Source organism: Methylobacterium jeotgali, from assembly GCF_022179345.1.
Lineage (GTDB): Bacteria > Pseudomonadota > Alphaproteobacteria > Rhizobiales > Beijerinckiaceae > Methylobacterium > Methylobacterium jeotgali.
Window position 1 is genome coordinate 1 of record NZ_BPQR01000049.1, and the last position, 53,827, is coordinate 53,827.

Consider the following 53,827-nt stretch of genomic DNA (forward strand, 5'->3'; position numbering starts at 1 on the left):
GATCGGCCTGCGCCGCGCCGAGGGCCCGCTGCGCCTCGACGCGACGGGCTATGTCACCCGCTACACCGGCTTCATCTATAAGCGCCTGACCGGCTTCACCTGCGGCGACACCTTCGACACCTGCGGCGTGAACGGCGGCCCCTTCCGGCAGGTGGCCTACTCGCAGGCGGACGCGACCTTCCACGGAGCGGAGGTCGCAGCCCAGCTCGACCTCTGGGCGATCGGCAAGGGCTTCGCCGGCCTCAACGCGCAGTATGATTTCGTGCGGGCCCGCTTCGACGACGGCACCAACGTGCCGCGCATCCCGCCCCACCGGGTCGGCGGCGGCGTCTTCCTGCGGGCGGACGGCTGGTTCGCGCAGGTGAACCTGCTCCACGCCTTCGCCCATACCGAGACCGCGCCGCTGGAGACCCGTACGCCGGGCTACGACGACCTGCGCGCCGAGATCGCCTATACAAGCCCCCTCGACCCGGCCGTTCACGGCCTCAGCGAGGTGACGCTGGGCCTGCGCGGCTCGAACCTCCTCGACGTGGTGATCCGCAACGCGGCTTCCTTCAAGAAGGACGAGGTGCCCCTGCCCGGCCGCAACGTGCGGCTCTTCGTGACCGCCCGGTTCTGAGACCGGGTTTCCTGAGGCGGGAGGAAACATATATAGAACAAACTCCCGCCGCAGGTCGGTTCCGATGTCCGCCACCGCCGAGATCCTGATCCCGCTGGCCCTCGACACGCCCTACAGCTACGCGGTGCCCGCCGGGCTCGCGCTGTCCGAGGGCGACGTCGTGCAGGTGCCGCTGGGCCCCCGCGAGACGCTGGGCGTCGTCTGGTCCGTGGCGGAGCGGGCGGGCGGCTCGAACCTGCGGCCCGTCACCGGCCGCGTCGATGTCGGGCCCCTACCCCCGGCGCTTCGCGCCTTGGTCGACTGGCTCGCCCGCTATACCCTGGCGCCGAAGGGCTCGGCGCTGGCCATGGCGCTGCGCGTCCCCGACGAGGCCGCCCGCCGGGAGGTCCCACGGGTCGGCGTGCGCGCCACGGGCAAGCCCCCGGCGCGGGCTACCGCCGCTCGCACCAAGGTTCTCGCGGTCGCCGCAGACGGGACGCTCCGCGGCAAGACCGAGCTCGCCAAGGCGGCGGACGTGTCGCTCTCCGTCGTGGACGGCCTCGTCGACGACGGCGCCCTGGAGGCGGTGGCGCTCCAGCCGGAGCCCGTCGCCCTGCCGCCGGACCCGGACTTCGCCCGCGGGACGCCGCTGTCGGACGCGCAGTCGGAAGCCGCAGCGACGCTGTCGGCCGCCGAGGGAGCGACCGTGACGCTGCTCGAAGGCGTCACCGGCTCCGGCAAGACGGAGGTCTATTTCGAGGCCGTCGCAGCCTGTCTGCGTAGGGGGAAGCAGGCGCTGATCCTGATGCCGGAGATCGCGCTGACGGCCCAGTTCCTCGACCGCTTCGCCGTGCGCTTCGGCGTGCGCCCGGCGACCTGGCACTCCGGCGTCAGCGGCAGGCGGCGGGAGCGCATCCGGGCGGGGGTGGCCGACGGCGAGGTTTCGGTGGTGGTCGGGGCGCGCTCCGCCCTGTTCCTGCCCTTCGCGCGGCTTGGGCTCATCGTCGTCGATGAGGAGCACGAGACCGCCTACAAGCAGGAGGACGGGGTCCACTACCACGCCCGTGACATGGCGGTGGTGCGCGGACGAATCGAGGAATGCCCCGTTGTGCTCGCCTCGGCGACGCCCTCGATCGAGAGCCGCGTCAACGCCGAGCGGGGGCGTTACCGGCGCATCGTGCTGCCCGAGCGCTTCGGCGGCCGGCGCCTGCCCGACATCGCGGCCGTCGACATGCGCCTCGACAAGCCCGAGCGCGGCCGCTTCATCGCCCCGCCCGTGGTCGCCGCCGTGCGGCAGGCGCTGGCGGATGGCGAGCAGGCGCTGCTCTTCCTCAACCGGCGGGGCTACGCGCCGCTGACGCTCTGCCGCTCCTGCGGCCACCGCTACCAGTGCCCGCAATGCTCGACTTGGCTCGTGGAGCACCGCTTCCGCCGGGCGCTGGTCTGCCACCAGTGCGGCCACGCCGAGCGCCGGCCGGAGGCTTGCGTGGAGTGCGGCACCATCGACAGCCATACCGCCTGCGGGCCGGGCGTCGAGCGCATCGCCGAGGAGGCGGCGGAGCTCTTCCCCGACAAGCGCATCATCGTGCTGTCGAGCGATTTCCCCGGCGGGGCCGAGCGCCTGCGGGCGGAGCTCGATGCGGTGGCGGCGGGCGCGTGCGACATCGTCATCGGCACGCAGCTCGTCGCCAAGGGACACAACTTCCCGCACCTGACGCTGGTCGGCGTGCTCGACGCCGATATCGGCCTCACCTCCGGCGATCCGCGCGCCTCGGAACGGACCTTCCAGCTCCTTCAGCAGGTCACGGGCCGGGCCGGGCGCGGAGAGCGGCCGGGACGCGCCCTCGTCCAGACCTACCAGCCCGGCCATCCGGTGATCGCGGCGCTGCTCTCGGGCGACGCCGAGCGCTTCTACGCCGAGGAGATCGCCGCCCGCGAGGAGGCGGAGCTGCCCCCGTTCGGGCGGCTTGCGGCGCTGATCGTCTCGGGCACCGACAAGCAGGCGGCGGAGGCCCACGGACAGGCGCTCGCCCGCGCCGCGGAGCCGCCGCCGGGAATCGCCGTGCTGGGGCCGGCGGAGGCCCCGCTCGCCCTGATCCGGGGCCGCCATCGCTTCCGGCTGCTGGTCAAGACCGAGCGCAGCGTCGACATCCAGGCCTACCTGCGGGACTGGCTGGCCCGGGGGCCGAAGCCGAGGGGAAACCTGCGCGTCACCGTCGACGTCGACCCGCAGAGCTTTCTGTAAGGCTCATCCCCCGCCATCGAGCGTGCACCGCTTGCCGCGCCCCGTTTCGATGCTAGCCTCCGGGCGCACATCCAGAGGAGCGGCCGCGTGCTGAGCTACGAGAAGAAGCCGGAGTCCGACATCGCCGAGATCGTCGTCGACGGGAAGATCTCCGACGAGGAGATGAACGCCGTCATCACCGCGATGAAGAGCGATCTCGGCACGGGCCGGAAGCTCCGGCTGCTCGAGGACGTGCGCGCCTTCGAGGGCATGGAGCCGGCGGCCTTCTTCAAGGACCCGCGCTTCGGCATCGAGATGATGAAGGGTGTCAGCCACGTCGCCCTGGTCACGGACGCCCACTGGCTCAAGGTCGTGGCCGAGACGTTCAGCTTCGTGTCGCCGGCCAAGATCAAGGTATTCGAGCGCGCCAAGATCGACGAGGCGCGCCAGTGGCTCGCCGCGGCCACGGCCTGACGACGAAGCGCCTCAGCGGCCCCCTCGGCGCAGGGTCTCCACCACCCTCCGGTGCGGGGCCGTGTAGCGCTTGAAGTAGGCCTGACCTCGCGCCTGCGCCTCGGCGATCTGCTGGCGGTCGAGGCGCGAGGCCGCCTGCATGGCGTTCGTCATGGCGGCCTCGTCCATGATCGAGGCGTGGGTCGCCGGGTAGATCCAGGCGAAGCCCTCGACCGGATCGTGGGGCACGCCGCGCCCCTCCGTGTAGAGGATGCCGAGCTCGTTGCCGGCCTTGTAATGCCCGCGCTCCGCCGCGAAGCGGTACCAGCGCACCGCTTTCGCGAGGTCGGGCGCGACGCCCTGCCCCTTGCGATAGGCCTGCGCGAGATTGAACGCGGCGAGCACGCTGCCGCGCTCCGCGCCCTGGCGGTAGTAGGAGAGGGCCCGGCCCTCGTCGCGGGGCACGGCGCGGCCTTCGGCGTAAGCGACGCCGAGGTTGTAGAGGGCCTGCGGGTCGCCCTTGACGGCGCCGGCCTCGAAGGCGCGGAGCGCGGCCGGGTAATCGCCCCGGTCGTAGGCCCTGATGCCGGAGGCGATGTCGGCGCGGGCGCCGCCGCCGAACAAGCCGGCGAGAAGACCGAGCACCATCGCCATCGCCCTGCCCGCGATTCGCATCCGCCGCTCCCCTTCTCGAAAAGGACGGTCGGAGCGCGGCCTTATTCCGCCTGGGCGGTGCGGGTGTTCTGGCGGCGGGCCGTCCAGCGGCCGGAGCAGAGGGCCGAGACCTTCCAGGTGCCCGAGCCGGTCTGCGCGAGGAGACGGCCGGAGACGGCGCCGCTCGCGGTGCCGTTGGAGACGCTCAGGCCCACGGTGCCGTCGCTGCCGACGCGCCCGCTCATGCGCGCGCCGTCGCTCGCCGAGACCAGCTGCACGCTGCCCTCGTTGACGGCGACCGAGTAGCGGTAGCGGCTGTCGCACAGGCCGCTGTCGGTCACGAGCTCGACGGACCAGGTGCCATTGAAGCCGCCGGCCTCTGCTGCTCCCGCCTTCTCCACGGCCGGGCCGCTCGCGAGACCGGCGCCGAGGGCGAGAACAAGGGCGACGTGCTTCATCAGGAACCTCTCATCCGGCTGCGGGCACCGGCGGCCGTCCCGCGTGTATTCGCGAGTGGTGCCGGGAGAACCGCCCCGGCGGCGGGTGCGCGGATGGAAATCCGATAGCGGAACGGCGAGAATATGACCAATCCGAAGAATTCAGCGCGCGCCGCCGTAAAGCTGATCGGGACTGAACCTCGACTGAATACCGCATCTCTCCCGTCATCCTCGGCCGCCAGTAACGGCAGAGCTTGAGATCGACCGGAGCGCCGCGAAGATCGGCGGATGGGAACTGTCTCGCTTGCTCGCTCGTTGCCGCCCGAACCTTGGCCGCCCGAACCGTGACGACAACAGGAGACGATTCATGCGCCATCCCAGTCCCGCCGCCCTGCGGCCCGGCCGAATGCTCCTCGGTGCGGCGTTCCTCGCCGGCCTGAGCGGCGCGGCGGCCGCCCAGACCACGATCATCGAGCGGGACGAGCCGCGCGCCGTTCTCATCGAGCGCGAGGACCCGGTGGTGGTCGAGCGCCGCGCGGTGGTGCCGGCCGTGCCAGAGGGCGGCTGCGAGCGCACGACGACGACGCGCACGGAGATCGACGGCTCCTCGACGACGGTACGCCGGGAGCGCTGCGACTGACGGGACCTTAGGCCCTCAGCGCCCCGTCGAGATCCTCGATGAGATCGGCGGGGTCCTCCAGGCCGATCGAGAGGCGCACCACCTCCGGCCCGGCCCCGGCGGCGCTCTTCTGCGCGTCGGTGAGCTGGCGGTGCGTGGTCGAGGCCGGATGAATCACCAGCGAGCGCGTGTCGCCGATGTTCGCGAGGTGCGAGAACAGCTCGAGGTTCGACACGAGCTTGACGCCGGCGTCGTAGCCGCCCTTCAGGCCGAAGGTGAAGACGGCCCCCGAGCCTTTCGGCGTGTAGCGCCGGGCGAGCGCGTGGTAGCGGTCGTTCTCCAGGCCCGGATAGCTCACCCAGGAGACCGCCTCGTGCCCGGCGAGGAAGCGGGCGACCTCCAGTGCGTTGTCGCAGTGGCGCTGCATGCGCAGGGGCAGCGTCTCGATGCCGTTGAGGATCAGGAAGGCGTTGAAGGGCGAGAGCGCCGGGCCGAGGTCGCGCAAGCCGAGCACGCGGCAGGCGATGGCGAAGCCGAAATTGCCGAAGGTCTCCGAGAGCACCATGCCGGCATATTCCGGCCGGGGCTTCGAGAGCATCGGGTAGCGTTCGTCGCCGGCCCAGGGGAAGCGGCCGCCGTCGACGATGAGGCCGCCGATCGAAGTGCCGTGCCCCCCTAGGAACTTCGTGGCCGAGTGCACGACGATGTCGGCCCCGTGCTCGAAGGGGCGGATCAGGTACGGGCTCGCCATGGTGTTGTCGACGACGAGCGGGACGTTGTGGCGGTGCGCGATCTCGGCGATCGCCGCGATGTCCGTGACGACCCCGCCGGGGTTGGCGATCGACTCGCAGAAGATCGCCTTGGTGCGGGGCGTGATCGCCCGCTCGAACGAGGACGGGTCGTCGGTGTCGGCCCAGACGACGTTCCAGCCGAAGCTCTTGTAGGAGTGGTTGAACTGGTTGATCGAGCCGCCGTAGAGCTTGTTGGCGGCCACGAACTCGTCGCCCGGCTGCATCAGGGCGTGCATGGTCAGGAACTCGGCGGCGTGGCCAGAGCCGACGGCCAGCGCAGCGGTGCCGCCCTCCAGCGCCGCGATCCGCTCCTCCAGCACCGCGTTCGTCGGGTTGGTGATGCGCGAGTAGATGTTGCCGAAGGCCTGGAGTCCGAACAGCGAGGCGGCGTGGTCGACGTCGTCGAAGACGAAGCTCGTCGTCTGGTAGATCGGCGTGGCGCGGGCGCCGGTCGCCGCGTCGGGGGCCGCGCCGGCATGGATGGCGAGGGTCTCGAAGCCGGGCACGCGGTCGGACATCGGCAGCTTTCCTGAAGGAGGCGGCCCCGTCGCCGGGGCCGGTCGTCGGGCGGGTTTAAGCCCCGGCGGCGCGGGCAGGCAACCCGCGACCCGGTGAGGGTGCGCATGCCGAGCCTTCTCTCCTCAAAAAGGCCGGAAATTGCGTGCGTTCGGGCAGGGCCGCCGGATCTGCCGCGCGGCACCGGAAGGTCGATCCGCCTCGATGTTGAAAACCGCCTTCGTCGCCGCGCGCGACCGTCAGCGCCTGTCCGAGATCGCCGCCGTGCTGATCGGCTTCGGCGTCAACAACGTCGTGGACCGGCTGGGCCTGCGCTACATCCCGATCGTGCCCCGCCGGAAGCCGCGGGTTGACGTGACGCGGCTCTCACAGCCCGAGCGCCTGCGCCGGGCGATCGAGGCGCTGGGGCCGACCTTCATCAAGTTCGGGCAGGTTCTCGCGAGCCGGCCGGACCTGCTCTCCCCGATCTGGACCGAGGAGCTGGAGAAGCTCCACAGCCAGGTCTCGCCGATGCCCTGGGAGCAGATTCGCCCGCAGCTCGAGGCCGATCTCGGCGCCTCGCCCCACGAGGTCTTCGCGGAGTTCGACACCAACGCCATCGCCTCGGCCTCGATCGCGCAGGTCTACCGGGCGCGCACCCACGACGGCGAGGACGTGGTGGTGAAGGTGCTGCGGCCGGGCCTGCGCAAGGTCATCGACGCCGATCTCCGGCTGATGGCGCACGGGGCGCGCATCGTCGAGACCGAGTGGCCGGACATGGCCCGCTACCAGCCCCGCGAGCAGATGCGCCACCTCGCCGCCGGCCTCAACGGCGAGCTCGACCTCATGAACGAGGCGAGGAACTGCGAGCTTCTCGCGGCGATGTTCGAGGACCGGGACGACATCGTCTTCCCGAAGATCTTCTGGGAGTGGTGCTCCGAGCGGGTGCTCGTGCAGGAGTTCATCCACGGCATCCGCCCGACCGACGAGGAGGGTCTCCGCGCCGCGGGCGTCGACAAGAAGCTGCTCGCCCAGAAGGGCACCGACGCCTTCCTGCGCATGGCGCTGATCGAAGGCGCCTTCCACGCCGACCCGCATCCCGGCAACCTGCTGGCGCTGCCGGGCAACCGCATCGGCTTCATCGATTTCGGCATCGTCGGCCGGCTCTCGCAGAAGCGGCGCAACCAGCTCCTCATCCTGATCGGCGCCATGCTGAAGCAGGACGCCGACGGGCTGATGGCCGTGCTCCTCGATTGGACGGGCGCCACCAACCCGGACCTGACCAAGCTCGAGGGCTCCGCCCAGGCCTTCGTGGAGCGCCACTCCTCGATCCCGCTCAACCTCGGCGAGGTGCTGACCGACTTCATGACCATGGCCCGCGAGAACGATCTCGCGATGCCGACCGACCTCGCGATCCTGTTCAAGGGCCTCGTCACCGCCGACGGCGTGATGCGTCACCTCGATCCGAACTTCGATCTCTTCGCCGCCGCCGGGCCGACCGTGCGAACGACGATGTCCCGCCAGTTCTCGCTGACCGGGCTCAAGCAGAAGGCCGAGGCGCTGGGCGTCGGCCTGTTCGGCGCGGCCTCCGAATTGCCGACTCTGATCCACCTGATGCTGGTGCGGCTCAAGCAGGGCCGCGTCACCGTCGAGATCGAGGTGAAGGGGCTCGACAAGGTGACGCGCGGCATCGAGCGGGCCGCCGCGCGGGTCGCGGTCGCACTCGTCGTGGCGGCCTTCGCGACGCAGCTCGCGCCGCGCCTCATCGAACTCGGTACCCCGGCCATCGTGACGACCGGCGTCGTCGTCTTCACCCTCGGCATCGGGTGGCTGGTGCTGCTCGGGCGCAACCGGTAGCCGCGCCCTCGAAACGCGGCCCCTGTCGAGCACCGCTCGTGCCGATCGGATCATCGCGCGGAAGGGTGCGGAAGGAATCGTCCGCGGATCGCCATGGTGCCGGTGCACGGGGTCGCGGGGTGCCCCGTCCACAGCTTCGGCGACCCGGCGAAGCGCGGCGAAACGGACGACGGCCTTCGTGCCGACGGTCGTCGCCCCCTTGGCGCGTGCACCGTCTGGAACGGTCCCCGTGCGACCTTCCGCGCTCTCGCAATGCACAATGAAGCGGCGGCCGTCCTTGACGGGGCGGGATGCGGGGAATAGGGCCCGAAGTTCGTTGCAGGGATCGCCGACGGCCTGATGACTGAAACGCCCCCCCCGGATCTTGCCGAGAACCCCGTGGTGCTCCTCGTCGAGGACGATGGGCTCCTGCTCATGGAAGCGTCGGACACGCTCGCCGACGCCGGGTTCACGGTGGTCGAGGCGACCCATGCCGACAAGGCGCTCAAGGTCCTCGAGAACCGCGACGACGTCGGCGTGCTGATGACCGACGTCGACATGCCGCAGGGGTCGATGGACGGCTTCGCGTTGGCCCGCCTCGTGGCGCGGCGCTGGCCCGGCATCCCGGTGCTCGTCGTCTCGGGGATGGGCACGCCCGGCCCCCATGACATGCCCGAGGGCGCCCGCTTCATCCCCAAGCCCTACGAGCCGCGAACCCTGGTGCGGACCCTCCGCGCCTTCGTGCAGCGCACCGCCTGAACCGAGATCCGATGTCGAGCGCGCACCGCTTCGCCACGCAGGCCATCCACGCCGGAGCCGCGCCCGACCCGGCGACCGGCGCCCGCGCCACGCCGATCTACTTCACCAACGGCTTCGTCTTCGACTCGACGGAGCAGGCCGCCGACATCTTCGCCATGCGGCGCACCGGCTTCTCCTACTCGCGCGGCTCGAACCCGACCGTCGCGGCGTTGGAGCGGCGCGTGGCGGCGCTCGAGGGCGCCAAGGCCGCCGTCGCCGTGTCCTCCGGGCAGTCGGCAGTGCTGCTGGTGCTGATGACGCTGATGCGCTCGGGCGAGGCCTACGTGGCCTCGCCGCGCCTGTTCGGCGGCTCGCTCGGCCTGATGCGCCGGCTCGACGGGCGCTACGACCTGAAGCCGCAATTCGCCGCCGGGCTCGACCCGGCGGATTTCGAGGCGGCGATCACCCCGGAGACGCGGGCCATCGTCTGCGAGTCGATCGTCAACCCCTGCGCGACGGTGGTCGACATCGCCGGCATCGCCGAGGTGGCCCGCCGCCACGGCCTGCCGCTCGTCGTCGACAGCACGCTCGCTTCGCCGGCTCTGATCCGCCCGATCGAGCACGGGGCGGACATCGTCATCCATTCGACCTCGAAGTTCCTCGGCGGCTCCGGCCAGACCATCGGCGGCATGATCTGCGACGCCGGCCGCTTCGACTGGACGCGGCCCGGTCGCTACAACCTCCTCAACGAGCCCTGGCCGGACTATGACGGCCTCGTCGTCACGGAGCGCTTCCCGGACTTCCCCTTCGCGGTCGCCTGCCGCCTGTTCGGCCTGCGCGATCTCGGGCCCGGCCTCTCGCCGATGAACGCCTTCCTGACGCTCACCGGCATCGAGACCCTGCCGCTGCGCATGGCGCGCCACTGCGCCAACGCGCGGGCGGTCGCAGCCCATCTGAAGGACCATCCGGCGGTGGAATGGGTGAGCTACCCCGGCCTGCCCGGACAGCCCGGCGAAGAGCTTGCCAACCGCTACGTGCCGCAGGGTCCGGGCTCGATCTTCACCTTCGCGCTCAAGGGCGGCGAGCCGGCGGCGCTGCGCTTCATCGCGGCCCTGGAGCTCGTCTCGCATCTCGTCAACATCGGCGAGATCAAGTCGCTGGCGATCCACCCGGCGACGACGACCCACCGCCAGTTGCGGCCCGAGGAGCGGGCGGCGGCCATGGTCGGACCCGAGACGGTGCGCCTCTCGATCGGCCTCGAGAACGTCGAGGACATCCTGGCCGACATCGACCAGGCGCTGGCGCAGGCCGCCTGAAGGTTACTCGGCCGCCTCGGGCAGCGCCGCCAGGAGCGGCGGCAGCGCGGGCTCGGGGCGCTCCAGGTAGGGCGGGACGTCCCGACCCGCCATCGGCCGGCTGTATAGGTAGCCCTGGGCGCAGGTGCAGCCGCCGAGATCGAGGAACATCGCCTGCTCGGAGGTCTCGACGCCCTCCGCCGTCACGTCGAGGCCGAGGCTGCGGCCGAGGCGCAGGAGCGCGGTGACGATCGCCGCGTCGTTGGCGTCCCGCGTCAGGTCCGAGACGAAGCTGCGATCGATCTTGATCTCGTCGACGGGGAAGCGCTTCAGGTGCGTCAGCGAGGCGTAGCCCGTGCCGAAATCGTCCAGCGCGACGCGGATGCCTGCGGCTTGCAGCGCGTTGAGCACCTCGCAGATGCGCTCCGCCTGCCCGTTCAGAAGCACGGTCTCGGTCACCTCGACCCCGAGCCGCTCCGGCGGCACGCCGTACTGTTCGAGAACGGCCAGCAGCTTCTCGGCGAGCGCCTTGTCGGCGAACTGCGCCGTCGAGAGGTTGATGAACACCCGGCCCGGATCGATCCCCACGGCGAGCCAGCCGGCGATGTCGGCCACCACCTGCTCGGCGAGGTTCGAGCCGAGCAGGACGCCGATCTCGGCATCGTCGAACACGCTCTCGAAGGCGCCGGGGGACAGGATGCCCTTCACCGCGTGGTTCCAGCGGGTCAGCGCCTCGAAGCCGACGACGCGGCCCGTCGCGAAGCTGACCTTCGGCTGATAGAACGGCACGATCCGGCCCTCGTCGAGGGCGGCGCGGAACTCCTGGTTCAGCCGCACCCGCGCATCGATCCGGGTGCGCAGCGCCGGCTCGAACAGCGCGGCTCGGTTCCGGCCGGCGCCCTTGGCGGCGTAGAGGGCGAGGTCGGCGTTGGTGAGGAGCTCGGCGGAACTCGCCGCCTGCTGCGGATAGAGCGCGAGCCCGAGGCTCGCCCGCGTCTGGATGTTGCGGCCGGCTACCGCCACCGGCGCGCCGAGCACGTCGAACACCGCCTGCGCCACCGCCAGGATGCGGCGGTTCCCGTCCGGCCCGTGACGGGCGCCGTCGGCGACGACGATCACGAACTCGTCCCCGCCAAGACGGGCGACGAGGTCCTTTCCGCCGACGGTGCCGGAGAGCCGGCGGGCGATCTCGATCAGCAGCGTGTCGCCGGCATCGTGCCCGAGGGTGTCGTTGATCTCCTTGAAGGCGTCGAGGTCGAGCAGGATCAGCCCGACGCTCGACGCGCCGACCGCCGCCGAGACGATGGCCGTGTCGAGGGTCGTCTGGAACAGCGCCCGGTTGGGCAGGCCGGTCAGCGCATCATGGGTCGCGGCCCGCTGCACGGCCTGCTCGTCGGCCTTGCGGTCGGTGATGTCGACGAGGCTCGACACCACGCATTCCTCGCCGGCGATGTCCACGCGCCCGGCCGAAAGAAGAACCTGCCGCTGATGCCCGTCCGCCGTCTGGAGAGGCAGCTCGATGTTGCGCACCTTCTGGTGCGCCGTGATCCCGGCGTGGATCCGCCGGCGGCCCTCGCTCGGAACGAGGTCGCGGGTCGTCAGGTGCGCGTAGCCATCCTGCCGCGGGATGCGGAAGAAGCGGATCGCGGCCTCGTTCATGCTGGCGATGCGGCCGGTCCTCGTCGAGACCACCACCGGGACGGGCACGGCCCCGAACATCGCCTCGACCAGGCGCTTGCTCTCGGCAAGGTCGAGATTGGCGCGCCGCTGCGCCTCGGCCGCCGCCCATTCGAGCCGGCGCAGGCGATTGGAGCGCATCACGGACAGAAGCAGCCCGATGATCTGGATGCTGAGGGCGAGAATCAGGCCGAGCGCCGTCGCGGGGATCGGCGGCGGCAGCATGTAGGCCGCCATCAGGATCGCGGAGCTTCCGAACGCGACGATCACGGTCCAGCGGAAGCTCGTCGGCACGACGAGCATGAACAGCGTCGGCAGCAGCAGCACCACGAACAGGGCGATGTCCGAGCGCGACGAGACCAGGAAGGCGATCGAGATCGTGGCGATCGCCTCCCAGGCCAGCATGATGCGCTGGAGGACGCGGAACTCCGAGACACGGGCGGCCAGCAGGAAGCAGGCGATGGAGGCGAACACCACGATGAGGCGAGCCGGGACGGCGACCCAGAAATGCGGCTCGCCGTAGAAGCGCCAGTCGCTCGCCAGGAACGCGAAGTTCAGAACCGTCGAGAGCGCGAACATCAGGCGCGCGTGGCGGCGCGTCTCGGGCAGCCGACCGGCCTGGAACGCGGCTTCCTGCGCAGGGCAGAGAAATTCGCCGCCGATGCGGCTTAGTTGGACATCGGCCATGCGGATCAACCTGCCGCCGAATGCCTGAAAACGGGTTAATACCTGTGACGGAATCGATCCGATCGGGGCCGGTCGACCGTCACCGACCCGCTTTCGTCGAACGACGTCTCACGCCGCTCCGCAGACCCGTCAGTCAGCCGGCAGCCTCGTCGGGTCCGGGGCCTGCGCCCGAATCGCCGCGCGCGGCGATCGCCCTCAGGGCGCCGCGCAGGGTGCGCACGTCCTGCTCGGTCATGGCCATGCGGTGGAACATGTCGCGCATGTTGCGCGCGATGCCTTCGCGCTTGCCCGGCGGGTAGAAGGCCGCCTCGTCGAGCAGGCCCTCGACATAGTCGAACAGCGAAAGCAGCGCCGCCTTCGGGGCCGGCGGCGACAGCATCTCCCCGGAGAACGGGATCGCGGCCCGGCCGCTCGCACGGCGCCACTCGTAGCCCACGAGGAGCACCGCCTGGGCGAGGTTGAGGGAGGGGAAGTCCGGCGAGACCGGGAAGGTGACGATGGCGTCGGCGAGCGAGACCTCGTCGTTGTCGAGCCCGACCCGCTCGCGGCCGAACAGGATGCCCGCCCGCTGCCCGGCCGGGCGCGCGGCCAGCTCGGCCATGGCAGCCTCGGGGGCGAGCACCCGCTTCATCTGGCCCCGCGAGCGCGCGGTGGTGGCGAGCACCAGGCCGAGATCGGCGATGGCCTCGGGCAGGCTCGCATAGATGCGGGCGGCGTCGAGCACGTGCGTGGCACCGGAGGCCGCCTCCCGCACGCCCTTCTTCGGCCAGCCGTTCTTCGGGTTGACGAGGCGCAGGTCCGAGAGGCCGAAATTCGCCATGGCGCGGGCGGTCATGCCGATGTTCTCGGCGAGCTGCGGCTCGACGAGGACGATGGCGGGGGTGTCGGCGGGAGGGATCTCGAGGGGCATCGCGTCTGCAGGGGCCGGCCGGGGCTCGGGCGCCGATGGCACCGACGGCCGGGCTTGTCCAGCGCGGGCCCGTTCTGACAGCGCCGCCAAGCTGTCACCGGCACGGCCCCCTCCCCTGCCTTCCACCGTCAGGCCCGCCGGGCTATGACCCGGCCCCGAGTGCACGGCCCTTGCGAGGGCCCCGGCTCCGCCCCTCGCGGCGGGAACCTCAAGAAGGCTATCGGCTCATGAGCAAGATCAAGGTCGCGAACCCCGTCGTCGAGCTCGACGGCGACGAGATGACCCGCATCATCTGGTCCGAGATCAAGACCAAGCTCATCCACCCCTATCTCGACCTCGACCTCGACTACTACGACCTCGGCGTCGAGCACCGGGACGCCACGAACGACCGAGTCACGGTCGACGCGGCCGAGGCGATCAAGCGCCACGGCGTCGGCGTGAAGTGCGCGACGATCACCCCCGACGAGGCCCGGGTGAAGGAGTTCGGCCTCAAGGAGATGTGGAAGTCGCCCAACGGCACCATCCGCAACATCCTCGGCGGCGTCATCTTCCGCGAGCCGATCATCTGCAAGAACGTCCCCCGCCTCGTGCCGGGCTGGACGCAGCCCATCGTGGTGGGCCGCCACGCCTTCGGCGACCAGTACAAGGCCACCGACTTCAAGGTGCCCGGCAAGGGCCGCCTGACCGTCAAGTTCGAGGGCGACGACGGCACGGTGATCGAGAAGGAGGTCTTCAAGTTCTCCGGCGCCGGCGTGGCGCTGTCGATGTACAACCTCGACGACTCGATCCGCGACTTCGCCCGCGCCTCGTTGAACTACGGGCTGGCGCGCAAGTACCCGGTCTACCTCTCGACCAAGAACACCATCCTCAAGGCCTATGACGGGCGCTTCAAGGATCTGTTCCAAGAGGTGTTCGACGCGGAGTTCAAGTCGCGCTTCGACGCGCTCGGCATCGTCTACGAGCACCGTCTCATCGACGACATGGTCGCCTCGGCCCTGAAGTGGTCGGGCGGCTATGTCTGGGCCTGCAAGAACTACGACGGCGACGTGCAGTCGGACACCGTCGCCCAGGGCTTCGGCTCGCTCGGCCTGATGACCTCGGTGCTGCTCACCCCCGACGGCCAGACGGTCGAGGCCGAGGCCGCCCACGGCACCGTGACGCGCCACTACCGCGAGCATCAGAAGGGCAAGGAGACCTCGACGAATTCCATCGCCTCGATCTTCGCCTGGACCCGCGGGCTCAGCCACCGGGCGAAGCTCGACGGCAACGCGGATCTGGCGAAGTTCGCCACGACCCTCGAGACGGTGTGCGTCTCCACCGTCGAGTCGGGCTTCATGACGAAGGACCTCGCTCTTCTCGTCGGCCCCGACCAGAAGTGGCTTTCGACCACCGGCTTCCTCGACAAGGTCGACCAGAACCTCAAGACCGCGATGGCCGGCTGAGCCCGGAAGCGCGCCGACCCGGCTTCAGGGCCGGGTCGGCGTTCGGGACGATCTCGACAGAAACGGACCGCGAAGCGCCCCTTGAGCTGAAGATCCGTCGTCAGCTCGGCTGCTCCTCGACCTCCTCCAGATCCTCTTCCGGGATCGGATCGGCCTGCGAGGGCCGCGGCGGGGATTTCGGGTCGGATGCGGGCTCCGGCTCGTTGGCCGCCGGATCGGTCTCGCGGGTATTCATGGTCTGCCTCCTCGTGTCCGGGACAAGCCGGGACGCGAGGAGGGTGTTCCGAGGCGCCCGATCAGCCCTGCCGCGGCTCGGTGCCCTCGTCCCCGCCGGGCTTGTCCGTGCCCTGTTCCGGGCGGCGCGTCGTCTCGCGGGCGCCGGTCTGCTCCTTCTTCACCTCGTCGATCAGCTCCTCGGCCGTGTCGCGGTCGCGCTCCCGATCCATCGTGTCGTCTCCTGTACTGGAGGGACGACATGGCGCGGCGCGGCGGCCGCGCAAGGGAAGCGGGCCCCTGCCATGCCCCGTCCGGGGTCGATTCCCGGACGCGGAGCGTTTAACGCGGCACGCAGCACCACCGCTCAGAAGCGCACACCGGCACGCAGGCTCCGCACGATGATCTCCTCTCCCCTCATGACCGTGATGGTCGACGCCGCGCGCAAGGCCGCCCGCGGCCTCAAGCGCGACTTCGGAGAGGTCGAGAACCTTCAGGTCTCCCGCAAGGGGCCGGGCGACTTCGTGTCGGCGGCCGACCGCAAGGCCGAGGAGGTGGTGCGCGATGCCCTGATGAAGGCCCGCCCCGGCTACGGCCTGGTGCTGGAGGAGGAGGGCCGCATCGAGGGCAGCGACACCAGCCACACCTGGCATGTCGACCCGCTCGACGGCACCACCAACTTCCTCCACGGCATCCCGCATTTCGCGATCTCGATCGGCCTGGAGCGCGAGGGCCAGATGGTGGCCGGCGTCATCTACGATCCGATCAAGGACGAGCTGTTCGTTGCCGAGCGCGGCAAGGGCGCCTACCTCAACAACCGCCGCCTGCGGGTCTCGGCACGCACCGACATGGCCGACGCGGTGGCCGGCTACGGCACCCCCTATCTCGGCCGCGGCAGCCACGCCGTGCTGCTGCGCGAGGTCGCCGCCGTGATGGCGGTGACCGGCGGCACCCGGCGTATCGGGGCGGCCTCCCTCGACCTCGCCTACGTCGCCTGCGGGCGCCTCGACGTCTACTGGGAGCGCGACCTGAAGACCTGGGACATGGCCGCCGGCATCGTCCTCGTGCGGGAGGCGGGCGGCTTCGTCACCTCCGCCGACGGCGCACCGGACCCGATGCCCTCGAAGTCGGTCGCGGCGGGCAACGAGACCCTGCATCGGGAGCTCGTGGCGCTGCTGCGCAAGGCGAACGGCTGAAGCGAGGGGCGTCGCTTCAGCTTTTCAGCCGGCACGGCATCTGCTTAAAGCCCTGCGGCCTCGTCTCGATCGGGCGGCGCCGCCCCCTCGACGACGGCGCGACCGGCGCCCGTCCGGCTCAAGGCTGACGCCCGCATGGAACCTCGCCGCCACGTCGCGCTGAAGGAATCGATCCGCTCGATTCCCGACTATCCGAAGCCCGGCATCATCTTCCGCGACATCACCACCCTGCTGAGCGACCCCCGCAGCTTCCGCCGGGCGGTCGATTCGCTGGTGCATCCCTACGCGGGCGGTCGCATCGACCAGGTGGCCGGCATCGAGGCGCGGGGCTTCATTCTCGGGGGCGCCGTGGCGCACCAGCTCTCGTCCGGGTTCGTGCCGATCCGCAAGAAGGGCAAGCTCCCGCACACCACCGTCAAGATCGCCTACGCGCTGGAATACGGCACCGACGAGATGGAGATCCATGTCGACGCGGTGAAGCCCGGCGACCGGGTGCTCCTCGTCGACGACCTCATCGCCACCGGCGGCACCGCGACGGCGGCGGTCAACCTGCTCCGCCAGATCGGGGCCGAGGTGATCGCGGCCTGCTTCGTCATCGATCTCCCCGACCTCGGGGGCGCCCAGCGCCTGCGCGACCTCGGCGTCACTGTCCGCACGCTGATGGAGTTCGAGGGACACTGAGTCGTTCGTGCGCAGGTCCCGGTCCCCGGACCCTGCGCGATCCGGCGCATGGGCGCCGCCGCCCGGTCGGGCCTGCGCTTCGCGGGAGCCGACCGTGGCAAGGGCCGGAAGGTCAATTCGCGTTGACTTTCCGGACCCCACCCCTCATAAGCCGCCCGGTCGCGAACCGGCGCCCCGTTCGGGCGCCGGATCGCGTTTGAACCCCATTCCACGAGGATGCGCGAGGGCTCATGGGCGCGGGAAGCCGCCGCCCGCCGGAGCGCGCCCCGGCCTGACGGAGCCTAGAGCCATGAAGCGCACCTATCAACCGAGCAAGCTCGTCCGCAAGCGCCGCCACGGCTTCCGTGCGCGCATGGCGACGGCCGGCGGCCGCAAGGTCATCGCCGCCCGCCGCGCCCACGGGCGCAAGCGTCTCTCGGCGTAAGACAGCGACACCCGCCCCCGCCCGAGGGGGCGGGCGGCTCCAGGGAACGGGCCGAAGGGTCGGACCGCGTGGCGACGATCGAACGGCTGAGACGGCGATCCGAGTTCCTGGCTGCGGCCGAGGGCCGCCGCTTCCATACCGAGCGCATGACCGCGCAGGGCCTCCGCCGCGAGGCCGCGCCGGAGGGCCTGCGCATCGGCTTCACCATCACCAAGCGGGTCGGACACGCCACGGAGCGCAACCGTATCCGCCGGCGCCTGCGCGCAGCGGTGGCGGCGATCGCCTCCGACGCCCCGGCGGCCACGGCCGACGTGGTGCTGATCGCCCGGCGCCCGGCCCTCTCGGCCGATTTCGAGACCCTCAAGACCGACCTCGCCCGCGCCCTCGCAGTGGTGACGCGCCCGCGCGCCCCGCGCGAGCCCGGCAGCGACGCCTCCCGGCCCGAACGCGGACAGCGCCGGGGCAAGGGCGAGCGCTCCTCCTCGACTCCCAGGCCGGCGCCCGGCGCCGCCCCCTCCCCGAACGCCAGCGACGGAACCGGCAATGGGCAATGACAAGACCAACATGATCGTGGCGATCGCCCTGTCGCTCGTCGTGCTGCTGGGATGGAACTACTTCGTCGCCGCTCCCCGCGTGGAGCAGCAGAAGCAGACCGCCGCCCAGAACCAGGCGGCCGGCCAGAGCCCCGGCGTCACCCCCGACGGCGTGCCCTCGCCGGCCCCGAAGGAGGGCGGTCCCGCCGCGCCCGCGCCGGGCACCCTGCCCCAGTCGGGGCCGGTCTCCCGCGAGGAGGCCCTCGCCCGCTCGCCGCGCATCCGCATCGAGACCCCGGCGCTCGCCGGCAGCGTCGCTCTCAAGGGCGGGCGCATCGACGACGTGTCCCTCAAGAACTACCACGAGACCGTCAGCGACGAGAGCCCGCGCATCGTTCTGTTCTCGCCGACCGGCACCGCGACGCCCTACTACGCCGAGTTCGGCTGGGTCGGCGCCAATGCCGGCGCGCTGCCGGGAGCGGACACGGTCTGGAAGGCCGACGGCGACCTCCTGGCGCCCGGCAAGCCCCTGACGCTCACCTGGGACAACGGCCAGGGCCTCGTCTTCAAGCGGCTTCTCGCGGTCGACGACAAGTTCATGTTCACGATCCGCGACGAGGTCGAGAACAAGGGCGGCAGCGCCGTCACGCTCTACCCGTACGGGCTGGTCTCGCGCTGGGGCAAGCCGCAGACGCAGGGCTACTACGTCCTCCACGAGGGCATGATCGGCGTGCTCGGCGGCGACGGCCTGCAGGAGTACACCTACGACAGCCTCGCCAAGGAGCCCGTCTACGGCAGCGGCGGCGCCACCAAGGGCAAGGCCTGGAACGGCGTGACCGGGGGCTTTGCCGGCATCACCGACAAGTACTGGGCGGCGACCGCGATCCCCGACCAGAACGTGCCCTACACCGGCGTCTTCACCGAGCGGACCGACGGCGCGACGAAGGTCTACCAGGCGAGCGTGCGCTCGGACGCGCGCACCGTCGAGCCCGGCACGACGGTCGCGGCCACGCAGAACCTGTTCGCGGGCGCCAAGGAGGTGAACGCCATCAACGAGTACGAGCGCTCGCTCGGCATCAAGAAGTTCGATCTGCTCATCGACTGGGGCTGGTTCTACTTCATCACCAAGCCGATGTTCCGGGCACTGGACTTCTTCTTCCATCTGCTCGGCAACTTCGGCGTCTCGATCCTGGTCGTGACCCTGATCCTGAAGCTGCTCTTCTTGCCGATCGCCAACCGCTCCTACGTCTCCATGGCCAAGATGAAGGCCGTGCAGCCCGAGATGGCCTCCATCAAGGAGCGCTACAAGGATGATCGGACGAAGCAGCAGCAGGCGATGATGGAGCTGTACAAGAAGGAGAAGATCAATCCCGTCGCCGGCTGCTGGCCGGTGCTAGTGCAGATCCCGGTCTTCTTCGCGCTCTACAAGGTGCTGTTCATCACCATCGAGATGCGGCACGCGCCGTTCTTCGGCTGGATCCAGGATCTGGCCGCGCCCGATCCGACGAGCATCCTGAACCTGTTCGGCCTGCTGCCCTTCCCGGCGCCCGACTTCATCCATCTCGGGATCTGGCCGATCATCATGGGCGTGACGATGTTCGTCCAGATGAAGATGAACCCCGCGCCGCCGGACCCGGTCCAGGCGCAGATCTTCACCTTCATGCCGATCATCTTCACCTTCATGCTGGGCTCGTTCCCGGCCGGGTTGGTGATCTACTGGGCCTGGAACAACACGCTCTCGGTCATCCAGCAGTACATTATCATGCGCCGCAACGGCGTGAAGGTGGAGTTGCTGGACAACCTGCGGGGCACGTTCAGCAAGGGCTCCAAGGCCTCGGCCAAGAACTGAGAGGCCGAGGGGTGACGAGCGCGGAGAACGAGGATCGCGAGCTGGCGGAGCGCGGCCGGCTGCTCTTCGCCGGGGCGGCGGATTTCCTGCGCCCCGCCTCGACGCTGGCCGAGCTGCCGCCGATGGACGGCGTCGAGATCGCGTTTGCCGGGCGCTCGAACGTCGGCAAGTCGAGCCTCGTCAACGCTCTCACCGGCCGCAACACCCTGGCGCGCACCTCGCACACGCCGGGGCGCACGCAACAGCTCAACTTCTTCTCGATCGGCGGCCGCTTCACCCTCGTCGACATGCCGGGCTACGGCTACGCGGCCGTCGAGAAGGCGAAGGTCGCCGCCTGGACGGACCTAATCCACAACTACCTCAAGGGCCGCGCCAACCTCGCCCGCGTCTTCGTGCTGATCGATTCCCGGCACGGCTTGAAGGCCATCGACACCGACGTGCTCGACGGTCTCGACAAGGCGGCGGTCAGCTATCAGGTCGTTCTCACCAAGGGCGACGCCCTCAAGAAGGGCGAGGTCGAGGCCCGCATCCGCGGCATCCAGGCGGCCATCGCCAAGCGCCCGGCGGCCTACCCGGAGGTGCTGCTCACCTCGAGCCGCGACGACCAGGGCATCGCGGAGCTTCGCACCAGCATCGCCCGACTGCTCGCCGAGCGCGGCGGCTAGGAGGGGCGATGTCCGGCTTCGAGCGCGTCCTTCTCGCCCTCGCGGCGCTGGCCGGCCTTCTCGGGGTGGCCGCGAGCGCGGCCGCCGCCCACGTTTCGGGCGCCGAGACCCTGCGCACGAGCGCCGAGTTCCTGCTCTTCCACGCCCCGGCCGTGATGGCGCTCGCCGCCCTCTCCGGCGCCGGGCTTACGAGCCGGCCGGTCACGCGGGTCGCGGCCGGCGCGATGCTCCTCGGCCTCGCCCTGTTCAGCGGCGATCTCGCGCTGCGGGCGCTCGCCGGGCATCCGCTCTTCCCGATGGCGGCGCCCATCGGCGGCATGGTGCTGATGGCGGCCTGGCTCGTCGCCGGCCTCGCCGCCTTCCTTCCCAGGCGCCGATAGGGCGGCCCCCTACCGGATCAGCTCGGGAAGTCCGGGCTTGGCTCCGGCCGGCAGGGCCGTGCGGGCCATGTTCATCGTCATGGCGAGCAGCGTGTAGTAGCCGTTGATGCCGGCGAGATCGATCGCGCCCTGCTCGCCGAAGCGCGCCACGGCCGCCGCGTAGGTCCTGTCGCTGACGGACTTGTTGTGGTGCAGCTCCGTCGAGAAGGCGTAGACGAGCGCCTCCTCCTCCGGCATCGCGTCCGGCCGGCGCCCCTCCGCGATCGCCTCGACGATGGCCGGGTCGAGCCCGGCTTTCAGCGCGATGGGCTGGTGGATGTGCCATTCGAGCTGCTGACTGTACTCCCGCGCGGTGATCAGGATCACGAGCTCGCTGAGCTTCAGGGGGATGACGCTGTTGTAGCGGAGATACAGCCCCATGCTGCTCGCGTTCAGCATGAGCTGAGGGCTGCGCAGCAGCGGCACGAAGGGCCCGAACACCGGCACCTTGCGCGCCGCCAGGAACTCCTCGGACGCCCTCCTCTGGGCATCGGTGAGCTTGTCGGCCGGGATCTCCGGCATCCGGTCCTGCGCCATGACGCCTCCCGTCCAGAGCGAGCCGGCCAGCGCGGCGGCGATGCAGGTGCGCAAGGCCCGTGTCATGGCATCACCGGCGGGTGGTAGGTCAGGGTGAAGGCCAACGCCCAGAGCAGGAACAGCACCACCGGCAGGTGGACGATGAGCTGCAGGAAGCTGAAGCCGACGATGTCCCGCGCCTTGAGGCCGAGGACGCCGAGCAGCGGCAGCATGAAGAACGGGTTGATGAGGTTCGGCAGCGCCTCGGCCGCGTTGTAGACCATGACCGCCCAGCCGAGATGCACCTTCAGCTCGTTGGCGGCCTGCATCACGTAGGGCGCCTCCAGCAGCCACTTGCCCCCGCCCGAGGGCACGAAGAAGCCGAGCACCGCCGAATACACGCCCATCGCGACGGGGAAGCTGCCCGTGGTGTTCAGGCTGACGAAGGCGTGGGTGATGACGTCCGAGACGGAGGTGCCGGCGGCGTTCTTGGCTCCCGTCAGCATGGCGCTGATCGCCGCGTAGAGCGGAAACTGGATCAGGATGCCGGCAGTGGCGGGCACCGAGCGGGCGACTGCCTTCAGGAAGTTGATCGGCCGCCAGTGCAACAGGAGGCCGAGGGTGATGAAGATCAGGTTGTAGGTGTTGAGGTTGGAGATCGCGGTCATCCAGGACTGCCGGGCGAACTCCTGCACGATCCAGGTGCCGCCGAGCAGCACCAGCAGGATGCTGAGGATCGGCCAGTGCTCCAGCCATTCGCCGGGCTGGGCGGGCGGCGGCGTCCTCTCCTCCTCGCGGGCCGGATCGACGCCGAGGTCCTGCGCGGTCACCGCGCTGGCCGGGCCGGGCGCCGAGACGGTCGCGATGATCACCGAGATCACGAACAGCACCGCGGCGACGAGGATCGACTGCCAGAGGAAGATCGTCTCGCTGAATGGGATCACGCCGGTGATGGCGAGCAGGTTCGGCGGCAGGCTCTTCGGGTTCGCCTGGAGCTGCGCGGCCGAGGAGGAGAGGCCGAGCGCCCAGGTCGCGCCGAGGCCGAGATAGGCGGCCGCACCCGCCGCCCGGTAGTCCATGCGCAGGTCCGTGCGGCGGGCGAGCGCCTTCGCCAGCAGGCCGCCGAAGATCAGGCTCAGGCCCCAGCTCAGGAAGGAGGAGAGCATCGTCATCGCCGCGACGAAGCCGACGGCGCCGCGCCCGGTCTTCGGGATCATCGCCATCCGGTCGATGAGCCTCTGCACCGGCGGCGAGGTCGCCACGACGTAGCCGCCGATGGTCACGAAGGCCATCTGCATGGTGAAGGGGATCAGGCTCCAGAAGCCGTCGCCGAAGCTCTTGGTGACCGCGAGGACCGGCGCGCCGTTCGCCAGCGCGCCGAGCGCCACGACGACCACCGCGATCGCCACGAACACGAAGGCGTCGGGAAACCAGCGCTCGGCCCAGTTCGTGAAGCGGATGCCGAGGCGAGCGAGAGCCCCCTCCTCCCGCGCCGCTTCCGGCGGCCCGGAAGACGGTTCCGTCCCGCGCGGTGAGTCGACCTGCATGAGCGCCCCCGATCGTCGCCGGCCGTTCGCCGCCGGGCGAGACGCATTCTGGCGCGCGACGAAACGCGCTCAAGCCCTAACTGAGCGGCGGCGCCCCCCGCCGCTGACAGCGGAAGGGTTATCGACACGCTTCGCACGGAAACCCGTCGCGGGCGGACAAGGAGGCAGGATGACGAGCGAGAAGCAGAAGATGCTGGCCGGGGAGCTCTACCGGCCGGGCGACGCCGAGATCCAGGCGGATGCCGAGGCGAACAAGCGCTGGCTCGCCCGCTACAACAGCGCGCTCGACGCCTCCCGCGAGACGCGCCGGGCGCTGCTCCTCGAGCATTTCGGAAGCGTCGGGACCGGCGTCGCGATCCGGCCGCCGTTCTTCTGCGACTTCGGCTTCAACATCGCGGTCGGCGACAACGTGTTCATGAACTTCAACTGCGTCATCCTCGACGTGACGCGGGTGACGATCGGCGCCGACACGCAGATCGGGCCGGCGGTGCAGATCCTCACCGCCGACCACCCCCGCGACCCCGGCCAGCGCCGGGCGGGCCTCGAGTTCGGGCGCCCCGTCGTGATCGGGGCCAACGTCTGGATCGGCGCCGCGGCCCTGATCCTGCCCGGCGTCACGGTGGGCGACGACGCCGTCATCGGCGCGGGCAGCGTCGTGACACGCGACGTGCCGGCCGGCGCCACCGTCGTCGGCAATCCGACGCGGGTCGTACCCGCCCGGACGCTGGCGGTGTAGCCGCCTACCGATCCGCCTTCTCGTCGGCGAGGCTGAGCTGGAGATAGCGCTGCGTCGTCGGCTGGATCAGCCCGGCGACGCGCTCGGCCATGGCCTGCTCCTCCCGCAGGGACTGCTGGAAACCGCCGACATGGGCGCCTTGACCGGCCGCTTCCGCGATCGTCAGCAGGGAGGTGTAGGCGGCGATCTCGAAGTTCTCGAAGGCGTGGTTGGCGTAGGTGTTCTTCAGGATCTCGTCCTGGGCGGGCGTGTGCCCGAGCGCCATCATGTTGCCGACGAAGCCGAGGAACCCTTCCTTGATCGTCGAGGGACTCTCCGCGAGGCTGCCGAGCGCCGCCTCCAGCCGGTCGCGCTGACCATGCGTCTCTTGGATGTGCTGGCGCAGAGCCGCCTCCATCTCCGGGTAACGCTCCAGTCTCTCGACCTGCCGTTCCATGATCTGCAAAGCTTGCATCTCGACCGCATGCGTATTCTTGAGCGCGGTCACGTAGATCGTGCGTGCGTCGAGTGTCATGGAACGCTCCTGTTCCTGTTTCCTCGCGACCAACCACGCAGAGCAGGAATGGACACGCGCCGAGATCGAGAAAAGACGTGGCCGAGGTGCGGCCATATGTCCACGCGGGCGAGGCCTGACGGGGCCGTGCCTACGCCTCGGCCCGCACGCTCAGGAAAGCGACCGCCGGCCCGGCTTCGGCCGTGAAGACGCCGGCCGTCAGCGCCCCGCCGTAGACGGCGCCGGTGTCAAGGTTGGTGCGATGGGGCCGCCGATCCGGCCGTCCGCTCGTCTGCGGGGTGTGGCCGTGGACGACGTGGCGGCCGAAATCGACATCCTCGGAGAGGAAGGGCTCGCGGATCCAGAGGCGGGTGTGCGGGCTCGATTCCTCCGGTGCCTCACCGGGCCGGAAACCGGCATGGACGTACCAGCGGGCGGCATCCGCGTGCAGGCTCGGCAGAGCCTCGATCCAGTCGAGCACGTCGCGGGGGATTGCCGCCGCTTCCTCGACGCCGAAGGACGCCAGCGTGGCGTCGCCGCCGTTCACCAGCCAATGTGCCTCGCCGCCGGGCTCGCGGAGCGCCGCGAGCAGGAGCGCCTCGTGGTTGCCCATCAGGCAGGTGACGGACTCGGGCTCGCGCCAGGCGAGCGTCCGCAGCCTGCTTAGGATCCCGGCGCTGTCCGGGCCCCGGTCGATGTAGTCGCCGAGGAAGACGAGCCTGCGCTCGCGGCCGGCGGCGTGGGCCTCGATCCGCTCCAGCAGGCGATCGAGAAGGTCGGCGCAGCCGTGGATGTCGCCGACGGCGTAGGTGAGCGGGTCCGTCATCGCCGCCAGTTTCGGCGGGCCGTCGGCGAAAGGAAAGACGCCCGGCACCGTCTCCGGTGCCGGGCGTTGCGGATCAGTTCAGCGTCGCGTCCGCGGGGCGGCGCTCGGCGCCGACCGTGGCGTCGCCGATCATCAGGCCCATGGGGCCGAGATGGACCGGAACGGTCTCGCCGTCGTGGATCTTGCCGGACAGGATCAGCTCGGCGAGCGGGTCCTGCACGTTCTTCTGGATGACCCGCTTGAGCGGGCGCGCCCCGTAGGCCGGGTCGTAGCCCTTGTCGGCGAGCCAGTCGCGGGCCTGCGTATCGACCTCCAGGGTGATCTTGCGATCCTCCAGCAGGCGGCGCAGGCGCTGGAGCTGGATATCGACGATGGCACCCATCTCGCTCCGCTTGAGGCGGTGGAAGAGGATGATCTCGTCGATCCGGTTCAGGAACTCCGGCCGGAAATGGGCGCGGACCGTGCCCATCACCTCCTCGCGCACCGCCTCGCTGTCCTGCCCCTCCGGCTGATTGACGAGATACTCCGCCCCGAGGTTCGAGGTCATGATCAGGAGCGTGTTGCGGAAGTCGACCGTGCGGCCCTGCCCGTCCGTCAGGCGCCCGTCGTCGAGCACCTGGAGGAGGACGTTGAACACGTCCGGATGCGCCTTCTCGACCTCGTCGAAGAGCACGACCTGATAGGGCCGGCGCCGCACCGCCTCCGTGAGCGCACCGCCCTCCTCGTAGCCGACATAGCCCGGAGGCGCGCCGATGAGCCGGGCGACCGCGTGCTTCTCCATGTACTCGGACATGTCGATGCGCACGAGCGCCGTGTCGTCGTCGAACAGGAAGCCGGCGAGCGCCTTGGTCAGCTCGGTCTTGCCGACGCCGGTGGGCCCGAGGAACATGAACGAGCCGATCGGCCGGTTCGGGTCCTGCAGGCCCGCCCGCGCCCGCCGCACGGCGGTCGAGACGGCGTCCACCGCCTCCCGCTGCCCGACGACGCGCTTTCCGAGCGCCTCTTCCATGGCCAGCAGCTTCTCGCGCTCGCCCTCCAGCATCTTGTCCACGGGCACGCCGGTCCAGCGGGAGACGACCCCGGCGATATGGGCCGGCGTCACTGCCTCCTCGACCATGCCGTCGCGGGCGACGGCGTTCTCCGCCGCAGCCTCCAGCTCGGCGAGCTGCTTCTCCAGCCCCGGGATGACGCCGTAGGCGAGCTCGCCCGCGCGCTGGTACTGGCCCTGGCGCTGGGCGGCGGCGAGGTCGTTCCTCGCCTCGTCGAGCTTCCTCTTCAGCTCGGCGGCGGCGCCGAGCTTGTCCTTCTCGGCCTTCCAGCGCGCCGTGATGGTGGCGGACTGCTCCTCCAGATCGGCAAGCTCCTTCTCCAGCCGCTGGAGCCGGTCGCGGGAGGCGGAGTCCGTCTCCTTCTTGAGCGCCTCGCCCTCGATCTTCAGCCGCACGATCTCGCGGTCGACGTTGTCGAGCTCCTCGGGCTTCGAATCGACCTGCATGCGCAGGCGAGAACCCGCCTCGTCGACGAGATCGATGGCCTTGTCCGGCAGGAAGCGGTCGGTGATGTAGCGGTTCGAGAGCGTGGCCGCGGCAACGAGCGCCGAGTCCTGGATGCGCACCCGGTGGTGCTGCTCGTACTTCTCCTTGAGGCCGCGCAGGATCGAGACCGTGTCCTCGACGGTGGGCTCCGACACGAAGACCGGCTGGAAGCGGCGGGCGAGCGCGGCATCCTTCTCGACGTGCTTGCGGTACTCGTCGAGGGTCGTCGCGCCGACGCAGTGCAGCTCGCCGCGGGCGAGCGCGGGCTTCAGGAGGTTGGAGGCATCCATGGCCCCATCCGCCTTCCCGGCGCCGACGAGCGTGTGCATCTCGTCGATGAACAGGATGATGCGCCCCTCCGCGGCCGTGACCTCGGAGAGCACGCCCTTCAGCCGCTCCTCGAACTCGCCGCGATACTTCGCGCCGGCGATGAGCGAGCCCATGTCGAGGGCGAGCAGGCTCTTCTCCTTGAGGGATTCCGGCACGTCGCCGTTGACGATGCGCAGCGCCAGCCCCTCGACGATGGCGGTCTTGCCGACGCCGGGCTCGCCGATCAGCACGGGGTTGTTCTTGGTGCGCCGGGACAAGACCTGCACCGTGCGGCGGATCTCCTCGTCGCGGCCAATCACCGGATCGAGCTTACCCTCGCGGGCGGCCTCGGTGAGGTCGCGGGCATACTTCTTCAGCGCGTCGTAGGCGTTCTCGGCGCTCGCGTTGTCGGCGGTGCGGCCCTTGCGGAGCGCGTTGATTGCCGCGTTCAGCGAGGCCGCGGTGACGCCCGCCGCCGCGAGCGCCTTGCCGGCTTCCGTGTCCTTCTCGACGGCGATGGCAAGCAGCAGCCGCTCGACGGTGACGTAGGAGTCACCGGCCTTCTCGGCCGCCTTCTCGGCGGTGTCGAACAGGCGCACGAGATCGCGCGTCGCCTGGGGCGGCGCCGCGTTGCCGGAGACCTTCGGCTGCCTGGCGAGCCAGGCCTCGGTCTGGGCCAGCGCCACCCGCGACTGGCCGCCCGCGCGGTCGATGAGCCCGGCGCACAGGCCCTCGGGATCGTCGAGCAGGACCTTCAGGAGGTGGCCCGGCTGAAGCTGGGGATGGCCCTCGCGCATCGCGAGGTTCTGCGCCGCCTGCACGAAGCCGCGGGCGCGCTCAGTGTATTTCTCGAAATTCACGTATGCTGGTCCCCCGTTCCGACGACGGGCCGCCCGACATTCGGCACGGGCTCGTCGAGACGCCGGTCCCCCAGGCTTCGCGCCCGCCGGGACGCCGGCACGATCACGCTACCGGTCCACCGGATGTGGTGTTGCAGATCCGCACCACAAGGGCCCGACTGCCTACAAAATCTCCTTGCTGCACCGCGGCGGCCGACGCACCTTGACCGCCATGCCCACGCCCGCTGAAATCCGCGTCGATGCCATCTACCGTTACCCCGTGAAGGGGCTGACGCCGGAACCCCTCGACGCCGTCGAGCTGGAAACCAGCGCCTACTTCCCCCACGACCGACTCTACGCCATCGAGAACGGGCCCTCGGGCTTCAACGCCGTCGCGCCCCGGCATCTGCCGAAGGCGAAGTTCCTGATGCTGATGCGCAACGAGGGACTGGCGCGCCTGCGCAGCCGCTACAACGAGGCGACCCGGGTGCTCACCATCGAGACCGGCGAGGACGAGCCTCTCACCGCCGATCTCGGCACCGAGGAAGGCCGGCGCGCCGTCGAGGACCTGATGCGCCGGCTGATACCGGACGCCTTGCGGGGCGAGCCGCAGCTGCTGGAGGCGCCGCCCGCGTTTCGCTTCACCGACACGCCGGCCGGCTACGTCTCGCTCATCAACCTCGCCAGCGTTCGGGCCGTCGAGGAGTTCGTGGGGGCGCCCGTCGATCCGCTGCGCTTCCGCGCGAACCTCTACGTCGAGGGTTTCGCCCCCTTCGAGGAGCTGGAGCTGTCGGGTCGCGTGATCGAGGCGCCGGGCGGCCTGCGGCTGAAGCTGACGGAGCGCACGCCGCGCTGCGCGGCGACGAACGTCGACCCGGTCAGCGGCGTGCGCGACCTCGACATCCCGCGAAGCCTCGACGCCCGGCTCGGGCATCGCGATTGCGGCATCTACGCCGAGGTGATCGCCGGCGGCCGGATCGGCGTCGGCGACCGGCTGAGCTTCGCGGCCTGATTCAGGAGGCCCGGCCCGGCGCGGCATCCGCGTGGCGGCGGCGCTCGCAGGTGATCTTGAGGTAGTGGGCGTCGTCACCCGGCAGGCCGGCGGCGGCCGCGACGGTCTGGCCGTGCATCAGGCACTCCATCGGGGTGCGGGCCGGCGAGACGATGACGTCGTGGGCGGTGTCGCGGGAGCAATCCTTGGCCAGCAGCGTGCTGGCGCAGACCAGGGCGACCGAGAGCAGTTCGGGCATGACGGACCTCTTGTGCAGGATGTGACAAGGTCCGCGGTGGTGCTCTGGCGTTCGAGCCGCCGCGTGGTTGTTGCCTCTGGCGTGTCCTCTTACGGTTGGCGGGAGCGTAGCAGGCCCTATGCCAGCCCTTCCCGCTCCGATTGCATGCGCGTCCCGCGTGGCCCGCGGGACACGGAACGTCGCGCTCAGTCCCGGCTCGCGAGCCAGACCGGCTCCGGCTGGCGCGCCGGCAGCAGGCTCGCCACCGCGTCGAGATCGACGACGTAGTTCCGGGTCAGCAGATCCCAGACCTGCGCCTCGGAGGTCGCCTGCTGGCGCAGGCCGTCGAGGGTCCGGGCGAGCAGCGAGGGTTGGAGAAGCGTCGGCCGGGTGGAGAGCGGATCGGCGTTGAGCATCTGCGTCGGCTCCGTAAGTCGAGCCTCGAAGATTTCGCATCCTGGTTAACGGTTGGTTATTCCGGGCCTCGTCGGCCTATCGTCACAGATGACGATTAGGCGTCCCCGCTTCGCAGGCGGCCTCCCCTCATGTAGGAAGCCGCCCGACCCGCCGCGCCCGACCGGACGCGGCTCCCCCGGAGGAGCCCGATGAACGATCTCCCGAACGTGCACGTGCGTGCCGAGGTCCTGTCCCAGGCGCTGCCGCACATGCAGCGCTACGACCAGGAGATCGTCGTCATCAAGTATGGCGGCCATGCCATGGGCGACGCCGCGGCGGCGGAGGACTTCGCCGAGGACGTGGTGCTGCTGGAGCAGTCCGGCCTCAAGCCCATCGTCGTGCATGGCGGCGGCCCGCAGATCGGGCGCATGCTCGACCGGCTCGGCATCCAGTCCGAGTTCCGGGGCGGCCTTCGCGTCACCGACGAGGCCACCGTCGAGGTGGTCGAGATGGTTCTGGCCGGCTCGATCAACAAGCAGATCGTCGGCTGGATCTCGGCCGAGGGCGGCCGCGCCATCGGCCTGTGCGGCAAGGACGGGAACATGGTCCGCGCCCGGCGCGCCGTGAAGACCGTGCTCGACCCGGAGAGCCAGACCGAGACCGCCCTCGATCTCGGCCTCGTCGGCGAGCCCGAGCATGTCGAGCGCGGCGTCCTCGACGCGGTGCTGAAGGCCGAGCTGATCCCGGTTCTCGCCCCCGTCGCCTACGGGGAGGACGGCAAGACCTACAACGTCAACGCCGACACCTTCTCCGGCGCCATCGCCGGGGCGCTGCGGGCGAAGCGCCTCCTGCTGCTGACCGACGTGCCGGGCGTCCTCGACAAGGACAAGAAGCTGATCCCGGAGCTGTCCGTCGAGGATTGCCGGCGCCTCATCGCCGACGGCACGATCACGGGGGGCATGATCCCGAAGATCGAGACCTGCATCTACGCCATCGACCAGGGCGTGGAGGCCGTCGTCATCCTCGACGGCAAGGTCAACCACGCGGTGCTGCTGGAGCTGTTCACCGACTACGGCGCCGGCACCCTGATCCGGCGCGGCTGAGCGGCCCTGATGTCCCCGGCACGGGCATCGACGGGCGCGGGGGAGGGAGACGCCCTATCTCCCTCCCCCGGCCGCCCCTGGCCGGGCGGAACCTGGGCATGACAGAGATATCCCCCGCGCTGCCGCCGGTGAGCCACGTCGCCGCGCCGGATTCCCGTGGCTTCGGCCATGTCGACACCTGGGTGTTCGACCTCGACAACACGCTCTACCCGAGCGACGCCCGCGTCTGGCCGCAGGTGGACGAGCGCATCACCCTCTACGTGATGCGGCTCTACGGGCTCGACGGGATGTCGGCCCGCGCGCTCCAGAAGCATTTCTACCACCGCTACGGGACCACCCTGAAGGCGCTGATGATCGAGGACGGGATCGACCCCTACGAGTTCCTCGACTTCGCCCACGACATCGACCACTCGACGATCCGCCTCGACGCGGCGCTGGGGGATGCCATCGAGCGCCTGCCCGGCCGCAGGCTGATCCTCACCAACGGCTCCCGCCGGCACGCGGAGAACGTGGCCAGAAGCCTCGGCATCCTCGACCATTTCGAGGACGTGTTCGACATCGCCGCGGCCGACTTCGTGCCGAAGCCCGAGCGCTCCACCTACGAGCGCTTCCTCGACCGGCACGGCGTCGACCCGACCCGCGCCGCGCTGTTCGAGGACATCGCCCGCAACCTCGTGGTGCCCCACGACCTCGGCATGTCCACGGTGCTCGTGGTGCCCCGCACCCTCGACCCGTTCCGGGAGGCGTTCGAGCAGGAGGCGGTGCAGGAGCCGCATATCGACCACATCACCAACGACCTCGCCGGGTTCCTCGGGCAGCAGGTGCTGCCGAGGGTCGCCGCGTGAGCGAGCCCGCCCATCCCCTCTCGGCCAGCAAGGCGCCGAGCCTGGAGGACATCGAGGCGCTGGCCTTCGACGCCTTCGAGCGGCTGCCGGAGGCGTTCCGCCGCCTCTGCGGGGGCCTGCGCATCCATGTCGACGACTTTCCCGACGAGGAGACGCTGCGCGAGATGGACTGCCAAAGCGAGTTCGACCTGCTCGGCCTGTTCCGCGGCGTCGGCCTCGCCCAGAGCGGGGATTATGCGACGGGGCAGATACCCAACGCCGTCTGGCTCTACCGCCGCCCGCTCCTCGACTACTGGGCCGAGCACGACGAGACGCTCGGACACCTCGTCGGCCACGTGCTGATCCACGAGGTCGGCCACCATTTCGGCCTCTCGGACGAGGACATGGAGGCGATCGAAGCCGCGGCGGACCTTTAAGCCTCCGCCGGTCCCTCGCGGAAGCGGCGGAGCAGGCCCGCCTTCGGGCGGCGGGTGCGGAACTGGCCCCGCGCGATCGCCACGAACACGAGCACGGTGATGGCGAGGCTCGTGAGCCACCACATCACGGTGAGCCCGACGCCGATGCCGGCGATGGTGTAGGCGGTGGCGAAGGCCGCGACCACGCCGGGAACCAGCACGGGCGCGGTGCGCCCCGCGTAGCGGATCGAGGTGTAGAGGGCGAAGGCCGCCGCGAAGGCGCCGACGATCCCGAGCTCGTACCAGAACTCGAAGAAGGCGGTGGTCGGCGCGTTCGTGGGCACCAGCCCGACGAGGCGGCCGCGCAGCGCCGTCTCGAAGCCGTGACCGGTCACGAGGCGCACGGGCTCGGTCGTGACGACCTTCTGCCAAGCCTTCAGGGAGAGCACGCTCGGCGCCACGGGTCCGAGCACCGCGGCGAGGATCGGCCGGCCGATGAAGGGCAGGATCGGCGCGAGCGCCAGGATGCCGGCGGTGAAGGCCGCAGTCAGGCGCACGCCCCAGGCGGGGCTCAGGGTGGTCGCGGCGAAGGCGAAGGCGCCCATGGCGAGCGCCAGCACCTGCGTCGAGCTCGGCGAGACCACGAGCGCCACCGCCACCAGCACCGCCACGGCCAGCGCCTCGATGTCGCGCCGGCGCGAGCGCAGCCAGGCGACCGCCGGCCAGACCAGGAGCGCCAGCAGCACGAGCCCCCGGTCGAGGGCGTTGTCGTCGTCGGGGGCGCCCTGGAGCAGCGTGTCGCCGAACAGGCCGAGCAGGATCGCGACGATGGCCGCCGCCGTCATGCCGAGCGGCAGCAGGTAGAGGTTCGCCGAGCGCATCCGGTCGGGCAGCGCGAAGTAGGCGAGCACCGTCAGCCCGACCGTGGCGAGGACGTTGAGCAGCCGCTCGACCGCTTGCGAAGGAAACGGCGTCCAGGCGACGGAGAGCGCCGACCAGGCGAGCACGAGCAGCCCGGCGAGGAAGGCCGGCGAGCGCACCAGCGCCGCGAGCCCCGGCCGAACCGGGCGCTGCCGCCCGTCGATGGCGCTGGCGATGACGAGCAGGATGACGGCGATCGGCCCGAGGATGACGGCAGCGCGCCGCGCCACCTGCGCCAGCACAGGCAGCACCACGAACAGGCCGAAGAACCCGATGCGGCGCAGGAGCGCGGCGGCATCGAGCGCCGGGTCGGCTGTCGTGTTGTGGGCTCGCGCCATGGTCGGTCCCGAACGGGGCGCGCCGGGCACACCCCCACCCCTCCTAGTCGAGGCGGGAGGGGGCGGCTGTAGACGGCTTGCAACAGGCGAACAAACCCGGACGCGCTCAGACCGGCGTCGTCTCCGGGCGCCGCCGGGGCCGGGCCATCCGCCGGCCCGTCTCGGCGATCAGACGCCAGCCGCCCCAGCCGAGGAGGAATCCGAGCAGCCCCGCGACGATGCCGTCCGTCGTGGTCGGCACGGCGGGGGCGTAGTCGCGGTAGGTGGCGCCCGCCAGCGGAAGGTCGGGGTCGCGGGCGATGGCGACGACGCGGCCGAGGGGACCGGCCGCCTGCGACAGCGCACCCTGCTGGCTCTCGAGGCGGGCGAGGCGCTCGATGTCGCCGCGGGCCGCCTCGCCCCGCCGGGCGACGAGGGCGTCCGGGTTGGTGCGCAGCCGCTCGACGGCACCGTCGCGGGTGTTGCCCGTCGCCCGCGCGTCCGAGTCGAGGCTGGCGATCTGCCGGCGCAGCTCGTCGACGGCCCCGCCGAGGCGCTGCGCGTATTGCTGGGCGAACTCGGGAGCCTGGGCCGCGACGATCCCGACGAGGATCGCCAGCGCCAGTCCGAAGGTGCGCACGACACGGAACATCGGGCTCCTCCCTCCATCGCCTGACGGCAAAGGTGGAGACCGGCGGTTGGTTCCGTCAGGCGGGGAGCGTCAGCAGCCCCGCTGCGCCCTCGGCGCAGCCGAAGAGCAGGCGGGCGCCCCTGGCGTCCCAGGTCAGCGCCGTGACCGCGCCGCCCTTGGCGGCGGGCCGCACCAGCAGCTCGGAGGCGTCGGTGAAGCGCACGAGCAGGATGCAGCCGTCCTCGTAACCCATGGCGAGCACCGGCGACTTCGGGTGAAAGGCCACTCGCGAGACCCGGGCCGGGCGCACGCCGCACTCACGGGGCGCCTTGCCCATCGGCCCTTCCGTCGAGTCGAAGGGCCAGACGATGGCCGCCTCGGCGCCGCTCGTCGCCAGCCACTTGCCGTCCGCCGACCAGGACAGGGAGCGGACCTTTCCGGGGTAGCCGGACATGCGCATGTGGCCCTTGTCCGGCTGGAGCCGCCAGCCGTGCAGCGCGCTCTCCTGCATCGTCGTGACGACGAAGCGCCCGTCCCGCGACCAGGTCACGTCGATATGCGAGCCCTTCCACTCGGCAAGCTCGGGCGGGGTCTCATGGTTCGGGTACCAGAGGCTGACGCCGTTGTAGTGCGAGCAGGCGAGCCGGTAGCCCTTCGGCGCGAAGGCGAGGCCCCGCGCGCTCGACGGCACGGTCAGCGTCCGCTCCCGACCCTTGGCGTCCCGCGTGACGACGTTGCGGCCGTGGGAGAAGGCGAAGCCGCCGTCGCCGTGGAGCGTGAGCGCATCGATCCAGGCGCCGTTCTTGGCCGTCGCGATCTCCGTGAGGCTGCCGTCCGCCCGCGCCTCGACGACGCGGCCGTCGTCGCCCCCGGTGAGGAGGCGTGTGCCGTCGCCCGCCGCGACGAGGATCGCCGCGTCCGGATGCGCCGTCAGACGCGTCGGGCCGCCCTCGGCGGGGAGCATCAGCGTGCCGTCGCCGAGCGCCAGCACCGGCACGGTCCCGAGCCATTCGGCGGCGGTGACGTGCGAGCCCGCGTCGAACGCCTCGACATGGCTGGTGAGGGTGGGCTGGCTGACGCTCATCGTGACTTCGGTCCCGGCTCGGCGCGGTCTCCGCCGGTTCGGCATCGGAGACCGCCCTCCTGTCAATCTTCCGGTCCGCCTACCGCTCCGACGGATCGACGACCTGCCGGCCGGCGAGCGCGAAGCCGCCGGCGAGCGCGGCGAGGAGCGTGGCTGTCGCCACCGCCCCGCAGAGGGCATAGAGCGGCGAGACGCCGTAGGCCACCGTCCCGGCGACCGCGCCGGAGAGCAGCGCCAGCCAGACGGCGCCGTCCGGCACCCAGCCGAAGGCCGGCCCGTGCCCGGCGAGCGCCAAGCCGAGCTTCTGCCCGAACCCGTAGAGGGCGCCCGTCACGAAGGTGGTGCCGGCCCGGAAGCCGCCGACATGGACGAGCGCGGCGTTCTGGGCGCCCATGGCGAGCGCCATGAACAGGGCCGCCACCGCGTGGTCGGGCACGGTGATCTCCATGGCGAGCGCAGCCACGAGCAGGAGCGCCTCGAAGCCGAGGACGCAGGCGGTGCGCCAGCGCGGGCTCGTCAGCCCGGCCAGCCCTCCGCCGAGCATCGCGCCGACCGCGAAGGTGGCGATGAGCACCGCCGGCCCCGCCGCGAGGGTCCAGGCCCCCTGGCCCAGCGCCACCGACATCCGGGTCGTGTTGCCACTCATGAAGGAGGTGTAGAGGCCGCCGAGCCGGATGAAGCCGAGGGCGTCGATGAAGCCGGCCAGCGCCGTGAGCGTCAGGCCGAAGGCGATCTCGAAGGCTCGGGTCATGAGATTGAATGCAGAATCGAGCGGGGCAGGAGGCCGGGTAACGCTTCGTTAACCATTCCGGGCGCTCCGTTCACCCCTGGATGGGCAGAGTTAAAGCTTCGCTCACCAAACCTGAGCAATTCGAATGATCCACGGCGAACACCGGCACGAGCGGACCCGTTTGTCCGACGATCCGGCCCGGGCCTCACGCCCTTCGCCGGGTGCGTTCGGAGTTGCGTCCATGATCCCCTTCGCCGCCCTCCCGCCCGTCTCTTCCCTGGCCGCCGGCACGGTCCTCGTCGTCGAGGACGAGGCCTTCGTCTGCGAGCTCGCCGCCGAGGCCCTGCTCGACGAGGGCTACCGGGTGCTGACCGCCGCCGACGCCGAGGAGGCCGAGGCGATCCTCGCCCGCGAGAGCGTCGACCTGCTCTTCACCGACATCGATCTCGCGCGGAACACCAACGGCATCGCGCTGGCCCGCAACGCCCGCTCCCGCCGGCCCGACCTGCCGGTCGTCTACACCTCGGGCGGGCGCGGCTGCCTCTCGGGCGACGAGGCGGTGTCCCGCTCGGTGTTCGTGCCGAAGCCCTACCGGCCGAGCGACCTCGTCGACCTGACGAACGGCCTCCTGCGCCACAGCCACCCCCACCACGCCTGACACAGGCCTTCGGAGACGAGTCCCATGCGCGCGACGGCCGCGATCCTCGCAACCTTCGTGCTCGTCCTGCCTGCGCGGGCGGCCTGCGACGTGACGAACGCCAAGCTGGAGGAGACCATCGCGGCCCGCGGCGAGCTTCGCGAGGCCGCCAACGCCCAGGCCGTGCGCGACCTGCGGACCCTGCGCGACGCGGCGATCATCCTCGAGAGCTACAAGTTCGAGCCGGAATGCGAGCGCCTCGTCGCCATCGTGAAGCAGCTCGCGGCCGATCCCGACAAGGCGATCGAGCAGAGCGGCGACACCGACGAGGACAAGGCCGAGGCCGTCGAGCGCACCCGCCAGCCCAAGGCCGCGATGCCGCCTGCATCCTCTCCCGCTCCCGCGCGTTGAGCCCGCCGAACGGCAAAGCTCGGGAGACGGCATGAGCGAGGGCAACGGGAACGGCCAGCAGGGCATCGCGCATGGCGGCACCGAGCTGCCCTCGGTCATCGTCGACGACTACAACATCGAGCTGTCCAACGAGGAAGGCTTCATCGGCGACCGCGTCTCGAAGGGCGCCTTCCGCGACCTCGTCGAGGACTGGCGGGAGAAGCTGCGGCAGGTCGGGGACGATCCGCTCGGCGACGTGCCCAGCCGCGAGATCGGCAAGAAGCGCCTCGACAAGCACCTGCTCTCGGACGATCCCCTGGCCTCCGGCGTGGTGTTCGGCGCCATCGAGGGCTTCGCGCAGGAGCTGGCCACCGTCGCGCGCCGCTTCCTGCGCCAGAAGGGCTGGAAGGACACGCAGGCCATCGTGGTCGGCGGCGGCTTCAGCGACAGCCGGGCCGGGCATTTCGCCATCGGCCGGGCCGGGGTGATTCTGCGGGCCGGCGGCATCGACGTGAGCCTGCGGGCGATCGCCAACCACCCCGATGAGGCCGGCCTGATCGGCGCCGCGCATCTCGCCCCCGCCTGGATCTTCAACGGCTACGACAGCCTGCTCGCCGTCGACATCGGCGGCACCAACATCCGGGCCGGCGTGCTCGTCACCAACCGCAAGCGCGCGCCGGACCTGTCGCGCACGGAGGTCTGGCGCTCCGATCTCTGGCGGCACCGGGACGAGGACCCGCAGCCCTCCCGCGAGGAGGCGGTGAAGCGCCTCGCGCGGATGCTCAAGGGCCTGATCCGCCGGGCCGAGCGCTCGCGGCTGAAGCTCGCGCCCTTCATCGGCGTCGGCTGCCCCGGCCTCATCGAGAGCGACGGCTCCATCGCGCGCGGCGGCCAGAACCTGCCGGGCAACTGGGAGAGCAGCCGCTTCCACCTGCCGAGCCTGCTCAGCGAGGCGATCCCGGAGATCGGCGGCCACGAGACCATGGTGCTCATGCACAACGACGCCGTGGTGCAGGGCCTCAGCGAGATCCCGCGCATGGGCGACTACGAGCGCTGGGGCGTGCTCACCGTCGGCACCGGCCTCGGCAACGCCCGCTTCACGGCTCGCCGCCGGGAGGAGTGACCGGAGGTGCGGCCGGCGGCCTGGGTTCGCCGCGCGGCTCGCCCCGGTCTCCCGAGCGCACCCGCGCCAGTGCCTTGGCGAGCTTCTGCGCGAAGCGATCGCGCAGGGATTCCGTCACCTCGAGGTCGATAAGCCGCCAGGTGGTGCCGCGCAGGCGCAGGCGCAGACGCAGCTGATCGGCCCGCGGCGCGTCCGGGGGCGCCGCCATGACCACGGTGCGGAAGCCGCGCATCTCCGAGGCGAGGTAGAAGCGGATCAGGCTGCCGATCCCGTCGACCCGCAGGCCCCGCGGGCGAGCCACCCGGTCCGGGCGCGGACCTTCGAGCCCCTCCGGCCAGCCGTCGTCGAGGAGGTCGGTGACGGTCTTGGCCGTCACGAGGCTCTCGGCGAGCGCGAGGGCGATCCCGGTGGCGGCGTCGTTCAGGCGCTGGCGCTCGCGGGAGTCGAGGCTCGGATCGGCGGCCATGGCCGAGCGGACGGTGGCCGTCGCCTGCCGCACCAGGGAGAGGCGCAGCGTCCGGAAGTTAACCCGGCGCTCGACCGCCTCGACGTCCCCCGCCTGCACGTCGCGGGCGAGGCCATAGAGCGCGTAGAGCGGCGTCAGCGTGTAGACGAACCAGGCGACGATCGCCAGGACGGGAAGGGTCCACCAGCGCATCGGACGGCCCTCAGGCCCCGGCGCGGGTCACGCCCCGGCCTGCCAGCGCGACAGCGGCGCGAAGCTCTCCACCACGGCCTCGTAGACCGGCCGCTTGAACGGCACGATCAGGCCGGACAGCTCCGCGAAGGGACGCCAGCCCCAGTCCTCGAACTCGGACTTGTGGGCGCCGCCCCCCGGCGTCAGCACGTCGATCTCCGAATCGGCGCCGAGGAAGCCGAAGGCGAACCATTTCTGGGTCTGGCCGCGGTAGCGCCCTTTCCAGGCCTGCTTCAGCACCTCCGGCGGCAGGTCGTAGGCGAGCCAGCCCGGCGTCTCGGCGAGGTAGCGTAGCGAGCCCTCGGCGACGCTCGTCTCCTCGTGAAGCTCGCGGATCGCGGCCCGGCGCGGGTCCTCGCCGGGGTCGATCCCGCCCTGCGGCATCTGCCAGGCGAAGGCCCCGGCGACGTGCTCCGGCCCCGCCTCGACCCGGCGGCGGCCGACAAAGACCTCGCCGCGCCCGTTGATGAGCGTGATGCCGACGCAAGGTCGGTACGGCAGGCCGGTGCCGTCGATGGCGGGTGCGTCGGGGGTCGTCATGATGAGGCGGACCATAGGGCAGGCGGCGATGGCGCCGCAACGCCCCGCCCGGCCTACTCCGCCTTCGAGAGCTTGCCCGGCGCCGCACGGCCCCGCAGCGCAACGCTGACGGGCACGAGGCGGATGCCCCGCGCGTCGAGGTCCTTCGCCCAGCGGGCGATCCGCTCGATCGACAGGGGAAGCGCGGTCGCCGAGGCCATCGCGAATCCCTTCTCGCGGGCGGCGGCCTCGAGGCGGGCGAGCTCCCGGTCGATGGCGTCCGGGCGCGGCTGGGCGTCGAGCACGATCTCGGCCCGTGCGGCCGGCGTCTTCAGGCGGCCGGCGAGCGCCACGGCCTGGGAGCGCGGCGCGGTGCCGTCGTCGACGAAGCCGAGGCCGCGGGCGCCGATCTCGCGCAGGACCGGCTCGAAGGCGGCCGGGTCGCTCATCAGCTTGGCGCCCATGAAGTTGACGAGGCCGGTGAAGCCCGGGAACCGGCTCATCATCCAGGCGAGGCGGTCGCTCGCCTCCGCCGGGCGCAGGCCGGTGAGGAGCGTCTGGGGGCCCGGATCGCTGTCGGGGTAGTCGAAGGGCTCCATGGGGGCCTGGAGCATCACCTCGTGCCCGAAATCGCGGGCGCGGGCGGCCATCTTGTCGGTCTCGGCCCCGTAGGGCGAGAAGGCCAGCGTCACCGCCGGGGGAAGCTGCACGATGGCGCGGGCCGTGGCCGACTGGCCGACGCCGAGACCCGAGACCAGGATGGCGATCCGCGGGCCGGTGCCGCCTTCCGTGTCGGGCCGCGCGTAGAGGTCGAGGGCGCGCAGGCGTCCCTCGCCGAGGCGCGGGATCGCCCCATGGCGGCCGCGCTCGACGAGGCGCGGATCGGGAGCGGGACCGAGCTTCACCGGTGCGCTCGGCACCCGGATCACCACCGCCTCGCTCGGCGCCGAGGTGCCGTCGGGTCGCACGACGGTGACGCCCGAGGCCGTCTCGATCTGCTCGGCGCTGCGCTGGGCGGCGGCCGATTCCGGTGCGGGCACGGCCTCCGCGGCCTGGACCGGCGGCTCCTGCGGCGCGGCGGCGGCCACGGGCGCGCGCAGCGTGATGGCGACGGTAGCGCGCGGCTCGCCGCCCCGCTTGTCCCCGAGGAGCAGCAGGAGGGCCAGCGCGACGAGAGGGACACCGGCGAGCGCGCCCATCTGCACCGGGCGCATCTTCGAGAGCGCGCGCAGGCGCGCCACCTGACCCTTGAGGCCTGGCTCGGGCGGGGGCGCGACCCCGAGGGGCCTCGTCAGAATGTCGTCGGCGGGCTCGCTCACCGGCGTCCTCGGGAAGGCACGTTCGGACGGACGGCCGGCTCGATCCGAGAACGGCGCCCGATACCGCCATTGCGGGCGCTTATGGTTAACGTTCCCCTAAAGCCGCGTCCCGAAACGGGAACCCTGCCGGATCCTCGGATCCGGCGGGGTTCGAAAGTCCGTCGACGAAGACCGATCGCTCAGTTCGGCACGCTCGGCTTCTGCTGGTTGGCGGCGCCCTTCTGGATGCCGTGCAAGAAGTCGACCGCGGCGGTGAGCTGCTTGTCCTTGGCCGGGTCCGGCGGGACGTAGGCGGACGAGCCGCCGCGCTCCTCGGTGTCCTTCTGCTTGAGGTGGCCCTTGAGGCCGGCCTCGCCCTTGGTCTCGTCCTTGCCCTTCAGCTCGTCGGGCACGTCCTGCGTCACCTCGATGTCCGGCTCGATGCCCTTGGCCTGGATGGAGCGGCCGGACGGCGTGTAGTAGCGCGCCGTGGTCAGCCGCAGCGCCCCCGAGCCGCCGAGCGGGATGATCGACTGCACCGAGCCCTTGCCGAAGGAGCGCGTGCCGAGCACGGTCGCGCGCTTGTGATCCTGGAGCGCGCCGGCGACGATCTCGGAGGCCGAGGCCGAGCCGCCGTTGACGAGCACGACGATCGGCTTGCCCTTGGTCAGGTCGCCGACCTTGGCCGAGAAGCGCTGCGTCTCGTCCGGGTTGCGGCCGCGGGTCGAGACGATCTCGCCCCGGTCGAGGAAGGCGTCGGAGACGAGCACCGCCTGGTCGAGGAGGCCGCCGGGGTTGTTGCGCAGGTCGAGCACGTAGCCCTTGAGCTTGTCCGCGCCGATGTCGGCGTTGAGCTTGTCGATCGCCGTGCGCAGACCGTCGAAGGTCTGCTCGTTGAACTGGGTCAGTCGCACGTAGCCGATGTCGCCGCCCTCGGTGCGCGAGCGGACGGGCCGGATCTTGATGACGTCGCGGGTCAGCGTGACGTCGAGGGGCTCCTTGGCCTCCTTGCGGCTGATCTTCAGCTTGACCGGCGAGTTGACCGGGCCGCGCATCTTGTCGACGGCCTGGTTGAGGGTGAGACCCTGGACCTGATCGTCGTCGATCTGGGTGATGATGTCGTTGGCGAGCAGGCCCGCCTTCGAGGCCGGGGTGTCGTCGATCGGGGTCACGACCTTGATGAGGCCGTCCTCCATGGTGACCTCGATACCGAGCCCGCCGAACTCGCCCCGCGTCGTGGTCTGCATGTCGCGGAACGCCTTGGCGTCCATGTAGCTCGAATGCGGATCGAGGGAGGTGAGCATGCCGTTCACGGCCGCCTCGATCAGCTTCGACTCGTCGGGCTTCTCGACGTAGTCGGTGCGCACCTTCTCGAACACGTCGCCGAACAGGCTGAGCTGGCGGTAGGTTTCGGCGGAGGCGGCGACGGCGGCGGGCCCGGAGAGAAGCTGCGTCTGGGTCGCGACCATCGAGGTGCCGGCGCCCAGGAAGGCGCCGAGCAGGATGAGGGACGTCTTTCGCATTATCCGCGGACCTTCTCGCTCGGGGCCTTCGCCCACCATGGCTCCGGATCGATGGAGCCGCCGTCTTTCTTGAACTCGACGTACAGGACAGGGTCGGGCCGGTCGCCCTCCGCGGCGCCGGGGCCGCCGCCCCCGTCGCCCATGGTCCCGACCGGCTCACCCGCGAGCACGAACTGGCCGACCTCGACGCTCGTCTGGTCCAGGCCGGCCAACACGAGATAGTAGCCATCGCCCGCGTTGATGATCAAGAGTCGGCCATAGGAGCGGTAGGGCCCGGCGAAGGACACCCAGCCGTCCGCCGGCGCCGAGACCACCGCCTTCGGCCGCGTCACGAGGGAGACGCCGCGGCTGGTGCCGCCGTTGCCGTCGGGCTGGTTGAAGGCCTTCAGGATGCGGCCGCTCACCGGGCGCGGCAGGTCGCCGCGGGCGTCCACGAACCGCACCTTCGGGGCGATCCGGGTCGGGTCGCGGGCGCCGGCCGCGGCGAAGCGGGCCTGGGTCTCGCGCAGCTCCTTCAGCTCGGCCGCCCGCAGCTCCTGGCCGGCCTTGCGGGCGGAGGCGACCTCGCTCTCGATGCGGTCGAGGAGATCCTTGAGGCTCTTGGCCTGGTTGCCGAGCTCCGCCGCGCGGGCGCGTTCGGTGGCGAGCCCCCCCTCGACCTCCACCAGCCGCGCCTTGCGCGCCGCGACGAGGGCCTGGAGGCGCTGCTGCTCGTTCGCCCAGCCGGCGAGATCGGTGCGCAGGCTGTCCCGGTCCGAAGCGATGAGGCCGCGCAGGCGCACCAGCTCCTGAAGGTCGCCGGCCAGCGTCTCCGCCTCGCCGCGCAGCTCCGGCACCAGGGCGCCGAGCAGCATCGAGGTGCGGATGACGGTGAGCATGTCCTCGGGCCGCACCAGCACTGCGGGGGGCGGCCGGCGCCCCATGCGCTGGAGCGAGGCGAGGATCTCGGCGATGACCCCGCGCCGCGCCTGGAGCGAGCGGCGGATGGCCGCCTCGCTGTCGTCCAGCGTCCTGAGCCGCATCTCGAGGCGGGTCATGCGGTCCTCGGTCGCCTGCGACTGGCGGGCCGCGTCGAGGAGCGCCGCGTCGAGCTTCGCCCGGTCGCCGGAGATCGCGGCGATCTCGGCCTCGATCTTCGTGCGCGCGCCCGTACTCGCGGCGAGCGCGTCCTGGATCTGCCTGAGGCTCTCGGCGCGGCGGTCGCGCTCCTCCATCGCCTTGCGGAGGCGCTCCTCCTCGGGAGTGCGCTTGTCGGCGGCTTCCTGCGCGGGCGCGAGGCCCGGGAGGAGGACCGCCAGCGCCGCGATCGCCAGCAGAGGGGTGCGCCGGCCGCGCTTCGGGAGGAGACTCAACGTCGGCAGGGATGGCATCGGGCTCACGCGGACCCGTCCGGATCGCCCCGGTGATAGGGATGCCCGGCCAGGATGGTCAGCGAGCGGTAGACCTGCTCCAGGGCGAGAATGCGGACGAGAGCGTGGGGCAGCGTGGCGGCCCCGAAGGACAAGGTCAGGTCGGCGCGCGCCCGCAGCCGGGCGTCGAGCCCGTCCGGGCCGCCGATCACCACGGCAAGCGCCGGCCGGCCCGCGTCCCGGAAGCCGCCGACGCGCTCGGCGAGGCGTTCGCTCGGCAGGTCGGCGCGGCCGCGCTCGTCGTAGACGATCAGCGCCGCGCTCTCGGGAATGTGACCGAGAAGACCCGTGGCTTCCTCGGCGCAGCGGTCGGCGGCACGGCGTGCCCGGCTCTCGGGAAGCTCGACCATGTCGCAGGCGGAGAGGCCGAGCCCGCGCCCGATCTGCACGGAGCGTTCGCGGTAGCGCTCGGCCAGCTCCCGCTCGGGGCCGCTCTTGAGGCGCCCGACCGCGGCGACGACGACACGCATCGGGCGCGATCCGGCTCAGCCGGCGAGGCGGCCCTCGGGACGGTCGGCGCCCCACATCTTCTCGAGGTTGTAGAAGCCTCGCACCTCGGGGCGGAAGATGTGGACGAGCACGTCGCCGGCGTCGATCAGCACCCAGTCGCAGGCCGGGAGGCCCTCGACGCGGGCGGTGCCGAAGCCGTTGTCCTTCATGTCCTTGATGATCTTGTCGGCGATGGCCCCAACATGGCGCTGCGAGCGGCCGGAGGCGATGATCATCGTGTCGGCCAGCGAGGTCTTGCCGGCGAGGTCGATCTCGACCGTCTCCTCGGCCTTCATCTCGTCGAGGCAGCCCAGAGCGAGCGTGCGCAGGTCGCCGCTCCGCGTCAGGGCTTCGGTCTCGGAAACCACGGTTCCGGTGTCGGTCGTCTCGGACAGCGTCTGGGTCCCCGATAAGCGGCGGCCGGGCCCCTCCGGCCCTGGAATCCACAGTGGCGCCTCGGGGCGCGGTTTTCAATACGCTCCGCCCGCGCGCAGGGCAGTCGAGGAGAGCGTGGAGCGCGGACCGTGCAGGTAGACCCAGGCCGGGGGCGCCAGGTCGGCCAGCGCCCCGGCGTCCCGCTCGTCGACGCGATGGGCGTCGAGGAAGCGCGCGGCGGGGCTGGACGACGCGCTGAGGGTGAAGCCGGGCCGGTCGACGACCGCGATCGGCACGAGGTCGGCGATCTCGCGAAAGCCCCGCCAGCGATGGAAGCTCGCCAGGCTGTCGGCACCCATGATCCAGACGAAGCGCACCCCGGGCCTGCGGGCGCGCAGGTAGCGCAGGGTCTCGAGCGTGAAGCGCGCGCCGATCTCGGCCTCGAAGCCGGTCACCGCGATGCGCGGATGCGCCGCCAAGGCGCGGGCGGCCCCGATCCGCGTGTCGAGGGAAGCGAGATCGCCCCGCGCCTTGAGCGGGTTGCCGGGGGTGACGAGCCACCACAGCCGGTCGAGCCGCAGGCGCCGCAGCGCCATCAGGCCGACATGGCGATGGCCGGCATGGGCCGGGTTGAACGAGCCGCCGTAGAGGCCGACCCGCATCCCCGGCGCGCTCGGCGGAAGCTTGCCGCGCACGTCCGTCAGACGGGTCGGATCTGCCCGCTGCCGTGAACCCGATACTTGAACGTCGTGAGCTGCTCGACGCCCACGGGGCCGCGGGCGTGCATCCGCCCGGTGGCGATGCCGATCTCGGCGCCGAAGCCGAACTCGCCGCCGTCGGCGAACTGGGTCGAGGCGTTGTGGGTCACGATCGCGGAGTCGACCTCGGCGAGGAAGCGGGCGGCCTCCTCGGAATCGTCCGTGACGATCGCGTCGGTGTGGTGGGAGCCGTTCGTCTCGATATGCTCGATGGCGGCATCCAGACCGTCGACCACGCGGGCCGAGATGATCGCGTCGAGATACTCCGTACGCCAGTCCTGATCGGTCGCCGCGGTGACGCGGGGATCGGCGGCCTGCACCGCGGCGTCGCCGCGCACGGCGCAGCCGGCATCGAGCAATGCCGTGACGAGAGGCGCGAGATGCGTGTCGGCGCAGGCGCGATCGACGAGCAGCGTCTCGGCGGCGCCGCAGATGCCGGTGCGGCGCAGCTTGCTGTTGAGGAGGAGCGTGCGGGCCATGTCGAGGTCGGCGGCCTTCGCGACGTAGACGTGGCAGATGCCGTCGAGATGGGCGAAGACCGGCACCTTCGCCTCGGCCTGGACCCGCTCCACGAGGCTGCGGCCGCCGCGGGGCACGATCACGTCGACGCAGCCGTCGAGGCCGGCGAGCATCAGCCCCACCGCCGCGCGGTCGCGGGTCGGCACGAGCTGAACCGCGTCGGCGGGGAGCCCGGCGGAGGCCAGGCCCTCGCCCATGGCGGCGGCGATGGCGAGCGCCGTGCGGAAGCTGTCCGAGCCCGCCCGCAGGATCGCGGCGTTGCCGGCCTTGAGGCAGAGGGCGCCGGCATCCGCCGTCACGTTCGGGCGGCTCTCGAAGATGACGCCGACGACGCCGAGCGGCACCGCCACGCGTTCGATCAGCAGCCCGTTCGGGCGCTCGAAGGCGGCGATCTGCCGGCCGACCGGATCGGGCAGCGCGCCGATCTTCTCCACCGCGTCGGCGATGCCCGAGAGCCGCGCCTCGTCGAGGGTGAGCCGATCGATGAGCGCGCTGGTCTGACCGGCCGCCTTCGCCGCGGAGACGTCGCGGGCGTTCTCCCGCAGGATCGCGGCGGCGCTCGCGCGGATGCGCTCGGCCACCGCCCTCAGCGCCGTATCCTTGGTCTCGGCGGAGGCGAGCGCCATGGCGCGGGCGGCCTTGCGGGCGCGCCGGCCGATGTCGCGCATCAGCGTATCGAGATCGTCGGGATCGGCGTCGTTCGAGCGCAGGTTGAGGACGGGCACGGGCGGGTTCCTCGATCGGACCGGGTCACGAGGGCGGTCGGCAATCTGCAAGATGATGCCGGCGTATGTGCGCCCGTTCCGGCGGCGAGACAAGCGTGGCGCGCGCAAGTCTCCCCGGACGATGCGCGCCTCGGTTGAGCCGCCGTTTGTGCCGGGCCTACTCCGCGAACAGGGCGAGGTCGTCCCGGTGCACCATCTCCGAGCGGCCGGGATGGGTGAGGAGCTCGGCGATCCGTGCGCTCGGCTGGCCGATGATGAGTGCCGCCTCGGTGCTGTCATAGGCGACCAGTCCCCGGCCGAGGGGGCGGCCGGCGAGGCTGCGGATCAGCACCGCGTCGCCGCGCCCGAAGCTGCCCTCGATGGCGCGCACGCCGACCGGCAGCAGACTCGCGCCGCCCTGGAGGGCGCGGGCGGCGCCGTCGTCGATGACGAGACTGCCGCGGGGCTCCAAGGAGCCGGCGATCCAGGTCTTGCGGGCAGCGGTCGGCGTCGAGCCAGAGAGAAACCAGCTGCAGCGCCCGCCCTGCTGGATCGCCCGGAGTGGGTTCTTCTCGCGCCCGTCGGCGATGATCATGTGGGTGCCGCCGCCGGCGGCGATCTTGGCGGCCTCGATCTTGGTGCGCATGCCCCCGCGCGACAGCTCCGAGGCGGGGCCGCCGGCCATCGCCTCGATCTCCGGCGTCACCCGCTCGACGACGGGCAGGTGCCGGGCGTCCGGGTCCTGATGCGGAGGCGCGGTGTAGAGCCCGTCGATGTCGGAGAACAGCACCAGCACCTCGGCGCCGATCATCGTGGCGACGCGGGCGGCGAGGCGGTCGTTGTCGCCGTAGCGGATCTCGCTGGTGGCCACCGTGTCGTTCTCGTTGACCACGGGGACGGCGCGCACGTCGAGGAGCTTCAGCACGGTGGCGCGGGCGTTGAGGTAGCGGCGGCGCTCCTCGGTGTCGCGGGGCGTGACGAGAATCTGCCCGGCGACGATGCCGTGATGGCCGAGCGCCTCCGCCCAGTGGCGGGCGAGCGCGATCTGCCCGACCGAGGCCGAGGCCTGGCTCTCCTCGAGCCGCAGCGCCCCCGGCGGTAGGCCGAGCACCGTGCGCCCGAGCGCGATGCTGCCGGAGGAGACCACGAGCACGTCCGCGCCCCGCGCGTGAAGGTCGGCGATATCCTCGGCGAGCGCCGCGAGCCAGGCGTGGCGCAGCCGCCCGCGGCCCCGGTCCACGAGAAGCGCGGAGCCGACCTTGATGACGATGCGGCGGAAATCCTGGAGGTTCGGGGTCATCGGCGAGCGGTGCGGTCGGAGACGGTGTCCGTGTGAACGAAGTCGGCGGCTTTGAACAGCGCCGCCGCCGCGGGATGCGTCGCGCTCTCGACGGGCGGCTCCTCCTCGTCCGACCGACCGAGGCCGCTATGTCCACCTGCTCGCAGGTGACAGGAGGCGTCGATGTTCGTCGAAGGAGGATGGAAGCCGTCCTGGGAGCCGCCCCGCAAGCCCCGGCTGACGAAGCGGCAGGAGTCCGTGCTCCTATGGATCATCGGCGCGAACCTGCTGCTCCTGCTCGTGGCCCCGATCGGCGGCGCCACCGTCTTCCACGCCTTGCTCGCCATGATGAGGCAGGGATAGCCTCCGGAGCCGGCCGCTAGGGCTGCCAGGCCGGGGCCGGCGCCTGCTCGGCCTCCTCGACCCGCCCCTGCTCGATCTCGGCCAGGATCGCGCGCAGCGCCTCCGGCACGCCGCGGCCGGAGGCGGAGGAGAGCACCAGGGGCGTGCGCCCGGCGGCGCGCTTCAGGCGGGCGACCTGCGTCTTCAGGGTGTCGGCATCGAGCGCGTCGGCCTTCGAGAGCGCGACGATCTCCGGCTTGTCCGCCAGACCGTTGCCGTAGGCCTCGATTTCCCCACGCACGAGCTTGTAGGCCTTGCCGGCATGCTCGCTCGTGCCCTCCACGAGATGCAGCAGCACCCGGCAGCGCTCGACATGGGCGAGGAACTTGTCACCCAGGCCGACGCCCTCGTGCGCCCCCTCGATCAGGCCGGGAATGTCGGCGAGCACGAACTCGCGGGAATCGGAGCGCACCACGCCGAGGCCGGGGTGCAGGGTCGTGAACGGATAGTCGGCGATCTTGGGCTTCGCCGCCGTCACGGTGGCGAGGAAGGTCGACTTGCCGGCGTTCGGCAAGCCGACGAGCCCGGCATCGGCGATGAGCTTCAGGCGCAGCCACAGCCACATCTCCTGGCCTTCGAGGCCGGGGTTGGCGTGTTTCGGCGCGCGGTTCGTCGAGGTGGTGAAGTAGGCGTTGCCGAAGCCGCCGTTGCCGCCCTTGGCGAGGCGCACCCGCTGGCCGATCTCGGTCATGTCGGCGACCAGCGTCTCTCCGTCCTCGGCCAGGATCTCGGTGCCGGCGGGCACCTTCAGCACCACGTCCGCGCCCTTGGCGCCGTGGCAGTTGGAGCCCATGCCGTGCTCGCCCTTGCGGGCCTTGAAATGCTGCTGGTAGCGGTAGTCGATGAGGGTGTTGAGCCCCTCGACGCACTCGGCCCAGACGTCGCCGCCGCGCCCCCCGTCGCCGCCGTTCGGGCCGCCGAACTCGATGAACTTCTCCCGCCGGAACGAGACGCAGCCCGCGCCGCCGTCACCGGAGCGGATGTAGACCTTGGCTTCGTCGAGGAACTTCACGGGACGTCTCGCTCGGACACTGCGCGCCGGAGCCTCTGCCGGCCCGGCGCGGGAAAGGACTGTTCAATCGAAGGATCAGGCGGCGCTGCGCCGGCATTTTCCTTCGCGGTTGAGATACTGGACGCTGCGCAGGCCCGCCTCGAACCAGTGCGAGCCCGGCTTCGGGCGGTCGCCATAGAGGTTGATCTGGATGGCGCCGTCCGGCGAGTGCAGGGTCGCCGGATCGTCCGATTCGTCGAAGGCCCAGAGCGGCCGGTCCGCGCCTTCGAGATCCGTCTGCTCGCCACTCATCTCCCGGCGGAAGATCTGGGCGTAGGCGGCCCCCGCATCCTCGTGCTCCACGGCGAAGGAGAAGCCCACCTTCGGGGTCCGGCCAGTGACGTTATAGAACTCGCAGTAGAGGCTCGGGCTCCGCGCCGCCGCCGTCGCGGGCGCAGGCGTGCTCCGCGCGGCGGGCGCCGGCGCACCGCCCTCCCCGGGCGGCCAGCCGAGCACGGCCGCCGCGGCGAGCGATATGCCGGCCGCGACGAGGATCGGGATCGTCAGGCGCCTTCCGTTCATCGCTCCCTCTCAGGCCGCCCGCACGATGCCGTCGAAGACGTCGGCGCCGCAACCGGCACCATGGCGCCGCGCGAGCCAGGCGGCCCGGTCCTGACGGAACAGGTCGCAGAGCCTCGGACCGCCACGGGCCGGGAACGGACGCTCGCCGCGCCACTGCCAGGTGAAGCCGCAGCCCTCCAGCACGCGCCGCGAGGCGGGGTTCTCGACGAGCGCGGCGGAGGTGAGCACCGCGCCTCGCGCATAGGCGAAGTAGGCCTCGACCATGGCGCCGGCCGCCTCGCGCATCAGCCCGCGTCCCCAATGGGGGCGCCCGAGCCAGTAACCGAGATGCGGCCCGGCGGCCTCGGCATCGGGCGCGATCGCCACGAGCCCGACGAGGCCCTGCGGCGCCTCGCGCAGGCTGAGCGCCAGGACGAGTGCCCGGCCCTCGGCATTCTCCCGGCGGTTGCGGATCACGAACGCGTCGACCGTCCCCCGGTCGAGGGGCAGCGGGATCGCCGCGGTCATGCCGGCCACGGCCGGGTCGCCAGCGAGCGTCGCGATGGCCTCGGCATCGCGGGCGCAGGGCCAGCGCAGCCAGAGCCGGGCGGTCTCGATCCGGAAGACGTCGTCACGGGTTAGATCGGGGAACATGGACACCGCTCCGTTCCTGGTGGCCTCGCCCTGCGAGGCACCGGAGACGACGAAGGGGAGGATGGCGTCCCATCCTCCCCCGGCATCCGTCCGATCGCTCGCCTTTCGGGCGTGTCGGGCGTCGTTCGCCGGGTGTCGATGGGACACCGGCGGGACGCTCGCTTCGCCTGTCAGGCGCCCGCCGTTACTCCGCTGCTTCCTGCGTCGGTACCACAGCCACGAAGGCGCGGCCGCGACGCTGGCCGAAGGACACGCGCCCCTCGACGAGGGCGAAGAGCGTGTGGTCCTTGCCCATGCCGACATTGGCGCCGGGGTGCCATTTGGTGCCGCGCTGACGCACGATGATGTTGCCCGGAATCACGGCCTCCGAGCCGAACTTCTTGACGCCGAGGCGCCGGCCTTCGGAGTCGCGGCCGTTGCGGGACGAGCCGCCTGCCTTCTTGTGTGCCATCGAATCTCTCCAGAATTCTCAGATGCGTCGGGGTGGCGGCCTCAGGCCTCGGCGGCGGCAGGCTCGGCCTTGGGAGCCTTCGCCTTGCGCTCGGAAGCCTTGGACGACTTGCCGCCCGCGCTGATCTCGGTGATGCGCACCACGGTGTGGTGCTGGCGGTGGCCGCGCTTGCGGCGGGAGTTCTGCCGGCGGCGCTTCTTGAAGGCGATGACCTTCTTGTCGCGGCCGTGGCCGACGATCTCGCCGGTGACGGTGATGCCCGACAGGAGCGGGGCGCCGACCTGGGTGGCGTCGCCGTCCGTGAAGAGCAGGACGTCCCCGAAGGTCACGGCCGAGCCGGCCTCGCCCTCGAGGGTGGCAATCGTGATGGTGTCGTTGGCGGCGACGCGGTACTGCTTGCCGCCGGTCTTGATGACTGCGAACATCGTTCTCTCTCGTGTTCTCGAACGGCCTCCGGAACGGTTGCCCGCCCCTGGACCGGCTTCTTGTTTGATGTCATCCGGCCGGCTTGAGAGCGGCGCGAACGCGAAGCGCGCAGGACTCGGAGAGCCCGCGCGAAGCCGGGTGGATAGTCTGCGAAACGCAGATTTGTCAACGGCAGGACGCCCTCACCGCTTCATCAGCCCGCCGAGGACGTTGCGCAGGATGGCGTTGCCGACCTGGGTGCCGACCGAGCGGGCCATGGAGCGGGCCGCGCTCGACACGACCTGCTCGGCAAGGCTCTTGGGCGGGCGCCGTCCGCCCTTGGCCGGCGGCGCGCCGGTGCCGAGCACGCCGCCTAGCATCCCGCCGAGATTGCCGAGGAGCCCGCCGAGGCCGCCCTCGCTCTGCTGCGCGGCCTCGGCCGGCGCGGTATCGAGGCCCTTGCGCTTGGCTAGGATCTCGTAGGCGCTCTCGTTGTCGACGGCCTCGTCGTACTTGCCCCGGAGCGGGCTCTTCGCGATCAGCTCGGCCCGCTCGGCCGGGGTCAGCGGCCCGACGCGGGCGGTCGGCGGCGCGATCAGGGCGCGTTCCACCACCGAGGGCGTGCCCTTGGGCTCCAGGAAGCTCACCAGCGCCTCGCCGACGCCGAGCTCGGTGATGGCCTTGGCGACGTCGAAGCCGGGGTTCTGGCGGAAGGTCTCGGCGGCGGCCCTCACCGCCCGCTGGTCGCGGGGGGTGAAGGCGCGCAGCGCATGCTGCACCCGGTTGCCGAGCTGGCCGAGCACGGTCTCCGGCACGTCGAGGGGGTTCTGGGTGACGAAGTAGACGCCGACGCCCTTCGAGCGGATCAGGCGCACCACCTGCTCGACCGCGTCGAGCAGCGCCTTCGGCGCGTCGTCGAAGAGCAGATGCGCCTCGTCGAAGAAGAACACCAGCTTCGGCTTTTCGAGATCGCCCACTTCGGGGAGGTGCTCGAACAGCTCGGAGAGCATCCAGAGCAGGAACGAGGCGTAGAGCCGCGGCTTCTGCATGAGCTTGTCGGCGGCGAGGATGTTGACGATGCCCCGCCCCTCGCGGTCCGTGCGCATGAAGTCGTCGAGGTTCAGCGCCGGCTCCCCGAAGAACCGGTCCGCGCCCTGGTTCTCCAGCATCAGGAGCTGGCGCTGGATGGCGCCGACGCTGGCGCCCGAGACGTTGCCGTACTTCCCCGAGACCTCCTTGAGGTTCTCCGCGCAGAAGGTCAGCAGCGCCCGCAGGTCCTTGAGATCGATGAGCGGCCACTGGTTCTCGTCGGCGAGCCGGAAGGCGATGTTGAGCACGCCCTCCTGGGTGTCGTTGAGTTCGAGGAGGCGGGCGAGCAGCAGCGGCCCCATCTCCGTCACCGTGCAGCGGATCGGGTGGCCCTGCTCGCCGAACAGGTCCCAGAACACGACCGGGAAGCGGTCGGGCTCGTAGGTCAGCCCAAGCTCCTCGGCGCGCTTCACGAAGACCGGCTTCGATTCCCCCGCCGCCGCGAGCCCGGAGAGGTCGCCCTTGATGTCGGCGGCGAAGACCGGGACGCCCGCGTTGGAGAAGCCCTCCGCCATCACCTGGAGGGTCACGGTCTTGCCGGTGCCGGTGGCGCCCGCCACCAGGCCGTGCCGGTTCGCGAGCCTCAGGAGCAGGGTCTCGGCCTTGCCGCCCGAACCCGCGCCCTTCCCGACCAGGATTCCGTCGCCCGACATCGCGCCGCCTCCGCTGCGAACCGGCACCGGTTATGGCCGCCCCCGCGCCGCTTTGCCAGCCGGCGGCGCGCTTGATTTCGCCGCTCCGAGGCCCGATGGACAGGCATCGTTTCAGGCCAGGAGCGCCACCGATGGAAGAACTGATCGCCCGCGTCACCAACCGCACCGGGCTCGACGCGGGAACGGCGCAGACGGCCATCGGCCACATCCTCGCCTTCCTCCAGAAGGAGGGCCCGGCGACCGAGGTCAGCCAGCTTCTCGCCGCCATGCCGGGCTCCGAATCGCTGATCGCCGAGTCGAACGCCGGCGAGGGCGGGGGCGGCCTCATGGGCATGCTCGGCGGCATGATGGGCGGTGGCGTCATGGCGCTCGGCCAGAAGCTGATGTCGGCCGGCGTTCCGATGGGCCAGATGCAGCCGCTCGGGCAAGAATTGTTCGCCTACGGGCGCGAGAAGGCCGGCGAGGACGTGATGGGCCCGATCGTCGGTTCCGTGCCCGGCCTCAGCCAGTTCGTCTGACCATTTAGCCGGCACCATACACGCCGAAGCGTTTCGTTGCCCGGCCAAGTGATTGCCGGGCAACGCATCCCCCTGTCATAAAAGCGTGCCCGCCCCGTGGTGTTGTCACGCTGCGCGGAGCCGGGTTCCTGGGGAGCCTGCCGGCTTACCCGTGCGGGGACGGGACGAGATGGTCGCCAATTTCGCCCGCGGCGCGTCCGCCGCCTGGCTCAGCGGCTGGGAGCGCGGCGTCAACGCGCCGATCGCCAAGCTGAAGCGCAAGGGCGCCGAGGTCGGTATTCCGGGTCTCGCTGGCCGCAGCCTAGTGCCGCCCGGCGCCACCGCCATCCGCTTCCGCGACCGGCTGCGCGAGCCGTTGGGCAGTCCCGGCCTCGCCCCGAGCCTCGGTCGCATCGGCAATCTCGAGGTGCGTCTCGCCACCCGCCGCTCCGAGGTGCGCCGGGCGCAGCGCCTGCGCTTCCAGGTGTTCTACGAGGAGATGTCGGCGATCTCGTCGGGGCTCGGCATGCTCTCGCGCCGGGACGTCGACGAGTACGACGCGGTCTGCGACCACCTGCTCGTCATCGACCACGCGGCAACGGAGGCGAAGCCCTTCCGCAAGCCTCGGCCGAAGGTCGTCGGCACCTATCGCCTGCTGCGGCAGGACGTGGCCGAGCGCCATTTCGGCTTCTACAGCGCCGGCGAGTACGAGATCGGGCCGGTGCTCGCGGCGAATCCGGGCAAGCGCTTCCTGGAGCTCGGCCGCTCCTGCGTGCTCAAGCCCTACCGCACCAAGCGCACCGTCGAGCTGCTCTGGGCCGGCATCTACGCCTACGTGCTCCACCACCGCATCGACGCGCTGATCGGCTGCGCGAGCCTCGAGGGCACCGACCCCGACCGGCTGGCCCTGCCCCTCAGCTTCCTCCACCACCACGCCCGCGCGGCCGAGTCCTGGCGGGCCCGCGCCCTGCCGGAGCGCTTCGTGGCCATGGACCGGCTGGCGCCGGAGGCGATCGACCCGAAGGCCGCGCTCCAGGCGCTGCCGCCGCTCCTCAAGGGCTACCTGCGGGTCGGCGCGACCTTCGGAGACGGCGCCGTGGTCGACCACCAGTTCGG

The 53,827-nt window shown here is 71.2% G+C and carries 59 protein-coding genes and 1 pseudogene (1 of these 60 cut by a window edge); 26 read left to right on the plus strand and 34 right to left on the minus strand.

The window, feature by feature from the left end; genetic code table 11:
* From MFF04_RS14670 to MFF04_RS14680, 3 genes are all read left to right on the plus strand, one after another.
* The coding region (locus MFF04_RS14670; protein ID WP_238276841.1) for a TonB-dependent receptor at positions 1-619 on the plus strand (619 nt) is incomplete at its 5' end.
* Between the two features lie 64 nt (positions 620-683).
* Positions 684-2,843, plus strand: a complete 2,160-nt coding sequence (locus MFF04_RS14675; protein WP_238276843.1) for a primosomal protein N' — start codon at positions 684-686, stop codon at positions 2,841-2,843.
* Positions 2,844-2,930: 87 nt separating this feature from the next.
* Complete coding sequence (locus MFF04_RS14680) at positions 2,931-3,296, plus strand: SpoIIAA family protein (RefSeq protein WP_238276845.1); 366 nt, start codon at positions 2,931-2,933, stop codon at positions 3,294-3,296.
* A gap of 12 nt (positions 3,297-3,308) precedes the next feature.
* Here MFF04_RS14680 and MFF04_RS14685 read toward each other — a convergent pair whose 3' ends face one another.
* Together MFF04_RS14685 and MFF04_RS14690 are read right to left on the minus strand one after the other, a co-directional pair.
* Positions 3,309-3,950 carry a tetratricopeptide repeat protein gene (locus MFF04_RS14685; RefSeq protein WP_238276847.1) on the minus strand — a complete coding sequence of 214 codons (642 nt, stop codon included), beginning with the start codon at positions 3,948-3,950 and terminating at the stop codon, positions 3,309-3,311.
* Between the two features lie 41 nt (positions 3,951-3,991).
* A complete protein-coding gene (locus tag MFF04_RS14690; protein WP_238276849.1) occupies positions 3,992-4,387 on the minus strand; it encodes a hypothetical protein in 396 nt (131 codons plus the stop codon).
* A gap of 346 nt (positions 4,388-4,733) precedes the next feature.
* On the opposite strand from MFF04_RS14690, the gene MFF04_RS14695 reads away from it, so the two are divergent.
* Positions 4,734-5,006 carry a hypothetical protein gene (locus MFF04_RS14695; RefSeq protein ID WP_238276851.1) on the plus strand — a complete coding sequence of 91 codons (273 nt, stop codon included), beginning with the start codon at positions 4,734-4,736 and terminating at the stop codon, positions 5,004-5,006.
* Between the two features lie 7 nt (positions 5,007-5,013).
* Here the strand turns inward: MFF04_RS14695 and MFF04_RS14700 are convergent, their stop codons facing one another.
* Complete coding sequence (locus tag MFF04_RS14700) at positions 5,014-6,294, minus strand: O-acetylhomoserine aminocarboxypropyltransferase (protein ID WP_238276853.1); 1,281 nt, start codon at positions 6,292-6,294, stop codon at positions 5,014-5,016.
* A gap of 202 nt (positions 6,295-6,496) precedes the next feature.
* On the opposite strand from MFF04_RS14700, the gene MFF04_RS14705 reads away from it, so the two are divergent.
* The 3 genes from MFF04_RS14705 to MFF04_RS14715 all read left to right on the plus strand — a co-directional run bounded on the left by MFF04_RS14705 (position 6,497) and on the right by MFF04_RS14715 (position 10,161).
* Positions 6,497-8,128: an ABC1 kinase family protein gene (locus MFF04_RS14705; RefSeq protein ID WP_238276855.1), complete on the plus strand. Its 1,632-nt coding sequence runs from the start codon at positions 6,497-6,499 to the stop codon at positions 8,126-8,128.
* A 339-nt stretch (positions 8,129-8,467) separates the two neighbouring features.
* Entirely contained in the window at positions 8,468-8,866 is a 399-nt protein-coding gene (locus tag MFF04_RS14710) for a response regulator (protein WP_238276857.1), read from the plus strand.
* 11 nt (positions 8,867-8,877) lie between these two features.
* On the plus strand, positions 8,878-10,161 hold the full coding sequence (locus MFF04_RS14715; protein ID WP_238276859.1) for an O-acetylhomoserine aminocarboxypropyltransferase/cysteine synthase family protein: 1,284 nt from the start codon (positions 8,878-8,880) through the stop codon (positions 10,159-10,161).
* Positions 10,162-10,164: 3 nt separating this feature from the next.
* Here the strand turns inward: MFF04_RS14715 and MFF04_RS14720 are convergent, their stop codons facing one another.
* Positions 10,165-12,504 (minus strand): putative bifunctional diguanylate cyclase/phosphodiesterase, encoded by a 2,340-nt coding sequence (locus MFF04_RS14720; protein WP_238276861.1) that lies wholly within the window; start codon positions 12,502-12,504, stop codon positions 10,165-10,167.
* Between the two features lie 133 nt (positions 12,505-12,637).
* Positions 12,638-13,414: an RNA methyltransferase gene (locus tag MFF04_RS14725; RefSeq protein ID WP_238276863.1), complete on the minus strand. Its 777-nt coding sequence runs from the start codon at positions 13,412-13,414 to the stop codon at positions 12,638-12,640.
* A gap of 227 nt (positions 13,415-13,641) precedes the next feature.
* On the opposite strand from MFF04_RS14725, the gene MFF04_RS14730 reads away from it, so the two are divergent.
* Positions 13,642-14,856, plus strand: a complete 1,215-nt coding sequence (locus MFF04_RS14730; protein WP_238276865.1) for an NADP-dependent isocitrate dehydrogenase — start codon at positions 13,642-13,644, stop codon at positions 14,854-14,856.
* Positions 14,857-14,956: 100 nt separating this feature from the next.
* Here the strand turns inward: MFF04_RS14730 and MFF04_RS21945 are convergent, their stop codons facing one another.
* Together MFF04_RS21945 and MFF04_RS14735 are read right to left on the minus strand one after the other, a co-directional pair.
* On the minus strand, positions 14,957-15,091 hold the full coding sequence (locus MFF04_RS21945) for a hypothetical protein (protein WP_283206375.1): 135 nt from the start codon (positions 15,089-15,091) through the stop codon (positions 14,957-14,959).
* Positions 15,092-15,152: 61 nt separating this feature from the next.
* Positions 15,153-15,302 (minus strand): hypothetical protein, encoded by a 150-nt coding sequence (locus MFF04_RS14735; RefSeq protein WP_238276867.1) that lies wholly within the window; start codon positions 15,300-15,302, stop codon positions 15,153-15,155.
* Positions 15,303-15,470: 168 nt separating this feature from the next.
* Between MFF04_RS14735 and MFF04_RS14740 the strand changes: the two genes are divergently transcribed.
* From MFF04_RS14740 to MFF04_RS14770, 7 genes are all read left to right on the plus strand, one after another.
* Positions 15,471-16,265 carry an inositol monophosphatase family protein gene (locus MFF04_RS14740; protein WP_238276869.1) on the plus strand — a complete coding sequence of 265 codons (795 nt, stop codon included), beginning with the start codon at positions 15,471-15,473 and terminating at the stop codon, positions 16,263-16,265.
* Positions 16,266-16,400: 135 nt separating this feature from the next.
* Positions 16,401-16,946: an adenine phosphoribosyltransferase gene (locus MFF04_RS14745; RefSeq protein ID WP_238276871.1), complete on the plus strand. Its 546-nt coding sequence runs from the start codon at positions 16,401-16,403 to the stop codon at positions 16,944-16,946.
* Positions 16,947-17,235: 289 nt separating this feature from the next.
* Positions 17,236-17,370: a 50S ribosomal protein L34 gene (gene rpmH / locus MFF04_RS14750; protein WP_012253788.1), complete on the plus strand. Its 135-nt coding sequence runs from the start codon at positions 17,236-17,238 to the stop codon at positions 17,368-17,370.
* 68 nt (positions 17,371-17,438) lie between these two features.
* The gene (gene rnpA, locus MFF04_RS14755; RefSeq protein WP_238276873.1) at positions 17,439-17,924 is read left to right on the plus strand and encodes a ribonuclease P protein component; all 486 of its coding nucleotides are present in this window, start codon (positions 17,439-17,441) and stop codon (positions 17,922-17,924) included.
* Positions 17,914-19,752, plus strand: a complete 1,839-nt coding sequence (yidC, locus tag MFF04_RS14760) for a membrane protein insertase YidC (protein ID WP_238276875.1) — start codon at positions 17,914-17,916, stop codon at positions 19,750-19,752. Before rnpA ends, yidC begins: the two co-directional genes overlap by 11 nt.
* A gap of 11 nt (positions 19,753-19,763) precedes the next feature.
* Positions 19,764-20,417: a ribosome biogenesis GTP-binding protein YihA/YsxC gene (yihA, locus tag MFF04_RS14765; protein WP_238276876.1), complete on the plus strand. Its 654-nt coding sequence runs from the start codon at positions 19,764-19,766 to the stop codon at positions 20,415-20,417.
* Between the two features lie 8 nt (positions 20,418-20,425).
* The gene (locus tag MFF04_RS14770; protein WP_238276878.1) at positions 20,426-20,797 is read left to right on the plus strand and encodes a DUF423 domain-containing protein; all 372 of its coding nucleotides are present in this window, start codon (positions 20,426-20,428) and stop codon (positions 20,795-20,797) included.
* A 9-nt stretch (positions 20,798-20,806) separates the two neighbouring features.
* On the opposite strand, the gene MFF04_RS14775 is transcribed toward MFF04_RS14770, so the two are convergent.
* Entirely contained in the window at positions 20,807-21,439 is a 633-nt protein-coding gene (locus MFF04_RS14775) for a carboxymuconolactone decarboxylase family protein (protein WP_238276880.1), read from the minus strand.
* Positions 21,436-22,899 carry a short-chain fatty acid transporter gene (locus tag MFF04_RS14780; protein ID WP_238276882.1) on the minus strand — a complete coding sequence of 488 codons (1,464 nt, stop codon included), beginning with the start codon at positions 22,897-22,899 and terminating at the stop codon, positions 21,436-21,438. The genes MFF04_RS14775 and MFF04_RS14780 overlap by 4 nt, the downstream gene beginning before the upstream one ends.
* 169 nt (positions 22,900-23,068) lie before the next feature.
* Here MFF04_RS14780 and MFF04_RS14785 point away from each other — a divergent pair, with 169 nt between their 5' ends.
* Positions 23,069-23,635, plus strand: coding sequence for a sugar O-acetyltransferase (locus MFF04_RS14785; RefSeq protein ID WP_238276884.1), 567 nt, complete (start codon positions 23,069-23,071; stop codon positions 23,633-23,635).
* Positions 23,636-23,639: 4 nt separating this feature from the next.
* On the opposite strand, the gene MFF04_RS14790 is transcribed toward MFF04_RS14785, so the two are convergent.
* From MFF04_RS14790 to clpB, 3 genes are all read right to left on the minus strand, one after another.
* The gene (locus tag MFF04_RS14790; RefSeq protein WP_238276886.1) at positions 23,640-24,149 is read right to left on the minus strand and encodes a ferritin-like domain-containing protein; all 510 of its coding nucleotides are present in this window, start codon (positions 24,147-24,149) and stop codon (positions 23,640-23,642) included.
* Positions 24,150-24,279: 130 nt separating this feature from the next.
* Positions 24,280-24,954 carry a metallophosphoesterase family protein gene (locus tag MFF04_RS14795; RefSeq protein ID WP_238276888.1) on the minus strand — a complete coding sequence of 225 codons (675 nt, stop codon included), beginning with the start codon at positions 24,952-24,954 and terminating at the stop codon, positions 24,280-24,282.
* Between the two features lie 73 nt (positions 24,955-25,027).
* On the minus strand, positions 25,028-27,658 hold the full coding sequence (gene clpB / locus MFF04_RS14800) for an ATP-dependent chaperone ClpB (RefSeq protein ID WP_238276890.1): 2,631 nt from the start codon (positions 27,656-27,658) through the stop codon (positions 25,028-25,030).
* Between the two features lie 211 nt (positions 27,659-27,869).
* Here clpB and MFF04_RS14805 point away from each other — a divergent pair, with 211 nt between their 5' ends.
* Positions 27,870-28,649 (plus strand): MOSC domain-containing protein, encoded by a 780-nt coding sequence (locus tag MFF04_RS14805; RefSeq protein WP_238276892.1) that lies wholly within the window; start codon positions 27,870-27,872, stop codon positions 28,647-28,649.
* A 1-nt stretch (position 28,650) separates the two neighbouring features.
* Here MFF04_RS14805 and MFF04_RS14810 read toward each other — a convergent pair whose 3' ends face one another.
* Together MFF04_RS14810 and MFF04_RS14815 are read right to left on the minus strand one after the other, a co-directional pair.
* Positions 28,651-28,887 (minus strand): hypothetical protein, encoded by a 237-nt coding sequence (locus tag MFF04_RS14810; RefSeq protein WP_238276893.1) that lies wholly within the window; start codon positions 28,885-28,887, stop codon positions 28,651-28,653.
* Between the two features lie 185 nt (positions 28,888-29,072).
* Entirely contained in the window at positions 29,073-29,282 is a 210-nt protein-coding gene (locus MFF04_RS14815; protein ID WP_238276895.1) for a hypothetical protein, read from the minus strand.
* Between the two features lie 189 nt (positions 29,283-29,471).
* Between MFF04_RS14815 and argB the strand changes: the two genes are divergently transcribed.
* The 3 genes from argB to MFF04_RS14830 all read left to right on the plus strand — a co-directional run bounded on the left by argB (position 29,472) and on the right by MFF04_RS14830 (position 31,626).
* A complete protein-coding gene (gene argB, locus MFF04_RS14820; protein WP_238276897.1) occupies positions 29,472-30,365 on the plus strand; it encodes an acetylglutamate kinase in 894 nt (297 codons plus the stop codon).
* Between the two features lie 98 nt (positions 30,366-30,463).
* On the plus strand, positions 30,464-31,210 hold the full coding sequence (locus MFF04_RS14825) for a pyrimidine 5'-nucleotidase (RefSeq protein WP_238276899.1): 747 nt from the start codon (positions 30,464-30,466) through the stop codon (positions 31,208-31,210).
* On the plus strand, positions 31,207-31,626 hold the full coding sequence (locus MFF04_RS14830) for a metallopeptidase family protein (protein ID WP_238276901.1): 420 nt from the start codon (positions 31,207-31,209) through the stop codon (positions 31,624-31,626). The genes MFF04_RS14825 and MFF04_RS14830 overlap by 4 nt, the downstream gene beginning before the upstream one ends.
* On the opposite strand, the gene MFF04_RS14835 is transcribed toward MFF04_RS14830, so the two are convergent.
* The 4 genes from MFF04_RS14835 to MFF04_RS14850 all read right to left on the minus strand — a co-directional run bounded on the left by MFF04_RS14835 (position 31,623) and on the right by MFF04_RS14850 (position 35,309).
* Complete coding sequence (locus MFF04_RS14835) at positions 31,623-32,864, minus strand: peptide ABC transporter permease (RefSeq protein WP_238276903.1); 1,242 nt, start codon at positions 32,862-32,864, stop codon at positions 31,623-31,625. The genes MFF04_RS14830 and MFF04_RS14835 overlap by 4 nt on opposite strands.
* Before the next feature lie 106 nt (positions 32,865-32,970).
* Positions 32,971-33,495, minus strand: coding sequence for a DUF2937 family protein (locus MFF04_RS14840; protein WP_238276904.1), 525 nt, complete (start codon positions 33,493-33,495; stop codon positions 32,971-32,973).
* 55 nt (positions 33,496-33,550) lie between these two features.
* Entirely contained in the window at positions 33,551-34,558 is a 1,008-nt protein-coding gene (locus MFF04_RS14845) for a WD40 repeat domain-containing protein (protein WP_238276905.1), read from the minus strand.
* Positions 34,559-34,637: 79 nt separating this feature from the next.
* Complete coding sequence (locus MFF04_RS14850; RefSeq protein ID WP_238276906.1) at positions 34,638-35,309, minus strand: YoaK family protein; 672 nt, start codon at positions 35,307-35,309, stop codon at positions 34,638-34,640.
* A 220-nt stretch (positions 35,310-35,529) separates the two neighbouring features.
* On the opposite strand from MFF04_RS14850, the gene MFF04_RS14855 reads away from it, so the two are divergent.
* Genes MFF04_RS14855 through MFF04_RS14865 form a run of 3 tightly spaced genes read left to right on the plus strand, consistent with a single transcriptional unit; the run spans position 35,530 to position 37,438 of the window.
* The gene (locus tag MFF04_RS14855; RefSeq protein ID WP_238276907.1) at positions 35,530-35,946 is read left to right on the plus strand and encodes a response regulator; all 417 of its coding nucleotides are present in this window, start codon (positions 35,530-35,532) and stop codon (positions 35,944-35,946) included.
* A 24-nt stretch (positions 35,947-35,970) separates the two neighbouring features.
* Positions 35,971-36,336 carry a photosystem reaction center subunit H gene (locus MFF04_RS14860; RefSeq protein WP_238276908.1) on the plus strand — a complete coding sequence of 122 codons (366 nt, stop codon included), beginning with the start codon at positions 35,971-35,973 and terminating at the stop codon, positions 36,334-36,336.
* 31 nt (positions 36,337-36,367) lie between these two features.
* On the plus strand, positions 36,368-37,438 hold the full coding sequence (locus tag MFF04_RS14865) for an ROK family protein (RefSeq protein ID WP_238276909.1): 1,071 nt from the start codon (positions 36,368-36,370) through the stop codon (positions 37,436-37,438).
* Here MFF04_RS14865 and MFF04_RS14870 read toward each other — a convergent pair.
* The 10 genes from MFF04_RS14870 to proB form a co-directional block, all read right to left on the minus strand.
* Positions 37,413-38,096, minus strand: coding sequence for a DUF2939 domain-containing protein (locus MFF04_RS14870; protein WP_238276910.1), 684 nt, complete (start codon positions 38,094-38,096; stop codon positions 37,413-37,415). The two genes, MFF04_RS14865 and MFF04_RS14870, sit on opposite strands and share 26 nt — an antisense overlap.
* A gap of 27 nt (positions 38,097-38,123) precedes the next feature.
* Entirely contained in the window at positions 38,124-38,675 is a 552-nt protein-coding gene (locus tag MFF04_RS14875) for an RNA pyrophosphohydrolase (RefSeq protein WP_238276912.1), read from the minus strand.
* Between the two features lie 53 nt (positions 38,676-38,728).
* The gene (locus MFF04_RS14880) at positions 38,729-39,973 is read right to left on the minus strand and encodes a divergent polysaccharide deacetylase family protein (RefSeq protein WP_238276914.1); all 1,245 of its coding nucleotides are present in this window, start codon (positions 39,971-39,973) and stop codon (positions 38,729-38,731) included.
* A 179-nt stretch (positions 39,974-40,152) separates the two neighbouring features.
* Positions 40,153-41,475, minus strand: coding sequence for a S41 family peptidase (locus MFF04_RS14885; RefSeq protein WP_238276916.1), 1,323 nt, complete (start codon positions 41,473-41,475; stop codon positions 40,153-40,155).
* A complete protein-coding gene (locus MFF04_RS14890; RefSeq protein WP_238276952.1) occupies positions 41,475-42,845 on the minus strand; it encodes a murein hydrolase activator EnvC family protein in 1,371 nt (456 codons plus the stop codon). The genes MFF04_RS14885 and MFF04_RS14890 overlap by 1 nt, the downstream gene beginning before the upstream one ends.
* 5 nt (positions 42,846-42,850) lie before the next feature.
* Entirely contained in the window at positions 42,851-43,354 is a 504-nt protein-coding gene (rlmH, locus tag MFF04_RS14895) for a 23S rRNA (pseudouridine(1915)-N(3))-methyltransferase RlmH (protein WP_238276918.1), read from the minus strand.
* Positions 43,355-43,369: 15 nt separating this feature from the next.
* Positions 43,370-43,720 (minus strand): ribosome silencing factor, encoded by a 351-nt coding sequence (rsfS, locus tag MFF04_RS14900; RefSeq protein ID WP_238276953.1) that lies wholly within the window; start codon positions 43,718-43,720, stop codon positions 43,370-43,372.
* Positions 43,721-43,843: 123 nt separating this feature from the next.
* The gene (locus tag MFF04_RS14905) at positions 43,844-44,443 is read right to left on the minus strand and encodes a nicotinate-nucleotide adenylyltransferase (RefSeq protein WP_283206376.1); all 600 of its coding nucleotides are present in this window, start codon (positions 44,441-44,443) and stop codon (positions 43,844-43,846) included.
* Positions 44,444-44,448: 5 nt separating this feature from the next.
* Positions 44,449-45,750, minus strand: coding sequence for a glutamate-5-semialdehyde dehydrogenase (locus tag MFF04_RS14910; protein ID WP_238276920.1), 1,302 nt, complete (start codon positions 45,748-45,750; stop codon positions 44,449-44,451).
* A 157-nt stretch (positions 45,751-45,907) separates the two neighbouring features.
* Positions 45,908-47,029 carry a glutamate 5-kinase gene (gene proB / locus MFF04_RS14915; RefSeq protein WP_238276922.1) on the minus strand — a complete coding sequence of 374 codons (1,122 nt, stop codon included), beginning with the start codon at positions 47,027-47,029 and terminating at the stop codon, positions 45,908-45,910.
* Positions 47,030-47,191: 162 nt separating this feature from the next.
* Here proB and MFF04_RS14920 point away from each other — a divergent pair, with 162 nt between their 5' ends.
* On the plus strand, positions 47,192-47,371 hold the full coding sequence (locus MFF04_RS14920) for a hypothetical protein (protein WP_238276923.1): 180 nt from the start codon (positions 47,192-47,194) through the stop codon (positions 47,369-47,371).
* A gap of 16 nt (positions 47,372-47,387) precedes the next feature.
* Here the strand turns inward: MFF04_RS14920 and obgE are convergent, their stop codons facing one another.
* From obgE to MFF04_RS14950, 6 genes and pseudogenes are all read right to left on the minus strand, one after another.
* A complete protein-coding gene (gene obgE, locus MFF04_RS14925; RefSeq protein ID WP_238276924.1) occupies positions 47,388-48,422 on the minus strand; it encodes a GTPase ObgE in 1,035 nt (344 codons plus the stop codon).
* A gap of 75 nt (positions 48,423-48,497) precedes the next feature.
* Entirely contained in the window at positions 48,498-48,983 is a 486-nt protein-coding gene (locus MFF04_RS14930) for a hypothetical protein (RefSeq protein WP_238276925.1), read from the minus strand.
* 9 nt (positions 48,984-48,992) lie between these two features.
* Positions 48,993-49,616, minus strand: a complete 624-nt coding sequence (locus MFF04_RS14935; RefSeq protein WP_238276926.1) for a GNAT family N-acetyltransferase — start codon at positions 49,614-49,616, stop codon at positions 48,993-48,995.
* Between the two features lie 184 nt (positions 49,617-49,800).
* Entirely contained in the window at positions 49,801-50,067 is a 267-nt protein-coding gene (gene rpmA / locus MFF04_RS14940; RefSeq protein WP_238276927.1) for a 50S ribosomal protein L27, read from the minus strand.
* A gap of 116 nt (positions 50,068-50,183) precedes the next feature.
* Positions 50,184-50,492, minus strand: a pseudogene (gene rplU / locus MFF04_RS14945) (50S ribosomal protein L21); the annotation flags it as partial.
* A gap of 183 nt (positions 50,493-50,675) precedes the next feature.
* Positions 50,676-52,214, minus strand: coding sequence for a helicase HerA-like domain-containing protein (locus MFF04_RS14950; protein WP_238276928.1), 1,539 nt, complete (start codon positions 52,212-52,214; stop codon positions 50,676-50,678).
* Positions 52,215-52,345: 131 nt separating this feature from the next.
* On the opposite strand from MFF04_RS14950, the gene MFF04_RS14955 reads away from it, so the two are divergent.
* Together MFF04_RS14955 and olsB are read left to right on the plus strand one after the other, a co-directional pair.
* Entirely contained in the window at positions 52,346-52,732 is a 387-nt protein-coding gene (locus MFF04_RS14955) for a DUF2267 domain-containing protein (RefSeq protein ID WP_238276929.1), read from the plus strand.
* 169 nt (positions 52,733-52,901) lie between these two features.
* A protein-coding gene (gene olsB / locus MFF04_RS14960) for a l-ornithine N(alpha)-acyltransferase (protein ID WP_238276931.1) crosses the window boundary here: on the plus strand, positions 52,902-53,827 show its 5' portion. Its footprint extends 94 nt past the window's final position; the window shows 926 of its 1,020 coding nt (coding positions 1-926); the start codon lies at positions 52,902-52,904; the stop codon falls past the right edge of the window.

Bases quoted from the DNA above. Each gene is read 5' to 3' on its own strand.
- MFF04_RS14675 (WP_238276843.1), top strand. From the start codon at position 684: ATGTCCGCCACCGCCGAGATCCTGATCCCGCTGGCCCTCGACACGCCC.
- MFF04_RS14685 (WP_238276847.1), bottom strand. From the start codon at position 3,950: ATGCGAATCGCGGGCAGGGCGATGGCGATGGTGCTCGGTCTTCTCGCC.
- MFF04_RS14690 (WP_238276849.1), bottom strand. From the start codon at position 4,387: ATGAAGCACGTCGCCCTTGTTCTCGCCCTCGGCGCCGGTCTCGCGAGC.
- MFF04_RS14695 (WP_238276851.1), top strand. From the start codon at position 4,734: ATGCGCCATCCCAGTCCCGCCGCCCTGCGGCCCGGCCGAATGCTCCTC.
- MFF04_RS14700 (WP_238276853.1), bottom strand. From the start codon at position 6,294: ATGTCCGACCGCGTGCCCGGCTTCGAGACCCTCGCCATCCATGCCGGC.
- MFF04_RS14705 (WP_238276855.1), top strand. From the start codon at position 6,497: ATGTTGAAAACCGCCTTCGTCGCCGCGCGCGACCGTCAGCGCCTGTCC.
- MFF04_RS14710 (WP_238276857.1), top strand. From the start codon at position 8,468: ATGACTGAAACGCCCCCCCCGGATCTTGCCGAGAACCCCGTGGTGCTC.
- MFF04_RS14715 (WP_238276859.1), top strand. From the start codon at position 8,878: ATGTCGAGCGCGCACCGCTTCGCCACGCAGGCCATCCACGCCGGAGCC.
- MFF04_RS14720 (WP_238276861.1), bottom strand. From the start codon at position 12,504: ATGGCCGATGTCCAACTAAGCCGCATCGGCGGCGAATTTCTCTGCCCT.
- MFF04_RS14725 (WP_238276863.1), bottom strand. From the start codon at position 13,414: ATGCCCCTCGAGATCCCTCCCGCCGACACCCCCGCCATCGTCCTCGTC.
- MFF04_RS14730 (WP_238276865.1), top strand. From the start codon at position 13,642: ATGAGCAAGATCAAGGTCGCGAACCCCGTCGTCGAGCTCGACGGCGAC.
- MFF04_RS21945 (WP_283206375.1), bottom strand. From the start codon at position 15,091: ATGAATACCCGCGAGACCGATCCGGCGGCCAACGAGCCGGAGCCCGCA.
- MFF04_RS14735 (WP_238276867.1), bottom strand. From the start codon at position 15,302: ATGGATCGGGAGCGCGACCGCGACACGGCCGAGGAGCTGATCGACGAG.
- MFF04_RS14740 (WP_238276869.1), top strand. From the start codon at position 15,471: ATGATCTCCTCTCCCCTCATGACCGTGATGGTCGACGCCGCGCGCAAG.
- MFF04_RS14745 (WP_238276871.1), top strand. From the start codon at position 16,401: ATGGAACCTCGCCGCCACGTCGCGCTGAAGGAATCGATCCGCTCGATT.
- rpmH (WP_012253788.1), top strand. From the start codon at position 17,236: ATGAAGCGCACCTATCAACCGAGCAAGCTCGTCCGCAAGCGCCGCCAC.
- yidC (WP_238276875.1), top strand. From the start codon at position 17,914: ATGGGCAATGACAAGACCAACATGATCGTGGCGATCGCCCTGTCGCTC.
- MFF04_RS14770 (WP_238276878.1), top strand. From the start codon at position 20,426: ATGTCCGGCTTCGAGCGCGTCCTTCTCGCCCTCGCGGCGCTGGCCGGC.
- MFF04_RS14775 (WP_238276880.1), bottom strand. From the start codon at position 21,439: ATGACACGGGCCTTGCGCACCTGCATCGCCGCCGCGCTGGCCGGCTCG.
- MFF04_RS14780 (WP_238276882.1), bottom strand. From the start codon at position 22,899: ATGCAGGTCGACTCACCGCGCGGGACGGAACCGTCTTCCGGGCCGCCG.
- MFF04_RS14785 (WP_238276884.1), top strand. From the start codon at position 23,069: ATGACGAGCGAGAAGCAGAAGATGCTGGCCGGGGAGCTCTACCGGCCG.
- MFF04_RS14790 (WP_238276886.1), bottom strand. From the start codon at position 24,149: ATGACACTCGACGCACGCACGATCTACGTGACCGCGCTCAAGAATACG.
- MFF04_RS14795 (WP_238276888.1), bottom strand. From the start codon at position 24,954: ATGACGGACCCGCTCACCTACGCCGTCGGCGACATCCACGGCTGCGCC.
- MFF04_RS14805 (WP_238276892.1), top strand. From the start codon at position 27,870: ATGCCCACGCCCGCTGAAATCCGCGTCGATGCCATCTACCGTTACCCC.
- MFF04_RS14810 (WP_238276893.1), bottom strand. From the start codon at position 28,887: ATGCCCGAACTGCTCTCGGTCGCCCTGGTCTGCGCCAGCACGCTGCTG.
- MFF04_RS14815 (WP_238276895.1), bottom strand. From the start codon at position 29,282: ATGCTCAACGCCGATCCGCTCTCCACCCGGCCGACGCTTCTCCAACCC.
- argB (WP_238276897.1), top strand. From the start codon at position 29,472: ATGAACGATCTCCCGAACGTGCACGTGCGTGCCGAGGTCCTGTCCCAG.
- MFF04_RS14825 (WP_238276899.1), top strand. From the start codon at position 30,464: ATGACAGAGATATCCCCCGCGCTGCCGCCGGTGAGCCACGTCGCCGCG.
- MFF04_RS14835 (WP_238276903.1), bottom strand. From the start codon at position 32,864: ATGGCGCGAGCCCACAACACGACAGCCGACCCGGCGCTCGATGCCGCC.
- MFF04_RS14840 (WP_238276904.1), bottom strand. From the start codon at position 33,495: ATGTTCCGTGTCGTGCGCACCTTCGGACTGGCGCTGGCGATCCTCGTC.
- MFF04_RS14845 (WP_238276905.1), bottom strand. From the start codon at position 34,558: ATGAGCGTCAGCCAGCCCACCCTCACCAGCCATGTCGAGGCGTTCGAC.
- MFF04_RS14850 (WP_238276906.1), bottom strand. From the start codon at position 35,309: ATGACCCGAGCCTTCGAGATCGCCTTCGGCCTGACGCTCACGGCGCTG.
- MFF04_RS14855 (WP_238276907.1), top strand. From the start codon at position 35,530: ATGATCCCCTTCGCCGCCCTCCCGCCCGTCTCTTCCCTGGCCGCCGGC.
- MFF04_RS14860 (WP_238276908.1), top strand. From the start codon at position 35,971: ATGCGCGCGACGGCCGCGATCCTCGCAACCTTCGTGCTCGTCCTGCCT.
- MFF04_RS14865 (WP_238276909.1), top strand. From the start codon at position 36,368: ATGAGCGAGGGCAACGGGAACGGCCAGCAGGGCATCGCGCATGGCGGC.
- MFF04_RS14870 (WP_238276910.1), bottom strand. From the start codon at position 38,096: ATGCGCTGGTGGACCCTTCCCGTCCTGGCGATCGTCGCCTGGTTCGTC.
- MFF04_RS14875 (WP_238276912.1), bottom strand. From the start codon at position 38,675: ATGACGACCCCCGACGCACCCGCCATCGACGGCACCGGCCTGCCGTAC.
- MFF04_RS14885 (WP_238276916.1), bottom strand. From the start codon at position 41,475: ATGCGAAAGACGTCCCTCATCCTGCTCGGCGCCTTCCTGGGCGCCGGC.
- MFF04_RS14890 (WP_238276952.1), bottom strand. From the start codon at position 42,845: ATGCCATCCCTGCCGACGTTGAGTCTCCTCCCGAAGCGCGGCCGGCGC.
- rlmH (WP_238276918.1), bottom strand. From the start codon at position 43,354: ATGCGTGTCGTCGTCGCCGCGGTCGGGCGCCTCAAGAGCGGCCCCGAG.
- proB (WP_238276922.1), bottom strand. From the start codon at position 47,029: ATGACCCCGAACCTCCAGGATTTCCGCCGCATCGTCATCAAGGTCGGC.
- MFF04_RS14920 (WP_238276923.1), top strand. From the start codon at position 47,192: ATGTTCGTCGAAGGAGGATGGAAGCCGTCCTGGGAGCCGCCCCGCAAG.
- MFF04_RS14930 (WP_238276925.1), bottom strand. From the start codon at position 48,983: ATGAACGGAAGGCGCCTGACGATCCCGATCCTCGTCGCGGCCGGCATA.
- MFF04_RS14935 (WP_238276926.1), bottom strand. From the start codon at position 49,616: ATGTTCCCCGATCTAACCCGTGACGACGTCTTCCGGATCGAGACCGCC.
- rpmA (WP_238276927.1), bottom strand. From the start codon at position 50,067: ATGGCACACAAGAAGGCAGGCGGCTCGTCCCGCAACGGCCGCGACTCC.
- MFF04_RS14950 (WP_238276928.1), bottom strand. From the start codon at position 52,214: ATGTCGGGCGACGGAATCCTGGTCGGGAAGGGCGCGGGTTCGGGCGGC.
- MFF04_RS14955 (WP_238276929.1), top strand. From the start codon at position 52,346: ATGGAAGAACTGATCGCCCGCGTCACCAACCGCACCGGGCTCGACGCG.